We start from the raw sequence: 54,429 nt of genomic DNA, 5'->3' as shown, positions 1-54,429 counted from the left end.
CACCAGCCAGAGCCGCACCCGCAAGTGGTGTGACATGAACACGTGCGGGAATCGGCAGAAGAAGGCGCGTTTCCACGCCAACCAGCGGAAGAGCGCCGGGCCGGCGGAGTGACCCGGGCGCGCCGCTCCTCAATCCCGTCCCGGAACCGGCGGGTTCGCAGCTTCTGAAGGGAAGGGCTGGGCACTCAGGTTCTGCGCTGCTTGAATGCTCCAGTGATCGAACTGGTGGTTGCGCTGTCGGTGGCAGGGGTGACTGCGTGGCTTTTCCGTCGCAGAGTGAAGCAGCGGGCAGACAGTGCCGCTCAGGGAGATGTGATCAAGATTCCCTGTCTGCTCCGGCACCCTTCGGTCGAGGGGCGATGGCTCCGGGAGCGCCTGGTGACAGGCCCCTCTGGATCGGCTTGGGAGCCACGGACCAAAGCCGGGGCGGCGGTGTCCCTCCCGGAGGGGCTGCGGCAGGTCGGCGTGCGGTCACCGTCCTGGCGCGAGGCACTGAAGATCAACGGTGGCTCCAGGATCGTTGAGTGCAGCTCTCCCGAGGGGCCCCTTCTTGTCGCCGTGATGCCGAACGAGCTGGATTACGTACTCACGGCCTTGAACAACAGCTGAGCCAAGCAGTCCGGTGATCGCCGCCGCCCACCCGGTGCCGGGCACCATCGCGGACGCGCACGCCTGGAGGGGCGTCCGGTGACCTCAGGAAGGCGTGGGCGTCCTCAGGCTCCCGCCACGCCGAGTGCGTGACGGATCGTGGACCGTTCGGTCAGGGTGTCGAGGAGAGCCTTCGCCAGGTCCGCGCGGGTCAGGCTCGAACCTGCGACGTTGGCCTCCAGCGCCGTGCGGTACTGGCCGGTGCCCGGCTTGTCGGTCAGATACGGCGGACGGACGATGGTCCACTCGGTGTCGCTCCGGGCGAAGAGCTGCTCCATCTCTGCCAGGTCCGCGTAGATGTTCCGGTAGATCGCCCGGACGACAGGGGTCACGGTCTTGTGGAACCAGAAGGGTTCGCCCTCGCCCGAGCGCAGCACCGGCTGAGCGCTGACCGCTACGACGCGCCGCACCCCGGCCTTGTCCATCGCCGTCAGCACGGAGCCGATGCCACGTTCGCAGACCCGGCCGGTGCGCTTACGATCCCTCGCGCCGAGTGCCGAGATCACGGCGTCGGCGCCGTCCAGCGCAGGACCCAGCATCGCCGGTTCGAACACGTCGGCTTGGAGGACGTGCAGGTTCTCGTGGTCCAGGGTGAGTCTGCCCGGAGTTCGGACGACGGCGCGTACCTGGTGGCCCGCGTTCAGGGCCTGCTCGACGACGAGACGGCCGGTGCCACCGGTGGCACCGAAGACGGTGAGTTGCATGGAGTTCCTGTCCTTCCGGTCAAAGACGCCGATCGGTTCACTTCCGGCCGGCCGCGACGGCCAGGAGGCAGGGCGCAGCCCTCACCATCCTGCCGGCGCCGACGCGATCGACCTGATCGTGCCCGGTCCCACCCGGCAGCAGCCGCCGACCAGCCGGGCGCCGGACGCCCGCCAGGCCCGTACCCGCTCCGGGGTGAAGGAGGAACGTCCCCGCCAGGACCGGGCCACCGCGTCCCAGGTCTCCCCGCTGTTGGGGTAGGCCACGACCGGCTTGCCGGTGACCCGGGCGGCGGTCTCGACGGCGTCCGGCACGTCCTCGGGGGCGCAGCAGTTGACGCCGACCGCGATCACCTCGTCCGCGTCGGCGGCCAGGGCGAACGCCTCCTCCAGCGGCTGCCCGGCGCGGGTGCGGCCGCCCGTGACCGTGTACGACAGCCAGGCGGGGACGCCCAGTCCGCGCACCGCCCGCAGCAGCGCGACCGCCTCGTCGGCGTCGGGGACCGTCTCCAGTGCGAGGACGTCGGGCCGGGCGGCGGCCAGAACCTCCAGCCGGGGCCGGTGGAAGCGTTCCAGAGCCTTTGGGGTGAGTCCGTACCGGCCGCGGTACTCCGAGCCGTCCGCGAGCATGGCGCCGTACGGGCCGACGGAGGCCGCCACCCACAACGGGCGGTCCGTGCGGGCCCGGCGCGCGGCCTTTCTGGCCAAGCCGACGCTGAGGGCGATCAGTTCGGCCGAGCGCTCGGGACCGATGCCCCGCCGGGCGAACGCCTCGAAGGTCGCCTGGTAACTGGCCGTGATGGCGACGTCGGCGCCCGCCTCGTAGTACGCGAGGTGCGCCTCGGTGATCGCGCCGGGCGCCTCGGCGAGGAGCCGCGCCGACCACAGCTCGTCGCTCAGATCGTGCCCGGCGGCCTCCAGTTGGTTGGACATCCCGCCGTCGAGCACGAGCGGGCGGCCGGAGGCGAGGGCGGCGGCGAAATCGCTGGTCATGGCACGAGGCTATGCCCGCCCCGGCGGCGGGCCCGCGGTCTTGTCCCCCGTGCGAGCTACGGCCAGGTGTCCACCCTGAGGTGACGATCTCCCGCCGCCGGATCCGTAGCGTCCTGATCGGCCCGGGACGCCCCGGTCGCGGGCCTCCGACGAAGGAGTCCCCGTGAGGTTCGTCTGGCAGTTCCTGGCCGTCCTGGCGATGTACGCCATAGGCGGAAACGCGGTCAACGCCGTGAAGGAGAACGACTGGCTGACGCTCGTCGTCGGTCTCACGGCGGCCGCACTGGCGGTCCTCGTGTACGCGTGGGTGGTCCGGCGGACCGAGCGCCGGCAGGCCCTGGACGTGGCCCGGGAGGGCGCCGCGGTCAAGGCCGGCTGGGGAACGCTGATCGGCGCCGGGATGTTCGGCGCCGTCATCGTGAACCTCTTCTCCTCCGGGTACTACGAGGTCGACGGCCTGGGCTCGGTGGAGGGCGCCCTGGGCCTGGTCGGCTTCATGGCGGCCGCCGCCGCGATGGAGGAAGTGGTGTACCGCGGCGTCCTGTTCCGCATCGTCGAGGAACACGTCGGCACGTACGTCGCGCTGGTCCTGACCGGCCTCGTGTTCGGCCTCTCGCACCTGCTCAACGAGCACGCGACCGTGTGGGGCGCCCTCGCCATCTCCATCGAGGCCGGCTTCATGCTCGCCGCCGCCTACGCCGCCACCCGCAGCCTCTGGCTGACCATCGGCGTGCACTTCGGCTGGAACTTCGCCGCGGCCGGCGTCTTCAGCACCGAGGTCTCCGGCAACGGTTCCAACCAGGGACTGCTGGACGCCGCGACGGACGGCCCGAAGCTGATCACGGGCGGCGAGTTCGGCCCCGAGGGCAGCGTGTACGCGGTCGGATTCGGGGCGCTGCTGACCCTGGTGTTCCTGTGGCTGGCCCACCGGCGCGGCCACATCGTGGCGCCCGGTGCTCGGCGTGCGGCGCGTGCCAACTCCACCGCTACACTGCCCCGATGACCGCTCGCCGAGGGATGCCGGACTTGATGCCGGGGATGTCCAAGCGGTGGCGGCGCCTCGACGTGACCGTCCGGGACCTGCCGCTCGGAGTGCTCCTCCTGATCGCGTCCCTGCTGCCGGCGCTGCGGGGCAACGGCACCGAGATCGGCGGTCTGCCCACCCGCTCCGCCGACCTGCTCGCCGGTGCCGCCGCCGTCCTCCAGTGCCTGCCGCTCGCCGTGCGCCGACGGTGGCCGCACCTCTGCCTCGCCCTGGTGTCGATCGGCTTCGCCCTCGACCAGATCCGCGGCTACCACCTCTTCGCCGGTACCGCGCTGCCCATCGCGCTGCTGAGCGCCGGTTCGTATCTGGAGCGGTACCGGCGCGCGACCCTCGCCCTCGCCTCCGTGGCGTTCGTCGCGCTCTCGGTCGAGCTGCACCGGCGCGGACCGGGCGACCCGGTCGCCGAGTTCGTCACGTTCTACCTGGCGCTCGGCCTCGCCTGGGGCATCGGCACCTGGATGCGCTCCGCCCGGGCCGCGGAGGCCGAACGGCGGGGGCGGGTCGCCGAGGACGCCCGCAACGCCGAGCGCACCCGCATCGCCCGCGAACTCCACGACGTCGTCACCCACCACGTCACGGCGATGGTCGTCCAGTCCGAGGCCGCCCGGTACCTGACCGCCGCGCCCGACCGGCTCGACCAGACGCTGGCCGCGGTCAGCGACACCGGCCGCCGGGCCATCACCGACCTGCGGCACCTGCTCGACCTGCTCAACCCGGACCACGGCACCGACCGGAACGCCGAGCCCAGGACCCCGCCCGTCGGCCGGGTGCTCACACTGGTGGAGCAGACCCGACGGGCCGGCCAGCCCGTGGAGTTCACCGAGGAGGGCACTCCGGCGGCCTCGACCGGCAGCGCCGACCTCGTGGCCTACCGCGTCGTCCAGGAGGCCCTGACGAACGCGCTCAAGTACGACCACGGCGGACGGACCTCGGTCCTGGTCCACCACGGCGAAAGGGAGATCACCGTGCGAGTCGGCACGGACGGCACCGGCTCGGGCGCCGCGTCCCCCGGCGGCAGCGGGCGCGGCCTGGCCGGACTGCGGGAACGGGTCGACGTCCTCGGCGGCGACTTCAGCACGGACCGCCCGGAGGGCGGAGGCTTCGTCGTCCAGGCCCGTATCCCCGCGGGAAGTCCGTCATGAGCGCCCCGGTACGCGTGCTGATCTGCGACGACCAGGTGATGATCCGCGCCGGCCTGGCGACGATCGTCGACGCCCAGCCCGACCTGGAGGTGGCGGGCGAGTGCGGCGACGGCCAGGCCGCCGTCGACCTGGCCGCCGAAGTACGGCCGGACGTGGTCGTCATGGACGTACGGATGCCGGTCATGGACGGCATCGAGGCCACCCGGCGGCTGGCGGGCGCGGGGGTGGAGCGTCCCGTCAAGGTCCTCGTGGTGACGACGTTCAACCTCGACGAGTACGTCTACGAGGCGCTGCGCGCGGGCGCGAGCGGGTTCCTGCTCAAGGACGCGCCGCCGGACCGCCTGCTGCACGGCATCCGGACCGTGGCCATGGGCGCGGCGCTCCTCGACCCCGATGTGACGCGCCGCCTCGTCGGCCGGTACGCCGCCCGCATCCGGCCCGTCGGCGGCCCCGCCGAGAACCTCCCCCTCACGCCCCGCGAGACGGAGGTGCTGCGCCTGATCGCGGACGGCCTCTCCAACAGCGAGATCGCCGCGGCCCTGGTGATCAGCCCCGAGACGGTCAAGACCTTCGTCTCCCGCATCCTCACCAAACTGGACCTGCGTGACCGTGTCCAGGCGGTGGTGTTCGCCTACCGCCACGGGCTGGTGACCTGACGCACGGATTCAGGCCCACCGGCCCGGGGGATTCAGGTCCGCAGCCGGTGGCGCATCTGCGTCAGGCGCCGGTCGAAGCGGAGGTTGAACCAGGTCAGCCAGCCCATGAAGGCCACCGCGAGGGCGAGGGTCAGGCTCCCGGCGGTCATGGAACCGGCCGCGAACCACAGGACGGACGTACCGAAGAAGATGAGGGCCAGCATGGGGAACGCCCACCAGCGATTGCGCCGCAGCCGCCGCTGACGGGAGTCCACGAGCGCGGCCATCTCCCGGCGCCGGTCCGGGTCCTCGGGCGGCTCGCCACCCTTGAGGATCCGCCGCTCCATGGCGGGCACGTCCGCGGCTTCGGCACCGGTGTCCCGGGCATCGTGGCGTCGACGGCGGCGCACCAGGAACACGACCCAGACACTCATCAGGCCGGCGCTGATCACCGCCCACGGCCACGAGTCGAGCCCGTTCGCGGCCAGCCGGACCACCACGCCCACGGCCAGCGCGGCCAGGCCGATCACCGACAACCTGTCCCGCCAGTCCCGCTCCAGGGCCCCGTCGCGTCGCTCGCGTCTCTTCATGTCTACCTCTCGGTAATCCGGATCAGGGGGGTGACGTCACGTGTCCGTCCGGATACCCGCCCGCCGCCCCCGGACACTTCGGCGGCCACCGAAGCAACCGGCCCATAGCGTCGGGGACATGAGCGCCACGCACACCGCAACCACCGCCCCCGCCCCTGCCACACCGGCCGACACCGTCACCGGCATGGTCGAGCACGTCCTCGCCCTGGCCGCCACCTGGCCCCGCTGGGACGGAGAACCCGTCCACGTCGACGGGCGCGTCTACACCCCGCACAAGGCCGTCCGGCGGGTCGCCGACCACATGGTCGACCATCTCGCCGAGATGGAGGCGCGGTTGGCGGGCCGGCCGACCCAGCCCGACCACTGGCACGCCTCCGCCACGACCACGGACGCGGACCGCGCACCCTTCACGCCGGACGACCTCGACGAGGCGCGCAGCCGACTCACCCGGCTCGCCCGGATCTGGGCCGACCGCCTGGACGCGCTCACTCCGGGGCAGCTCGACGACTCGCCCGGCGAGGGCTGGAACTTCCGCGAACTCGCCCGGCACCTGGGGGAGTCCGTGTACTACGCCGACGCCGTGGGCGACCTCTCGTGACCGACTTCGCCGCCCTGCACCGGCCCGGGGCGCCCCTCCTGCTGCCCTGCGCCTGGGACCGCGCCTCCGCCTTCGCCCTCGCCGGGCAGGGCTTCCCGGCCGTCGGCACCACCAGCCTCGGTGTCGCGGCGGGGAGCGGGCTGCCCGACGGCGCGGCGGCGACCCGCGACGAGACCCTGCGGCTGGCCCTCACCCTGGGCTCCGGGCCGTTCCTGCTGACCGTGGACGCCGAGAGCGGCTTCGCCGACGACCCCGACGACGTGGGGGAGTTCGCGCGGCAACTGGCGGCGGTCGGCGCGGTCGGCATCAACCTGGAGGACGCGCTGGGCCCAGCCGACCGGCACGCCGCGAAGATCGCCGCGGTGCGGTCGGCGGCCCCGGGCCTGTTCGTCAACGCCCGTACGGACACGTACTGGTCGGGCGACGGCGACCCCGGGGAGACCGTACGGCGCCTGGAGGCCTACCGCGAGGCCGGTGCCGACGGCGTCTTCGTCCCCGGTCTCACCGACCCCGCCCGGATCGCGGCCCTCGCCGCGCACTTCGACGTCCCGCTCAACGTCCTCCACTCACCCACCGGCCCCACCCTCCCGCACCTCGCCGACCTTGGCGTGGCCCGCGTGAGCCTCGGTTCGCTGCTGTACCGCAGGGCCCTGGGCGCCGCCCTGGAGACGGTGGCCGACATCGCCGCGGGCCGGCCGCCGACGGGCACGTCACCGGCGTACGCGGAGGTGGCCGCGCTGAGCGGCGGCTAGTGCGCGCGCGGCCAGTTCTCCAGCGCGACGTGCAGCGCGTCCACCGCCCGGTCCCAGGACGCCTGGACGGCGCGCGGGGCGCCGAAGCCGCCGGTGGCCTCCAGGGCGCAGAACCCGTGGAAGGTGCTGCGCAGCAGGCGCACGGCGTCGGTCAGGTCGGGCTCGGTGAGGCCGTAGGCGCGGAGCATGCCGTGGGTGATCTCGGCGGTGCGGCGCAGGGCGGGGGAGCCGGCGACGAGGGACTGGTCCATGCGCATCTGCGTCGCGGCGTAACGGCCGGGGTGCCGCAGGGCGTAGGAGCGGTAGGCGTTCGCGAACGCGGCCAGCGCGTCCTTCCCGGCCCGCCCCGCCACCGCCGCCGCGATCTCGTCGATCAGTTCGCCGCCGGCCAGCAACGCGACCCGCACGCGCAGGTCCTGGACGTTCCTGACGTGCGTGTACAGGCTCGCGTCCTTCACCCCGAAGTGCCGGGCGAGCGCGGAGACGGTGACGCTGTCGAAGCCGCTCGCGTCGGCGAGGTCGGCGGCGGCCGCGACCACCCGGCCGGTCGTGAGGCCCACTCGGGGCATGCGCCACCTTCCTGACTCTCCGGCCTCCTCGGGACTCCTGGAGATCTCGGGCCTCATGCTAGGCCAGCGGCCGTAAACCCTGCTGCGCCCACCGCGCCCGGTCCGTAGGGTGTCGCCGACCGCGCAGGGCGAGCAGGGGGAGACGACGGGTATGCGGCGGCTGACGGCTACGACGGGATGACCCACGAGGCACGCGACGCCGACCGAGCCGCCGGACGCCCCGCGCAGGACACCCGGGCCCTGTGGCGGCAACGGGACTTCGGGGTCTTCTGGGCCGCGCAGACCCTCTCCGTCCTCGGCGACTCCTTCGCGCTGATCGCGCTGCCCCTGCTGGTCCTGGAGGCCACCGGCTCGATCGCCCGGATGGGCCTGCTGACGGCCGTGGGCGGCGCCGCCGCGGTGCTCGCGGCCGTCTTCGCCGGGGCCGTCGTCGACCGCGTCGACCGCCGCAAGCTGCTCATCGGCTGCGACCTCGTCCGGATGGGCATGTACGGGCTGGTCCCCGTCGTCTGGCTGTTCGGCCCGCAGATCTGGCTGCTCTACGTCGTCCTGCCCCTGTGCGAGGCCGTCGGCATGCTGTTCGCCGTCGGCTACGTCACCGTAGTGCGCAGCCTGGTCGGCACCGAACAGCTCACCGAGGCCAACGGGCGGCTCAACGCCACCGCCGCCGCGGCCGGCGTCCTGGGCCCGCTGTGCGCCGGGGTGGTCGCCGGCTGGTCGGGACCGGCCACCGCCATCGGCGTCGACGCGGCCAGTTTCGGCGTCTCGGCCGCCTGCGTCGCCTTCGTCCGCTTCCGCCCCCGCCCCGCCGACGACGCCCCGGCCACCGGCAAGCGGCCGGGCCTGCGGCAGGACCTGCGCACCGGGATCGCGTTCCTGTACGGGCATCCGGTGCTGCGCTCGCTCACCGTGCTGCTGTGCGGGTTCAGCTTCCTCACCCTCGGCCTGAACGACCTGGTCATCTACCACCTCAAGCACGACCTGGGCCGCGACGACGGCACGGTCGGCACCGTCATGGCCGTCGGCGCGCTCGGCACCATCACCGGCGCGCTGCTGGTGGCCCGCGCGCGGCGCCTGCTCGGCTTCGGCCCGACCTGGACCGGCTCGGTCGCGGTGTGCGGGCTGGCCTTCGCCGGTCTCGGCCGGGTGACCGAGGTCCCCGCTGTCGCCCTGCTGAGCGCGGCCTTCCTCGCCTGCGTCGGCATGGCGGGCACCTGCTCGATGTCCCTGCGCCAGGAGGTGACCCCCGAGCACCTGCTCGGCCGCGTCACCTCCGCCTTCTGGACCCTCCAGTACTCGGTGGCCCCCATCGGCGCGGCCGTCCTCACCTGGGCGGCGGAGCACCACGGCACCACACCGGTCGCCCTGGCGGCCGGCGCCGGCTGCGTCCTCATCGCCACGGTCGCCCTGCTCACGCCGATCCGCGGGGCGGGGCGGTCCTAGGCCCCGCCCAGGATTCCGCGCAGGAACGCGTTGCCGAACTTCCCCGCCGGGTCCAGTGTCTCCGTCAGTTTCCGGAAGTCGTCGAGTCGCGGGTAGCGGGCGCGTAGTTCGTCCGCCGGGGTCGTGAAGACCTTCCCCCAGTGCGGCCGGGCGGCGAAGGGGGCCAGCGCCCGCTCCAGGCCGCGCACCACCGGCAGCACCGCAGCCGTGTCCTCGACCCAGGTGAAGTGCGCCGCCACGGTGTCCCGCCCGTAGGACGGGCTCAGCCACTGCGCGTCGGCGGCCACCGTGCGTATCTCGCAGGTCTGGAGGACGGGCGCGAGGACCTCCCGGATCGCGTCCATCGCGTGCAGGGCGTCCAGGGCGTGCTCGCGCGGCATCAGGTACTCCGACTGGAGCTCGGCCCCGCTGCTGGGCACGAAGTCGGCGCGGAAGTGCGGCAGCCGCTCGTGCCAGGGCCCCGGCACCCCGGACTGCTCCGTGCAGTTCACCGCGGGCATGCCCGGCACCGGGTGCATCCTGTCCACCGCTGGCGCCGCGTACGGGAAGTCCGGCAGCGGCTGGTCGGTGCGCCGCTTCAGCCACACCTGCCGGAAGCCGGGCGCTCGCCAGTCGGTGAAGAGGCTCACGCTGTACGCCGACGCCATCACCGTCTCGAACGCCGCCGTGTCCAGACCCGTGAGCGGGAACTCCGTGAAGACGTGCTGCTCGACCTCGTAGGCCGGCTCCAGGTCGAGGATGAGGGCGGTCACCACTCCGAGCGCGCCCAGTGACGTCACCGCGCCGCCGAACCGGTCGTCGCCGCGCGCGAGGACCAGCGTCGAGCCGTCCGCCGTGATCAGCTCCACCTCGCGCACCTCCGACGCCAGCGAGCCGTTGCCCACCCCGGAGCCGTGCGTGCCGGTCGCCACCGAACCGGCCACCGAGATGTGCGGCAGCGACGCCATGTTCGCCAGCGCCAGGCCCCGCGCGTGCACCCGCCGGGCCAGCTCCGCGTACCGGACGCCTCCGCCCACCCGCACCGTGCGGGCCGCCGTGTCGACGTCCACCTCGGACGGCAGGTCCGCCAGCGACAGCAGGGCCCCGCCGTCGCCCGGCTCGGCGATCTCGTTGAAGGAGTGCCCGCTGCCCAGCACCCGCAGCCGCGCGCTGTCCGCCACCAGGGCCCGCAGCGCGGCCGGCGAGCGCGGTCGCAGCAGCTCCTTGGCCGTGTAGGTGATGTTGCCGGCCCAGTTGGTCACCGTGACGTCGCTCATACCGCGGAAACCTACCCGGCGCGCCTGGAAGGGGCCCCGGGCGGGAAGCCGCACGCGCGGGGGCATACCGTGAGAAGTCGAACGCCTGAGCCGGGAGGAGACACGGATGGGCAGCCGTACCGCGCTGGTCGAGGATCTTATGGAGCGCTTTCCGCACGTACCGCGGGAAGCCGTCTTCAAGGAGGACCTGCTCCGCGGCGGGGTGGCCTTCGACCCCTCCGCGCTGAGCGACAACGAGTCGGGTGAGGTCAAGCCGAAGTCGTACTTCATCTTCTCCTTCGACCACGGCACCCTGCCGGAGCTGGGCGAGGCCGCGCTGCGCCGCCCGCCGGAGGAGATCATCCTCACCGGCGGCCCCTACGACCTGCGCCGCACCGTCGTCTCGGTGCGCGTGAACCCCTCCTCGCCGTACCGGGTCGCCTCCGACGAGCATGGCCAGCTCGGCCTCTACCTCGACGGCAAGCGCATCTCGGACGTCGGCGTGCCGCCGATGCCGGAGTACTACCGCCACAAGCTCGCCAACGGGAAGTCGGTCATGGAGGTGGCCCCGACCATCCAGTGGGGCTACCTGATCTACCTGACCGCGTTCCGGGTCTGCCAGTACTTCGGCGCCAAGGAGGAGTGCCAGTACTGCGACATCAACCACAACTGGCGCCAGCACAAGGCGGCGGGCCGCCCCTACACGGGCGTGAAGGACGTCGACGAGGTCCTCGAGGCGCTCGACATCATCAACACGTACGACACGGCCAAGACGTCCACCGCCTACACGCTCACCGGCGGCGCGATCACGTCGAAGGTCCAGGGCCTGGACGAGGCGGACTTCTACGGGCGCTACGCCAAGGCCATCGAGGAGCACTTCCCCGGCCGCTGGATCGGCAAGGTCGTCGCCCAGGCGCTGCCCAAGGACGACGTCCAGCGCTTCAAGGACTACGGCGTCCAGATCTACCACCCCAACTACGAGGTGTGGGACGAGTACCTGTTCAAGATGTACTGCCCGGGCAAGGAGCGCTACGTCGGCCGCGACGAGTGGCACAAGCGCATCCTCGACTCCGCCGACGTCTTCGGCGCGCGCAACGTCATCCCGAACTTCGTGGCGGGCGTTGAGATGGCCGAGCCCTTCGGCTTCAAGACGGTCGACGAGGCCATCGCCTCCACCACCGAGGGCCTGCGCTTCTTCATGTCGCAGGGCATCACGCCCCGCTTCACCACCTGGTGCCCCGAGCCCACCACCCCGCTGGGCAAGACCAATCCCGACGGCGCCCCGCTGGAGTACCACATCCGGCTGCTCCAGGCCTACCGGCAGACGATGGAGGAGTTCGGTCTCTCCTCGCCCCCCGGCTACGGCCCGCCCGGCGCCGGCAACGCGGTCTTCTCCGTCAGCTCCTTCATGGACAGCCTGCCGGAGGACGCGCCGGTCGAGGTGTGAAGCGAGCAATAGCGCGCAACTTCTGCGCGTTATTGCCTGTGTGTGCGGCGCGTACCAGAGTGGACTGACCGACGCACCGCACGCACAGGAGAACGCCCATGCCCGATCCCAGCCCCGGCGCCACGCGGGCGCACGACGCCCTCGAGGCCTCCCGGCAGCTCGTCGCGGAGCGTAAAGGGGTGCCGATGGTCGTCTCCCTGCGTGGCGCCCGGCCGGCGGCCACGCCGGTGACCAGCAGCGCGGACGCCCGTCTCGCCGACCTCTTCGAGACCTTCCACCGGGAGCTGCATCCCGGCGGCACCGACGACGAGACCGCGATCGTCGAGACCCTCCAGGCCGTCGCGTACGACCGCCTCCTCGGCGGCGAGCACGGCCCGCACACCTCCGCGCCGGGCACACCGGCCGCCCTCCCCGACCCCGCCGCGATCGGCCACGACGCCACCCTCTCCGACCTGCGCGCGGGCCGCTTCCTGCGGGTGATGAACTACCACAACACCCCGCCGGGCATGCGGGACGAGCTGGTCGCCGAACTGACCGCGCTGGCCCGGGACTACGCCATCGTCACCCCCGGCGACCTGGACCGCCTCATGCGCACCGGCGAGTGGCACCGGGACCGGCCCGCCCTCCTTGTCGCGATCTACGAGGGATACCGGGACAACTACGACGTGGCCGCCGCCGCGTGCGAGGAGGCCGGCGTCACCGGCTGGTTCTTCGTCTGCACCGCCTTCATGGACGCCCCCGCCGACCGGCAGTACGACTTCGCCCTGGACCACCGGATCAAGCTGGTCGACGAGAACCCGCGCGGTGAGCGCATCGCCATGACCTGGGACGAGGTGGCCGACCTGCACCGCAGGGGCCACGTCGTCACCCCGCACACCGCCTCCCACGAACTGGCCGAGCGCGTGGTGACGGAGGAGGACGTGCACCGCGAGGTGGTCGAGCCCAAGCGGCTGATCGACGCGGCCACCGGCGGCGACGCCGTCTGCACCGCCTGGCTGGCCGGCACCCACTGGACCGGGCGGGGCACCGCCGACCGCGCCCTCGTGGACGCCGGGTACCGGTATCTCTTCAGCAACACGATGGTGCAGCGGCTTCCGGACCCACGGGACTGACCCGCCGTACGGCGAAGGGGCCGGGTGCGTCCGATCGCGCCCGGCCCCTTTCCGTACCGCCCGACGGGTCAGCCGAGGTACTGCACCATCGTGTTGCTGAACTGGTAGCGGTACCCCGCCTCCCGGACGGCCGCGTCCACCCTGGGGTTCTGGCCGAACGGCGTGCCCCACAGGAAGGCGGTGCAGGCCGCGTCCTGGCCGGTGACCTCGTCCATCCGCCGCTTGGGCTCCAGGATCTCGTACCGGATCGCCTCGTCGGTCTCCAGCGAGGCGGCGCTCGCGTGGCTCGCGGTGTGCGGGGTGACGACGTGGCGGGTGCTCAGGTCCGCCACCTGGTCCCAGGTCATGGCGAGCCGGTCGCCCTCGCGGTCCTCGGGGACCAGGTCGATGTTGTGGGCGTTGGCGTAGTCGAACTGCTCGGCCACCGGCACGTCGAGGAAGGCCGTGCAGATGAAGAACCAGCCGGTCAGTCCCGCCTCCTCGGCGAGCGGTGCGGCCACCTCGGCGTTGTTGCGGTACCCCTCGTAGAAGACCGGGATGATGCCGGGGCGCGACTTGTGCCACTGCCCGGTGGTGCGGAACGCGTCCAGGTCCTCCAGCGTCACCGGGTCGAACCGCTCGGCGAGGGAGTGGAGTTCGGCCCTGACCTTCTCCGTGTCGGCCTCCGGCGTGTTGTGGTAGTTCACCACCCGCAGGAACCGGCCCTCCCGGAAGGCGCGTTCGTGTGCGGTGAAGCTCGCGCCCGGGACGTCGGCGTGCTGGGTCATCGCTGCTCCTCGGTGTTCTGTGCGGCGGCCGATGCCTGCGGGGTGAAGTGGGAGACGGCCATGACCTGGAGGACGTCGATCAGCGCGGGCTCCGCGTCGTCCGCGCACTCCGGCGAGAGCGCGGAGCGGTAGTGACCGAGCAGGGATGCGAGCCCGGCGCCCTCGGCGCGCACCGACTCCTCGGCCGCCGGCCGCGCCTCGGCGCTCTGCAGGGCCAGGAACATGGGGATGCCCTCGCGTTCGAGGGCACGTTCGCCGGCGTCGGCCAGCACCCGGCGCGGGTCGGCGACCGGTTCGGGACCGGTGGGGGCGGAGGGCATGGGCGAGCCTTTCTCGACGGGCCCGGCGGGGGCCGGGGACGCGGGTGCGAGGAGACGTAGTTGGGCGGCGGCCGCTTCGGACGCGGCCTCGCGGCCGGCGGCCAGGTAACGGCGGGGATCGACGCGGTCGGTGGCGGCGAGCGCCTCCCGGACGGCGGCGGTGAACGCGGTGTTGAGATGCGTACCGAAGTTGATCTTCCGCATGCCGTTGCGCACGGCCTCGCGGAGTTCGGCCTCGGGCACGCCCGACGACCCGTGCAGCACCAGGGGGACGTCCACCGCGTCCCGCAGCCGGGCTATCAGCTCCTGGTCGAGGCGGGCGGTGCGGGTGGTCATGGCGTGCGAACTGCCGACCGCGACGGCCAGCGCGTCCACGCCGGTGGCGGCCACGAAGGCGGCGGCCTCGGCCGGATCGGTACGGGCGGTGGCGGCGTGCACACCGTCCTTGCCGCCGATCTCGCCCAGCTCGGCCTCCACCCACACGCCCCGGGCGTGCAGGCGTGCGGTCACCTCGGTGGTGACCCGCACGTTCTCGTCGTGCGGGAGCCGGGAGGCGTCGAACATCACCGACGTGCACCCGAGGTCCGGGGCCGCGAAGGCCAGTTCGGCGTCCTCGATGTGGTCGAGGTGCAGGGACAGGGGGACACGGCAGCGCCGGGCCACCGCGGCGCAGGCGGCGACGATCACCGCCGGGTCGTCACCGTGGTAACGCACCGCGTTGTGGCTGACGGCGAGGATGGCGGGCAGGCCGGTGCGCTCGCAGGCGGCGGCGATCGCCTGGGCGTGCTCCAGCGTGATCACGTTGAAGGCCAGGGCCGCCGTGTCGGAACGGATCGCCAGGTCGACGACGTGGGAGGTGGCTGTCAGAGGCATGGCTTTGGCTTCTCTTCGGTCTCTTGCAGGGGGCGGACCGCGGACGGCCGTCGGTGGTCAGGCGTGCAGGACGCGTCCGCCGCCGGCCGCGAGGGCGGCGGGCACGGGGTGCTGGGGCGGGGCGTCGGTGACCAGCGTGCCGACCCGCGCCAGCGGGGCCAGCCGGACCGGCCCCCGGCGGCCGAGCTTCGACTCGTCGGCGAGGACCACGATGTCGTGCCCGGCGCCCAGCAGCGCCCGGTCCGTCTGCGCCTCGTCGACATGCGCACCGGTCAGACCCGCCTCGGCGTGCAGGCCGTACGCGCTGCTGAACACCTGGTCGATCTGCAACTCGCTCAGCGCCAGCTCCGCCAGGTGACCGAGGAGGGACTGCTCGCGGTGGCGCAGGACACCGCCGAGGACGATCACGTCGGTCGACGAACTGGCGGAGAGTATCTGGGCGATGGGCAGGGCATTGGTGACGACGGTCAGCCCCCGGCGCTCGGTGAGCCGGCCGGCCAGCGCCTCGGTCGTGGTCCCGCCGCTGATCAGGATGGTGCTGCGGTCCTGGATCAGCGACAGCGCGGTGTCCGCGATACGCCGCTTCTGCTCGGGCTGTTCGGCCGCGCGGACCGGCTGGTCGGGCTCCACGGAGTCCGCGAGGGCGGTGGCCCCGCCGTGCACCCGGCGCAGCAGCCCCTGGAGTTCCAGGTCCCGCAGGTCCCGCCGGACGGTCGAGGGGCTGATGCGCAGCAGCCGGGACAGCTCGACGACGTTCACCGCGCCCCGGCTGCGCAGCCGATCCAGGACGGCGTGATGACGCTGGGGGGCGAGGAGGAAGTCAGTAGCCACGGCCGCGGTCCACCAGGTTGAGCAGGTCCGAACCGGCCAGGTGCCGCTCGATGTTCTCGCCGACCAGCCGCAGCACCTGCTCCTCGTAGTCCGGCGCGAAGCCCGCCACGTGCGGGGTCAGCAGGACTCCCGGCTCGGTCCACCAGGGGCTGTCCGCGCCGAGCGGCTCCTCGTCGAAGACGTCGAGCGCGGCACCGGACACGTGCCCCGAGCGCAGCGCCCCCAGCAGCGCCTCCTCGTCCACGATGCCGCCGCGCGCCACGTTGACGACCATCGCGCCCTCCTTGAGCGCGGCCAGGGCTGCGGCGTCGACCATGTCGGCGGTCTCCTCGGTCAGCGGGCAGGTGACCACGAGGTAGTCGCAGCGCGCGAGGAAGTCGTGCAGCCGGTCGGGCGTGTAGATCTCGGCGTCGGCCTCGTCGCGGGCGGCGGCCCCGAAGAACGCGCCCGCCCGGGCGGCCTTCCCGCGCTTGAGTCCGAGGACCTCCATGTGGTGCGCGCGGGCGAGCCGGCCGATCTCCTGCCCGATCCGCCCGTACCCGATGACGCCGAGGGTGGCGCCGCGCAGGGAGCGCGGCATCAGGGTGTTCCACCGCTCGCTCAGGGACGGCCAGACCCCGGACCGCTGGACGGCCACCGCACGCGGCAGGCGGTGCGCGAGACCGAGGACCATCATCATCACGTACTCGGCCATCGGCACCGGTGAGATGCCGCCGATCGAGGTGATGGGGACCGGCAGCTCCCAGGCGGGCGTGCCCTTGAGGTGGTCCGCGCCCGAGGTGTCCAGCTGGATCCACTCCAGCGCCGGTGCCTGGCCGGGGCCGGGGAAGACCCCGCCGGTGTGCAGAACGCGGGTGCGCCGCCACACCTCGTCGGGGACGTCGGCGGCCTTCTCCGCCGTGATCTGGGTGATCTCCAGTCCCGGCACCCGCTCCCGCAGGCGGTCCAGCCAGGCGTCGGAGAAGGACAGGGTGCTGAGGTAGTGGACGGGGGCGGGGGAGTGGGCGGGGGTGCCGGCAGAGGTCATTACTTGATTCCCGATCGTGCGAAACCCTGGACGAAGTACTTCTGGAAGCACAGGAAGATGACGACCATGGGCAGGACGGACAGCAGCGCGAGCGCCATGATCGCGCCGTAGTTGGCGGTGTACTCGCCGTTCACGAACTGCATGCCGACGGAGAGCGTGTAGAGCCGCGAGTCCTTGAGGACGGTCAGCGGCCAGGCGAAGTCGTTCCACTGGTACAGGAACGTCAGCAGCGACAGCACGGCGACGAGTGGCTTGCACAGGGGCAGCACCACGGTCACGAAGGTGCGTATCTGGCCGGCGCCGTCCATGCGGGCGGCCTCGATGATCTCGTCGGGGATGCCCAGCATGAACTGGCGGGCGAGGAAGATGCCGAAGGCGGTGGAGGAGGCGGGCAGGATGACGGCCCAGAAGCTGCCGAACAGGCCCATGCCGCTGACGAGTTTGAACTGCGGCACCATCAGGACCTGCACGGGCACCGTCATGGTGCTCAGCAGCAGCAAGAAGACCAGGCTGCGGCCCCGGAAGCGCATCTTGGCGAAGACGTAGCCGGCCAGCAGGTTGACGGTGACGGTGACCGCGACCACGCAGCACGTGATCACCGTGGAGTTCATCGCCCAGGTCCACACCGGGAAGGCGAAGACGGTGCGGAAGTTCTCCAGGGTGAGGTCGCTCGGCCACCAGTGGAGGCTGGTGGTGTGCAGGTCGGACAGCGGCGAGAAGGCGGTCAGCAGCATCCAGTACAGCGGGAGCGCCATGGCCAGCCCCGCGAGCGCCGCCGCCGCGACCCGCAGGTACTTCAGGCGCTTGGCGCGCCGCTGCCGGGCGCCCGGGCGGGTGTCCGGACCGGGGAGTTGCGTCGAGATGGTGGACATCGGGGGTCCTTCGGGACGGGACGGAGGAACGGGGAGCCGGGGAGGGGTCAGCCGACCGTGTCCCGGTTGCGGCTGAAGCGCCACTGGAGGGCGGTGAAGGCCATGACCAGCAGGTAGAGCACGATGCCGATCGCCGCCGCGTAGCCCTGCTGGCGTCCTTCGAAGCCGTTGCGGTACGCGTACGTGATCATGACGTCGGTGGCGTGGCCCGGTCCGCCCAGCGTCATCACGAAGACGGTGTCGAAGACCTGGAACGAGTAGATGACGTTCATGATCAGCAGGAAGAACGTGGACGGCCCGAGCATCGGCACGGTGATGTTGCGTACCTGCTGCCACCAGCCCGCGCCCTCCACCCGCGCCGCCTCGTACAGCTCGGGCGAGATGCCCTGGAGTCCGGCCAGGTAGATGACCATGTTGAAGCCGACCCGCATCCACAGCGTGATCAGGACGACCGACCCCATGGCCGCGGTACCGTCGGTCTGCCACGGCAGCGCGTCGATCCCCACCGTGCCGATCAGCTTGTTCAGCAGGCCGATGTTCTCGTCGAACATCAGGGTGCCGATCAGCGCCGTGGCGACACCGGAGATGACCATCGGCAGGTAGACGAGGGTGCGCCACAGCGGCCGGGCCGGCATCACCGAGTTGAACAGCAGCGCCAGACCGAGGCCCATCGCCATCTCGACCGGGACCGTCGCCACGCAGAACACGGCGGTGTTCGCCACGGTCCGCCAGAAGACGGGGTCCTCCACGAGCTGCCGGTAGTTGGCGAGACCGGCCCAGGTCGGCGAGGTCAGCCCGGTGCTGTACTGGAAGCTCAGCACCAGGGCCATGACCAGGGGCACCAGGAGGAAGACGGTGACCAGGGTCAGGTTGGGGGCGAGCATCGTCCAGGCGGCGACGGTCTCGCGCATCCGGGCGGATGACCCGCTCCGGCGCCGGCCCGGGGGCGGGGCGGGTTTCGCGGGCGGTGACGTGCGGGCGGGTGAGGTGACGGTGGCCATGGCAGCTCCGTGGCGGGAGGAAGAAGAGGAGGAGTTCACTGGGCGGCGATGGCCGCGCGGGTGGCGTCGGCGATCTTCTGGAGGGTCGCCTCGGCGGACTGGCCGCTGACGAAGGCGGCCTCCAGCTCGTCCTGGAGCGCGGCGTTGATCCGTCCGAAGTAGGGCACGGCGACCTCGCCGGTCATGGCCGGGGTCAGCGTCGTGGCCTGGTCGGCGAAGACGGGCATCAGGTCGGGCCGTTCCGCGTAGTCCAGGCGGCTCTGGAGCAGGGCCGGCCGGGTGGGCAGGACCACGGTCTCCTCGCAGTAGCGCCGCATGATCTCCTCGCTCACCAGGAACTTGAGGAAGTCGGCGGCCAGTTCGGGGTTCTCGGTGGTGCGGGTGGCCACCACGGCGTTGCCACCGAGGTCGGTGGCCGCCATCCGGTCGCGCGGCTGGTACGTGACGCCGTACAGGTCCGGGTCGAGGCCGCCCGCGACGATCTGCGGCAGCAGGAAGTCACCGGCGAAGGCCATCGCCGTGGTACCGGCGTTGAAGAGGGAGTCCGGGTAGGACGCCGTCTTGACCGAGCTGTTGGGCGGGACCCAGCCCTGGCGGAAGAAGTCCTGGGTGAAGCGCATGGCCCGCAGCCCGGCGGCCGATTCGAGGGCCGGAGCGCTCAGATCGCGGGTGAGCAGATGACCGCCCGCCTCCCACAGCCAGGTGAGCCAGCGGAACGCGCCCGCCTGCTGCCACCCGTAGGTGAAGGGGTAGACGTGATCGAGCTTCTTGCTCAGTCTTGCGCATATCTCGCCGAACTCGTCCCAGGTCCAGGCGTCTTCGAGTCGCGCGGGCACCTCGGTGATGCCCGCGCGCTCGAACATGTCCTTGCGGTAGAGGACGGCGGTGGTGTCGGTGTGGTGCGGGACCGCGTACGGGCGGCCGTCGTGGCAGACCGCCTCCCACAGCGCGGGCAGGAACGACTTGCGCTCCGCCTCGCTGAAGTACGGGGACAGGTCGAGGAGTTGGTCGCTCGCGCTGTACATGCCGAGGTTGGCGTAGTCGCAGCGGAACAGGTCGGGGGCGCGGCCGCCCGCGAGCAGGGCGTCCATGTTGGTGTACATCTGCTGGTACGGCTCGACCTTGATCTGCACCCGGATGCCCCGGTTGCGCTGTTCATAGGTCCGGGCCAGTGACCGGAAGGACGCGGTCTCCGCCTCGGTTCCCCAGAGCGCGAAGGTCAGCGTGTCCGGTCCCGCGCTGCCGGTGTTGGAGGGCGTGAAGCCCGAGCGACGCGCAAAACCGACCGCTCCGGCTCCGGCCACGGCTGCGCCGAGCAGCGCGCGCCTGGTGACGGACATGCGGCAACCTCCAGGTGTCAAGGGCGGGTTCCGGCCTGTTCCGCAGCCGGCGATGACTGCTTTCTATCCCCCTCACCAAGAGCAGTCAATAACAAGCAAGTCATGCTTTCTTTTGCTCATTTCCCCTTGACGCTGTGCGGGGGACCGCTTAGCGTCGGCGCATCCCCCGAGTGATGAGCGACGAGACGAGGTAGGGCATGCCGGTCATCCAGGTCACCGCTCCCAGCGCGGGTCCCGATCGGGACGCGGCGCGGCTGACCGCCCTGTGCCGGGCCGTGGCGGCGGAGCTGGGTCTGCCGGACTCGGGTGTGGTGGCCGTACTGGCACCGGCGGCCGTCACGGTCACCGGGGAGGCGTCCGTCGCCGCCTGGCCGCTCGCCGTCGTGCACGGCTCGGAGCGCCCGGCAGCGGCCACGGACGCCGCGCTGCGGGCGCTGGGCCGGACGCTGGCCAGGGAGTGGGACGTGCCGCACGACGGGGTCTGGACGGAGTGGAGCGCCGGACGGCTGGTGCCGGGCGCCGAGACCGCGCGCGGCTGAGGCGGCGGACCGAGGGCCGCCCGGCCGAGCGGGTCAGACCCGGACCACGTCCACGCCGGCGGCGGCCAGCGCGGCCACCTCCGCCTCGGGTGCCGAGCCGTCGGTGATCACCCGGTGCAGACGGGCGGACGACGCCACCCGCACCGGCCCGGAGCGCCCGAACTTGGAACCGTCCACCAGGACGGTCACCCGCTGCACCTTCGACAGCAGCCAGCGGTCGGTCTCGGCCTCGTCCACGTGCGCGCCGCTGATCCCGGCCGCGTTGATGCCGTACGCGCCGACGTACGCCTCGTCGATGTGCAGTTCCTCCAGCGCCTGCCGGGTCAGGTGCCCCAGCAGGGACATCTCGCGGTGCCTCAGGTAGCCGCCGAGCACGACCGTCGTGACCGACTCGTGGTGCGCGAGTTCGCCCGCGAGGTGGAGCGAGTTGGTCACCACCGTCAACTCCGGTATCCCGCCGAGCAGCGGGGCGAGTGCCGCCGTCGTGGTGCCGCCGGTGATCAGGACGGTGGCGCCGGGCCGGAGATAGCGGACGGCCGCCTCGGCCAGCTGCCGCTTCTCCCACGGGGCCACGTCGCTGCGGGCGGGACGGTCGGGCTCCTCGCCCGACTGCTGGGCGACGGCGCCGCCGTGGGTGCGGTTGAGCAGCCCCTGGTCCTGGAGGTGGGAGAGGTCGCGCCGGATGGTGGACGGGCTGACACCCAGCCGCTCGGCCAGCAGGCCCACCTGTGCCACGCCGGCCTCGCCCACCATCTCCAGCAGCCTGTTGCGGCGTTCGGCGCCCAGCATGCGGTTCCCTCGTCCCTCGTTCCCAGGCCGTGGCGTGTACGGCGTTGTCGTGCAGGAAACCTTACGCGGACGGACGCGTCGACCAGGGGCGTACCCGTCCGAGGACCGCGTCGCCGGACGGGACGGCGTCCAGGGCGCCCAGCGCGGCCTCGGAGATCTCCTCGGCCGTGTGCCACCGCGAGCCCTCCGGCCGGGTCCGCCAGCCCAGGACGAGCAGTCGGCAGCCGGGGGCCGGCCGCGCCCCGGGGGGAAGGAGTGCCGGGCTCCACGGGCCGGCGTCGCCCTCCTCGCCGTGCGGTTCCGCGTGCGCGCTGGTCAGCAGCAGGACCACGGGGCGTCCCGGCGGCACGGCCTCGGTCAGGGTGCGCACGGTGGCCGGGGTGGCGAGGGGACAGTAGAGCAGGGCGCCGGTGAACGGCCTGTCCCGCGCGGCCCGCGACAGCGCCTCGCGCAGTCCGGGTGCCTCGAAGTCCCGGGCCAGCGGCCGTGCTCCGCCGCCCGTGTCGCGCTCCAGGTCCCGAAGGGCGGTGGCGTTCCTGGCCAGCGCCGTGACGGTGGCGCCCCGCGCGGTCGCGGCGCGGACCGCGGGGAGCAGCGCGCCCGTCGCTCCCACGACCAGCAGGTGCGGGGTGGCGCCGGGCCCTTCGGTGCCGCCGTTGCCGTTGCCGTTGTCATCGGAGTTGGAGTCCATGAGCGCTCAGTCTTGGCCGTACACCCTGCTGACGCAAGCCATACTGCGCATTTTTGCTTGCCTGTGCTCATTGACGCGCGTTCCGGGGTGTGCGACGGTGCCGACGTGGTGCGGGCGGTCAGCCGGCCAGGCGCCCCCGCCACCAGATCCCTACGGCCGGCCGCGACGAGGACGCCCCATGGCAGCTGCCCCTTCCCCCTCCCTCACCAGTGCACCCCCGCCCCGGTCGCGCGGCGGCGTCGGCCTCGCCCAGGGCCGCTATGGCGAGCGCGGCAACCTGGAGCTCGTGCTCTGCGACGAGGACGACGGCCTGTGGGTGCTGTGGCACAACACCGACCCCGAAGGCACCGGGACCCCCGAGGGCGCGCCGCCCCCCGGCGAGTGGAGCGGCGGCCTGCACTTCGCCGCCGGGCGGCGCTACGACGACATACGCGTCCTGCAGAGCCGCAACGGTCCCGATCACCTGGAGGTCCTGGCCCGCTCCGGCGACGCGGCGCACCGCCTGCGCTGGAGCCCTGAGGCCGCGTTCACGGCCGAGGAACCGCCCCCGGCCCGCCCCTTCCCGGCGCTCGCGCTCGCCGAGACCGCCGACGGCGCGCTGTGGACCGTACTGTCCCCGGACCCCGGCACCGCGCCGGGCCGCCTGTACCGGGCCGACCCTGCGGACTACCCCGACCTGGTCTGGGCCCCCGCCGCGCCACCCGCGCTCACCGGCCCGGACGGTCGGCCCCCGCACACGGTGACCCTGGTGGCCGCCCCGGACGCCACCCGCCCCGCCGTCCTGACCCTCTCCCGCGCGAGCAGCCACTGGACGGGCGCCGACGGCGTCGTGTGCACCCTGCCGGGCGCCGAGCACGCCGCCGCGGTGCACGGCGCCGGCGGCCCGCTGGTGTTCCTGTCGGACGGCGGGGCGGACCTCGTCGCCGTACGCCCCGGCACCGACCGCCGCCGGAGCCTCACCCTCCCCGGCGCCGGCGCCGTCACCGCGCTGGCGACCACGCCGGTCCGGCACGACCCCGGGCGCACCGACCTGGTCGTCCGCCGCGGTGACACCCTCTGGCACCTGACCGACCACGGCCCGGGCACGGAACCGGTCACCCGCTCCCTGCTCAGCACGGTCCGCCGCGCGGACGGCCGTACGCGGCCGGTGCACCGGCGCTGACGGCTCCGGTACGGCGAAAGACGACAGCCCGGGCGGGTGCCCGGGCTGCCGTGTGGTCGTGAGTCGGGTCAGACGGTGACCGCGCCGTCCGACGCGGAGCCCACCGTGGCGACGTACTTGCTGAAGACACCGCGTTCCGCGAGGCGCTCCGGGCGGGTCCAGGCGGCGCGGCGGCGTTCGAGTTCCTCGTCGTCGACGAGCAGGTCGAGGGTCTCGGCGGCCGAGTCGACGGCCACGGTGTCGCCGTCCCGTACCAGGGCGATGGGGCCGCCCCGGTACGCCTCGGGGGCGACGTGGCCGATGACCAGGCCGTGCGAGACGCCGCTGAAACGGCCGTCCGTGACGAGCGCGACCGAGTCGCCGAGACCCTGGCCCACCAGCGCGCCGGTGATGGACAGCATCTCCCGCATGCCCGGGCCCCCGGCCGGCCCCTCGTACCGGACGACGACCACGTCGCCGGCGCCCACGTGCCCGCCCTGGATCGCCTCGAAGCACTCCTCCTCCGAGTCGAAGACCCGCGCCGGGCCCTCGCGCCGGAAGTCGGCCCGGCCGCCCAGCTTGAGCACGCACCCGTCGGGCGCGAGCGAACCGTGCAGCACGGCGAGCGCGCCCGGCCCCTTCACCGGCTCGGCGACGCTCGCCACCACGTCCTGGCCCGGCGCCTCCCGGGCGTCGGCGGCGACGTCGGCGAAGGAGCGGCCGTCGACCAGGGTCACGTTCTCGCGCAGCAGCCCCGCGTCGCGCAGCCGGGACGCCACCAGCGAGGTGCCGCCCGCCCGCCACAGGTCGACCGCGGTGTGCGGCCCGGAGGGCTTGAGGCCGGTGACGATGGGGACCTGGCGGCAGATCGCGCCGATCTCGTCGATCGCCAGGTCGAGACCCGCCTCGCGGGCCACCGCCAGCAGGTGGAGCACCGCGTTGGTGGAGCCGCCCATCGAGGCGACCGACACGACGGCGTTGTACAGGGCGTCCCGCGTCAGGATGTCCGACGGGCGCACGTCCCGGGCGAAGACGTCCAGGGCGACCTCGCCCACGCGCTCGGCGGCCGCCTGCTTCTCGGCGGCGACCGCGGGGATGTCACCGACGCCGAAGGGCGCCAGGCCCATGAAGTCGGCGACCGCGCCCATGGTGTTGGCGGTGTACTGCGCCGCACAGGTCCCCGCCCCGGGGCAGGCGTTGCGGGCCAGGTCGTCCACGTCCTCCTGGCCGAGCCGGCCGACCGCGCGCTCGCCGAGGGCCTCCCACATGTCCTGGATCGTCACGTCGCGGTCGCGCCAGCGGCCCGGCATCATGCTGCCGCTGTAGAGGAGCACGGCGGGGATGTCCAGGCGGGCCATCGCCATCATGGCCGCGGGCACCGTCTTGTCGCAGCCGACGATGCAGACCAGGGCGTCGAAGGCGTGCGCGCGGCCCATCAGCTCGATGGAGTCCGCGATGACCTCCCGGCTGACCAGCGACGCCCGCATGCCCGGCGTGCCCATGGTCAGGTTGTCGGACACGGCGACGGTGTTGAACTCCATCGGCGTGCCGCCCGCCCTGCGCACACCGGTGGCCACGTGCCGGGCGAGGTCGCGGTGGGTGAGGTTGCAGGGCATCGTGCCCGTCCACGTGGACGCGATGCCCACCGTGGGCCTGCGCATGTCGTCGTCGGTCAGGCCCATGGCGTACAGGTGCGAGCGGGCCGGCGCGCGGTCGGGGTCGTCGGCGATGTTCATCGCGGTCCTCCTGCTGGTGGCGGGACGGTGGGAAGAGGGAGGGGCGGCGTCAGCCGGTGAGGCGCACCGTGTTGCGGAGCCGGCCGACGTGCTCCACCTCGACCTCCACGACGTCACCGTCCCCGAGCCACAGCTGCGGGGTACGGCCCATGCCGACCCCGTGCGGCGTGCCGGTGGCGATGACGTCGCCCGGGTGGAGCGTCATGTAGCGGGAGAGGTACTCGATGGTCTCGGCGACCCCGAAGATCATCTCCTTGGTGGAGCTGTCCTGGACGGTGGCGCCGTTGACCTTGGCGGAGATCGCCAGGGCCTGCGGGTCGGGGATGTCGTCGGCGCTGACCAGCCACGGCCCGAGCGGGCAGAAGTCGTCGAAGTTCTTGCCCCGGAACCACTGCCCGTCCGAGAACTGGGCGTCACGCGCCGACACGTCGTTGGCGACGGTGTAGCCGAAGACGTGCTCCATGGCCCGCTCGGCGGTCACGTCGCGGGCGGTCCGCCCGATGACGACGGCCAGCTCGGCCTCCCAGTCCAGTTGCTCGCTCGCCCCCCGGGGCACGCGCACGTCCGCCGTCGGTCCGGTGAGGCAGTGGGCGGTCTTCACGAAGGCGAGGGGGACCTTCGGGGTCTCCAGACCGGTCTCGCGGATGTGGTCGGCGTAGTTGAGGCCGATGCAGACGATCTTCTGCGGGGCGGCGAGCGGGCTCAGCACCTCGACGTCGGCGAGCGGCACGCCCGGCACGTCCGCGGAGAGCACGTCGTGGGCGGTGCCGTCGGCGATCAGGTCGCGGACGGCGTCGGCCATGAAGCGGTCGTCCTCCGCGACGACCGGGTGGACGGTGTCGCCCTCGACGCGGGCGGCGAACACCCGGCCCTGGTGGCGGATACGGCTGATCTTCACTTGGTCTCCAAGGGGTACGGGGGACCCGCGGTGCGGGTCGGTCAGGCGAACCGGGGCAGGAAGGCCCGCTGGGCGTCGAGCAGCGCGTCGGTGAGGGCGACGGCCGCGTCCGGGTCGGTGACCGCGCCGTCGGCGATCATCGCCTCGACCACCAGGCCGCGGTCGCCCTTCATCGCGGCCTCCGTCGCCAGTTCGACCGAGGTCAGACGGCGGGCCAGGATCGAGGTGAGCGGCGCCGAGAGGTCGGGGACCGAGACGGGGCGCAGCCCGCGCGCGGTGGCGACCGCCGGGACCTCCAGCGCCGCCTCGTCGGGCAGCCCGGGCACCGAGCCGCGGTTGGGCACGTTGACGGAGAACATCTCGCGCCGGTCGAAGGTGATCGACCGGATGATCGCGATGAGCTGCTCCTGCTCACCGGTGGAGTTCTCGAAGGAGGCGGCGTCCAGCGGGGCGTCGTCCTCGGCCTGGGCGCGCATGCCCTGGTAGCGGTCCTCGCCCCACTGGAGGATCTCCGGCACGGAGAACGCGTCGACGCCCAGCTTCTTGCCGTAGTAGTCGCCGCCGGCCCAGCGCTCGGGGAAGAACTCCAGCACGTGCCGGTCGTTGGCGGCCGGGTAGGCGCCGTAGCGGCGGAAGATCTCCCAGGAGAACGGGTTGTGCCACGCCTTGCCGTTCTCCCAGATGGCGCCGATGTCCGCCGGGTCGGCCGGCTCGGCCAGCTCCCGCTCCATCCGCGCCCGCACGCCGGGCCAGGCGTCCTTGCCGTTGTGCCGGAAGTCGTAGATGAAGGTGAGGTGGTTGATGCCCGCGTACAGCGTCGAGGTCTCCTCGAAGGGCAGCCCCGCGAACGCGGCCAGCTCCCGCTGCACGTGGTGCATCCCGTGGCACAGGCCCACCGGCGCGGCACCCGCGTAGCGGGTCATGGCCTGGACGTTCGCCGTCATCGGGTTGCTGTAGTTGAAGAAGAAGGCGTCCGGCGCGAGGTCGGCGATGTCGCGGGCGACGTCCACCATCACCGGGACCGTGCGCAGCAGACGCGAGATGCCGCCGGGCATCACCGAGTCGCCGACCGGCTGGTAGACGCCGTGCTCCTGGCAGATCTCGTGGTCCCGCTGCCACGCGGGGCGACCGCCCACGCCGACACAGGTCACCACGTAGTCCGCGCCCGGCAGTTCGGTGCGCCGGTCGGCCGAGGCACGGACGGTGATCCGGTTCCCGGCTTCCCGCGCCTCGACCATGCGCCGGGCGAGCCGCGCGGCCACGGCCAGCGCCTCCTCGTTGACGTCGACCAGGCGGATCTCCCAGGACCCGAGGTCGTCCGCGGTGATCAGGTCGGCGAGCAGTCCGCGGGTGAACACGGCGCTGCCCGCGCCGATCAGGACGAGCACGCGGGTGTCGGACATCAGGGGTTCCTTTCAGCGGGACCGCCCGGTGGTGGGGCGGGGCGAGGGCGTCTTGGCGGCGCTACGGCGCCGGGGGGCCTTGCGAGGACGGCAGCGCGGCGCGGGCCGTGTCGTCCAGCGGGGTGCCGGCCAGTGACGCGGCGTGGAGGGCGGCGCCGACCACGGGTTCGTACAAGGGAGGACGCAGGTCGAAGCGCGCGTCCAGACGGATCAGTTCGGCGCGGAACGCATCGGCCACCGGCCGGGCCCCGAAGACCCCGCCCGAGTACGACACGGGGACCGGGTCGGTCGTGGGGAAGCCGAGCCGTTCCCGGGCCGCGTCCGCGAGCAGCGCCAGCTCCCGCCCGGCCCGGGCGAGGATCGCCCCGGCGGCGGAGTCGCCCAGCTCGGCGGCCTCGGCGACCGGGCGGCTGAGGGCGGCGACACCGTCCCGGCCGAGCCCGCCGTACAACACCCGGCCCACCACGTCGAGGTCCGAGCCGAGGTCCAGCGCGCGGCGCAGTACGTCGGCCAGCGGGCCGGGCGCGAGCCGGCCGTCGCTCATGCGGGTGAAGGCGTTCAGTCCCCGCACCGCGATCCAGTGGGCCGAGCCCTCGTCGCCGAACAGCTCGCCCCAGCCCCCGGTGCGCGCGGTCCGCCCCGCCCGTTCGCCGTAGGCCATCGACCCGGTGCCGCTGATCACGTTGATCCCGGCGGCCAGTCCGAGGGAGCCGGCCCAGGCGCAGACCATGTCGTTGCCGACGCCGTACCGGTCGTGGCCCAGCAGGCGGGCGGGCAGGGCGTCGAGAGCCGCCGTCAGCGAGGGCGACTCCCCGTGCGCGGGCAGCCCGAAGAAGGCGTGGGTCACGTCCGCGGGGGCGACGCCCGACTCGGCGCACACCCGGGCCACGCCCTCGGCGAGCACCGGGTACGTGCCGAACGACCCGTCGTCGCCGGCCTCGTCGGAGGGAGAGGTGCCGGGACCCGTCACCCGGGCACGGACCGTGCCCGAGGCGTCCGCGAGACAGAAGGCGGTCTTGGTGCCCCCGCCGTCCACACCGAGGAACACGGCGTCGGGCGCGGGGTGCCGGGCGTCCTGCACGGGCTTCACGGAGGCCATGCGGCTGTCCTCTCCGGAATCGGGCGAACGCGGTCAGCGTCCGGGCAGCGGGTACACGGTGACGCCCTGCACGACGCGGTTGACCTCGCCGTCGGGGAAGGGGTTGTCGGGCCGGATGCCGCGGCCCAGGGAGGCGTTCAGCGCCACCCGCTGCGCGCACACCACGGCGGGCAGCGCGAGCGCCGCGTCGTCGGCGTCCGCCATCCCCGGCAGCAGCCAGGTGCCGTCGTCCACGGTGAGGCCCTCGGCGCGGCCCGCCACGGCGACCACGCGCCCCGGCGGCAGGGCGGCCCGCATCTCCGCGAGGATGTCCAGGTCGTACCGGCGGGTGTACGGGTCGTTGGAGACGTAGACGACGACCGAGGTGCGGTCAGTGAGGAAGGCCTTGGGCCCGTGCCGGAACCCGAGCGAGGAGTCCGCCCAGGACACCACCGCGCCACCGGTCAGCTCCAGGAGCTTGAGCGCGGACTCCCCGGCCAGCGCCTTGAGCGCGCCGCTGCCCAGGTACACCACCCGGTCCGGGGCGTCGGCGGTGAAGGCGTCGATGCGGGCGCCGAGCGCGTCGCCGACGACGGCCCGCGCCGCCTGGGCGAGCGGGTCCACGCCGCCCTCGGGGCGCCGCCCGAGGACCAGCAGGACGGCCAGCAGCATGCAGCTCAGGCTGGAGGTCATCGCGAAGCCGCGGTCCTCGGCCTCCGGGGGCATCAGCAGCACGTGCGAGTCGGACCGGTCCTGGTGCAGCCGCGCGAGGTCGCCCTCGGCGTTGCAGGTCACGATCAGGTGGGCGCAGGTGCCGAGCAGGGCGGAGGCGGCGGCCGTCGCCGCGGTGCTCTCCGGGCTGTTGCCGGACCGCGCGAAGGAGACCAGCAGGGTGGGCAGGTCCTCCCCGAGGCAGCCGTGCGGGTCGGCGACGATGTCGGTCGTCGCGACCGCGTCCACGCGCCGCCCGGTGTGCGCGGCCAGCGCCGCGCGCAGGATCTCCCCGGCGTAGGCGGAGGTGCCGGCGCCGGTCAGCACGATGCGCAGCCGGGGGTCGGCGAGCAGCGGTGCGAGGAAGGCGTCCAGCCGCGGCCGGTCGTCCGCGACGATCCGGTCGACCCGCTGCCACAGCTCGGGCTGCTGGGCGATCTCCCGGTGGGTGTGCTCCGCACCGGCCGGGGCGGCGGGGGCGGGGCTGAGGGGGGCGGTCACGCGGACTCCTTGATCAGGGGGGTGCAGGCCCGGTCGTAGTCGCGCAGGACGTCACGGACCCGGTCGATGGTCAGTTCGCGCGGGGTGGGGGCGAGTTCGCCCGCGCGGACCCGCCGGTACTGCTCGGGCAGGTGGGCGGAGAGGAGGGGCAGCGGGACGCCGGCGGCGTCGAGGTTGCCGAAGAGCGTGGACTGGGCCGCCGTGATCTCGGAATCCGCCCAGTAGTACCGGATCCGGTCGCTGTAGCTGTAGCGGCGGGCGAGGTAGCGCTCGCGCGTGTCGCCCTCGTAGTACCCCTGCCACCAGTCGGGCCGCTCCAGCATGCGGCGTTCGACGACGGCCGCCAGCCGGGACGCCCGGTCCGGGCCGACCAGCTCGTCCTCGATGGCCGCCAGCGCGAACAGCGCCTCGCGCAGGGCGAAGGTCAGGCCGGGGCCGACCTTGAGGACGGCCCAGTGGTCGGCCACCAGCTCGCCGAGTGCGGCGGCCGACTGGTAGTCGGTCGAGTGGGCCTCGAAGACCATGTCCGGCTCGCCGTCCAGGACCCGGCGCAGCCGGTCCGTCGCGGACCGCCGGTAGCCGAACACCCGGTGGTGGTCGAACTCCACGCCCGGCTGGACGACGAGCGCGAGCACCCGGGGCCAGACGCCGGACAGACCCGCCTCGGCGAAGGCGGCGCGGTGCCGCTCCAGCGTCGCCCCGGCGGCCGGCGCGGCGGTGGGCGGGACCTCGCGCAGTGACTCGTGCGCACCTCCGGGAACCGGCACCTCGGTGCCGATCACGTACCGGAGCCCGGCCGCCCGCGGCCCCGCCGTGCGCTCGGCCACGCGGATCAGCCGCACCGCGCGCCGGGCGACCAGGTCGTCGGTGAGCGGTACCGGATCACCGGCGCAGGAGAAGCTGCAGTCCAGGTGGATCTTGCTGAAGCCCGCCTCGACGTAGGCGGCGACCAGCACCTCCGCCTTGCGCATGGCCTCCTCCGGAGGGAGGGCACGCCAGCGGTTGGGGCCGAGGTGGTCACCGCCCAGCACGATCCGGTCCGCCGGCAGGCCGTGCTCCGCGGCGATCCGGTGGACCAGGTCGCGGAAGTCGGCCGGGCGCATGCCGGTGTAACCGCCGTCCTGGTCCACCTGGTTGGAGGTCGCCTCGACGAGCAGGGTGCGCCCGGTGGCCAGCGCCTGGCGGACCGCGGCCTCGATGACCAGGGGGTGGGCCGAGCAGACCGACGCGATCCCCACCGGGATCCCGGACTTCTGGTCTCGTACCAGTTGGTCCCACGGGCTCGGCATGGTGTCTCCGGTTCTGGTGCAGGTGAATGCGGGAAAGCGGCAGGTGGTACGGGGTGCGCTGGGAGGTCGGCCGGAAGGTCCCGGTCTGCCGCGACCATACTGGTATTAATACTGGCCGTCAATGAAGGGCGTCTGGTATTGTACTGGTATGCCTACTGAGTCGCCGCTCCCGCGCGGCCTTCTCGACGCCGACGCGCTGCCGCTGTACGCGCAGGTCGCCGCGCGCCTGATGGACGACATCACCGCCGGGGGCGCCCGGGCCGGCGACCGGCTCCCCTCGGAACGCGTGCTGGCCGAGCGGTACGCCGTCTCGCGCGTCACCATGCGCTCGGCGCTCGCGGACCTCGCCGACCGGGGCGTGATCGAGTCGTCCCCGGCCCGGGGCTGGTTCCTCACGAGCACCGGCACGAGCACGAGCACGGGTACCACTGCGGGCGCGAGTGCCGGCGGCGGGACGGCGGACGCCGGGCACACCCCCGCCACACCGCCGGGTACCGCACCCGGCGGCCGCTCCGTGCAGGGCTTCGCCGACCACGCGCTGCGCCACGGCCTCGCCGCCCGCACCCGGGTGCTGGCCTCCGCGGTGCGCCCGGCGAGGGTCCAGGAGGCCGAGGAACTGCGCATCGCCCCGGGCGCGCCCCTGTTCGAGATGCGGCGCCTGCGCTACCTCGACGACCTGGTGGTGGTCGTCGAGCACAACAGGCTGCCCCTCGCGCTGTGCCCGCGGCTCGCCGACACCGACTTCGGCACGGCCTCGCTGTACGCCACCCTGCGTACGGCCACCCCGGGGCAGTTCCCCCGCGTCGCCGACTACTCGGTCGAGGCCCGCCAGCCCACCCCGGAGGAGCGGGAACTGCTGGAGATCACGGACGTCACACCGGTCCTGGTCGCCACCCAACTGGCGTACAACCAGGACGCCCGCCCGCTGGAGCTGACGGTCGCCATCTACCGCGGTGACCGGTACCGCTTCCGGGCCTCGATCACCGACTGAGACCGCCCGTCGGGCCTGGTCCGTCGGCCACCGGGTACGAGGGCCACCGACACCCGGCGGCACCGAAGGAGGCGGCACATGACCCTGGAGCACCCGGCCGAACGCGGCGGCAGCAGGCGCGGCCCCTTCGAGCGGTTCGCCGAGCGGGCGTCCAACTTCACCAGCAGCCCGGCGTTCTTCGGGGTCTGCCTGCTGCTGGTCGGCATCGTCATAGGCGTGCACATCGCCAAGGCGCCGCTCACCTGGATGCTGCTCGCCGGCGAGTCCATGACCGCGGTCACGCTCCTGCTGCTGGCGCTGCTGAAGAACAGTGAACGCCGGGCCGAGCACGCCGTGCAGCGCAAGCTCGACGCCATCGCCGCCGCCCTGCTGGAGTCCCAGCAGGGCGACCCCGGCCCGGCCCAGCGCTCTCTGCGCACGGCCATCGGCATCGAGGAACAGACCTGAGCGAGCGTTCCTCCGTTACAAGCTGCGTAGCCCTGGTGGCAAGAAGGGAAAGGAGCTCCGCATGACGCCGAACCAGCCCACGACCGAACTCGACGCCCGCTACAGCTCCGCCCTCAACCCGCGCCCGGGCGCGGAGAACGTCACCGCCACGGACTGGGCCGAGGCCCAGCGCCGGATGCGCGCCGCCGAGGTCTTCTGGATCACCACGATCAGGCCGGACGGCCGCCTGCACGTCACACCGCTGATCGCCGCCTGGCACGACGGGGCACTGCACTTCAGCACCGGCTCGGGGGAGCAGAAGGCGAAGAACCTGGCCGCCAATCCCCACTGCGCACTGACCACGGGGCACAACTCGCTCTCCGAAGGCCTCGACATCGTGGTCGAGGGCACGGCGGAACGGGTGACGGATCCGGCGCGGCAGGACGAGGTCCTGGCAGCGTTCGAGGCGCAGTACGGGGACCACATCACCTCGCCCGAGGGCGTGTTCCACGGCTTCGGCGACAGCATCCGCGAGGGCGACGACCTGCTGTTCGCGGTGGCACCCGGCACGGCGTACGGCTTCGGACACGACGGCCAGGTGTTCAGCCACACCCGCTACACCTTCCAGCGGCCGTGATCAGGACTCCGTCGCCGCCGTCTCGATCGTGTGGGCGGGCATGGCGGTGGCGTTCAACGCGGCGTCGAGCGCCTGGGTGGGACCGGCCGGGGCGGTGACGGTGCGCCAGGCGATGAACACGTCTGGCCGGGTCAGGGCGGCCCCGGTGGATGCGAGGCCGCAGGCGGTACGGAAGGCGCTCGGCTCCTACCGGAGTCGCGTTGGTGCCGATTAGTACGCCATCCTCGGCGAGTGCGGCGTCGGCTGAACCGCACCGACGTGGCCGAGGCCGTCGCGGTCGTTCTCGCCGGTGATCGCGCCTTTGACGGCCCCGTCACCCTCACCGCGCCCACCGCCGTCACCTTCGACGACCTCGCCACGATCGCCTCAAACCTCACCGGCCGCACCGTCAAGCGCATCATCCTGGACGACGAGCAGTGGGTCGCCGCCCAGACCGCGGCCGGTGTCCCGGAGCAGGCGGCCCGGTTCATGCTCACCTGGTACCAGGCCGGCCGTGCCGGCTACTTCGCCGAGGCCGATCCGCTGCTGGCCCAGCTCCTCGGCCGGGCACCCCGCGGCGTTGCCGACCGGCTCGCAGCCGGCATCGCCACCCAGGAGCGTGGCCTGAGTGGTGAGGCGGATCCGGGGCGGGGTCCTTGGACGCCGGGTGATCCGGACCGACGGCAGCCGGGGCGGCGGCGCGCAGTGCCGCCTCGACGCGGCGGTTGCCGGTCATGGATGCCGTGACGGCTGTCATCGCCAGGAGGAGCAGGCCGGCCGCGTAGAGCGGGGTGCGGATGTCATAGGCGGTGGCCAGCCAGCCGCCGAGGAAGGCCCCGACGGGTGCGGCGCACATGGCCAGCATGCGGGAGGTGGAGGCCACCCGGCCCATGAGGCGGGCCGGGACGATCGCCTGCCGGAGGGAGGGCCCGAGCACCATCGTGGCGCCCATGCCGGCTCCGCAGACGGCGAGCGCAAGCCCGGCCACGTACGGGTTCGGGGCGGCCGCCAGGCCCAGGATGGCCAGCCCCTCGACGGCGGCCGTGCAGGTCAGTGCGGTGCCGGTGCCGAGTCGTCGGCCCAGGTGGGAGGCGATGGCCGCACCGAGCAGGCCGCCGGTGGCCTCCGCCGTGAGGAGCAGGCCGAAGCCGAAGGTGTCGATGCCGAGGCGCTCGTGCGCGAAGAGGGCGAGGACGGTCTCCACGGCGAGGAAGGCGACGTTCCCGACCGCCGGGCGGAGCGCGAGCCCGAGCAGCAGCCGGTCCCGGAAGACGTACGAGGCGCCGGCCCGTGCCTGCCGCAGCAGCGACTCGCGGACCTCCGGCGCGGGCCGGGGCATGGCCGGCAGCGTGCGTACGAGCAGTGCGGAGACCATGAACGACACCGCGTCGGCGAGCAGCGGCAACGCCCGCCCGAGCGCGAGCAGCGCACTGCCCGCGGGTGGGCCCGCGAAGCCGGACATGGCGGTCTGGGCGCCGCGCAGACGGGAGTTGGCGCGCTCCAGGAGCGCGGGGTCGCGGCGGAGCAGATCCGGCAGGTAGGCCGTGGCCGCCGTGTCGAAGAAGAGTCCGCCGAGCCCGAGCAGGAATGCGACGGCCGCGAGCAGCGGCACGCTCAGGACGTCGAGCACGGCCGCTGCCGCGGGTATCGCGAGCAGCACCGCACGTGCCGCGTCCGCGACCCACATGGTGCGCCGGCGGTCCCAGCGGTCCACCAGGGCGCCGCCGAGCACCCCGAAGAGCAGCCACGGCAGCGTTCCCGCGGCCGTGACGACGGCGAGCGCCATCGGTTCCCGCGTCAGCGTCAACGCGAGCAGCGGGAGCGCGGCATGCGACACCCCGTCGCCGAGCGAGGAGACCGTCTGCGCGGTCCACAGGCGTCCGAACCCGGTCGGCAGCTTCCTTGCCGCTGAGGTCACTCGGCCTCCCCCTCCGCCTGGTGGCGCGGCGCCGGCCGGAACAGCGCGAAGGCGAGCGACACGTCCGGCAGCGACGGATCGGACAATGCCTGGTACTCGTCCGCGAGAGCCTGCAACCGCGCCCCCAGCTGTGCGAACTGCTCCTCGGTGAGGCGCAGATGCGCCATCCGTACGTGCCGCTCGCCATCCGCCGGCGACGCCTCCAGATCGGCCACGGCGTGCCGCATCAGCACATCCGGCCCTCCCTCGCCGGGATCCGGCAGCACGATCGCCCCCGCGGCCATCGCGTAGTACCGCTCGGTGACCCCCCGCACCTTCCGCGTCCGCACCACCTTCACCAGACCGGCCCGCTCCAGCAGCCGCACGTGATAGCTGGAACTCCCCTTGGCGAGGCCGACCCGCTCGGCGATCTGCGTGATCGTCGCGGGCTCGAAGCGGAGCACGGCCATGATCCGGTGGCGCGTGAGATTGGAGACGGCGCGCAGCTGTTCTTCCGTGGTCACGTGAAGCGTCTCGGGAACGTCGTCGGCAGGCATGGGAGTAATGGTCAACGATTCTTGACCATTGAGCAAGGGGATGGCGCGAACCTCTCTGCCCGCTCCCGGGGACCGCCCGGTAAATCGCTGGTGGGCCTCGCGGGACGCCGCTAGAGTTCTGTTCGTTCCGGCGGCTGCTCTGCCGCCGCTGCCCGCTGTACGTGACCCGGGAGGTGTTGACCGATGGCTGTCGTTGCGAAGGGCGCTGCCCGCATCCAGGAATCCGTCAAGTCCACCCCCGTGGCCGCCGGCTGACACCACTTCCCGCAGTTCTCCCGGCCGGGGCCACCCCTCGAAGGGTCACCCCTTGTCTTCCCACGCTTCCACCCCGTCCACCTGCCACTCCTCCGCCCTGACCCCCTACGGCTGGGACGAGGACTGGGCCGACGCCTTCTCCCCGTACGCCGCCGAAGGGCTTCTGCCCGGCCGCGTCGTACGGGTCGACCGGGGCCAGTGCGACGTCGTCACCGCCGGCGGCACCGTGCGGGCCGACACCGCGTTCGTCACTCCGCACGACCCCCTGCGGGTCGTCTGCACCGGCGACTGGGTCGCCCTCGAGCCGGACGGCAACCCGCGCTACGTACGCACGTGTCTGCCGCGTCGTACCGCCTTCGTGCGCTCCACCTCCTCCAAGCGGTCCGAGGGGCAGATCCTCGCCGCCAACGTCGACCACGCCATCGTCGCCGTGTCGCTCGCGGCCGAGCTGGACCTCGCCCGGATCGAGCGGTTCCTCGCGCTCGCCTGGGAGTCCGGGGCGCAGCCCGTGGTCGTCCTCACCAAGGCCGACCTCGTGCCCGACCCGGTGACCCTCGCGCATCTCGTCCAGGACGTGGAGACCAGCGCGCCCGGCGTGCCGGTGCTCACCGTCAGCGCCGAGCAGGGCGAGGGGCTCGACGTGCTGGGCGCCGTCGTCGGCGGCGGCACGGCGGTGCTGCTCGGACAGTCCGGCGCCGGCAAGTCCACGCTCGCCAACGCCCTGCTCGGCGAGGACGTCATGGACGTCCAGCGGATCCGGGACGTCGACGGCAAGGGACGGCACACCACGACCACCCGCAACCTGCTCGTCCTGCCCGGCGGCGGCGTGCTGATCGACACCCCGGGGCTGCGCGGCGTCGGCCTGTGGGACGCGAGCAGCGGCGTCGGGCAGGTGTTCGCCGAGATCGAGGAGCTGGCCCGCGACTGCCGGTTCCACGACTGCGCCCACGAGCGCGAGCCGGGCTGCGCCGTCCTCGGCGCCCTCGACTCCGGCGAACTGCCCGAACGGCGGCTGGAGAGCTACCGCAAGCTGATGCGGGAGAACCAGCGCATCATCGCCAAGACCGACGCCAGGCTGCGGGCGGAGATGCGCAAGGAGTGGAAGCGCCGCGGCGCCATGGGCCGGGCGGCGATGGAGGCCAAGCGGGGCGGCGGCCCCCGGTAGCCACCCGCTCCGGCCACGCTCGGACGTCATGTCCGATGCCATGTCCGATTTCCGCCAGCCCGGTCCGCCGGACTGGCGGAGACTGGACAGCGTGACCGGGACAGTACAGCGCACAGCGCACGAGGACGGCAGGTACGAGGCCGTACGCAGCCGGGACGCCCGGTTCGACGGCGCGTTCTTCTTCGCCGTGCGCACGACCGGCATCTACTGCCGGCCCAGCTGCCCGGCGGTCACGCCGAAGCGGAGCAACGTGCGTTTCTTCGCGACGGCGGCCGCCGCGCAGGGCTCGGGGTTCCGGGCCTGCCGTCGGTGCCGCCCCGACGCCGTGCCGGGCTCGGCGGACTGGAACGTCCGCGCCGACGTCGTCGGCCGGGCCATGCGGCTGATCGGGGACGGCGTCGTCGACCGCGAGGGCGTCGCCGGACTCGCCGTCCGCCTCGGCTACAGCGCCCGCCAGGTGCAGCGGCAGCTCACCGCCGAGCTGGGCGCCGGGCCCGTCGCCCTCGCCCGGGCCCAGCGGGCGCACACCGCGCGCGTCCTGCTGCAGACCACCGGGCTGCCGGTCACCGAGATCGCCTTCGCCTCCGGGTTCGCCAGCGTGCGGCAGTTCAACGACACCATCCGGGCCGTGTACGCGGCCACCCCGAGCGACGTCCGCGCCGCCGCCCCGGCGGCCGACCGGGCCGCCTCCCGGCGCGCCGCCACCCCGTCCGCCGGCGTCCCGCTGCGCCTCGCCCACCGCGGCCCCTACCAGGCCGGACCCGTCTTCGACCTGCTCCAGCGGGAGGCCCTCGCCGGCGTGGAGGAGGTCAGCGGCCCGCCCGGCCGGCGCCGCTACCGGCGCACCCTGCGGCTCCCGTACGGCACCGGCATCGTCGCCGTCGAGGAGCGCACACGCGTCCAGGGCAACGGCGGCGGCTGGCTCGACGCCCGCCTCCACCTCACCGACCTGCGCGACCTGACCACCTCCGTGCAGCGCCTGCGGCGGCTCTTCGACCTGGACGCCGACCCGTACGCCGTGGACGAACGCCTCGGCGCCGACCCCCGCCTCGCCCCCCTGGTCGCCGCCCGCCCCGGGCTGCGCTCACCCGGCACCGCAGACCCCGACGAACTCGCCGTCCGGGCCCTGGCCGGGCGCGCGGCCGCCGAGCGGCTGGTCCAGCGGTACGGCAAGGCCCTCGACGCGCCCTGCGGCACCCTCACCCACCTCTTCCCCGAACCGGCGGTCCTCGCCGCCACCGAGCCGGACGGCCCCGTGGGCGCGCTCGCCGCCGCCCTCGCCGACGGCACCGTACGCCTGGACCCGGGCGCCGACCGGGACGACGCCGAACGCGCCCTGCTCGCCGTGCCCGGCATGGACGCCCGGACGGCCGCGGTCGTCCGCACCCGTGCGCTCGGCGACCCCGACACCGCCCCGCCCGACCCGACCGTGCCCGACAGCTGGCGCCCCTGGCGCTCGTACGCTGTGAACCACCTGCGCGCCGCAGGAGACTGGGAGCAGGACCGATGACCACGACCACCACCGGCACGTCCGTGACGTACTGGACCGAGACCGGCAGCCCCGTCGGACCGCTGCTCCTCACCGCGGCCCCGGACGGCGCGCTCACCTCGCTGTCCGTGCCCGGGCAGAAGGGCGGCCGGAGCGTCCAGGACGGCTGGCGGCACAACACCGGGCCCTTCCGGGCGGCCGAGGAGCAGCTCGCCGCCTACTTCGCCGGGGAGCTGACGGACTTCCGGCTGCCGCTGCGCACCGAGGGCACCGCCTTCCGGGAACGGGTGTGGGCCGCCCTCGACGACGTCCCCTACGGGGCGACCGCCACGTACGGCGAGATCGCGGCGCGCATCGGTGCCTCCCGGCCCGCGGTCCGCGCCGTCGGCGGCGCGATCGGCGCCAACCCGCTGCTCATCCTCCGGCCCTGCCACCGGGTGATCGGCGCCGACGGCTCGCTGACCGGATACGCGGGCGGCCTGGACCGCAAGACCCGGCTGCTCACCCTGGAGGGAGCCCTCCGGGACGGCTTCGGCCGCTCCTAGCCGCCGGCCAGTACCGCTCCCACCCACGCCCCGGTGATCAGCAGGCAGGCGAACAACTCCGCCAGAACGTCGGCGCCGCCCGAGCGCATCGCCGTCCGCAGCGCCGCCTTCGCCTCGCCGTGCCGGCCGAGCCGCAGCCGCTCGGCGAGGTAGATGCCGCCCATGAAGCCGGGGATCGCGCCGAGCACCGGGACCAGGACGAAGCCGACGACCGCGCCCACGCCGCCGTACGCGGTGAGCCGCCGCATCGCCTCGTCCCGGCGGCGCCTGCGGGTCGGCAGCGCCCAGCGCACCGCCTGGGCCAGCAGCAGGACGACGGTGGCGCCGACGAGTACGGCCCAGGCGAGCGGTTGCGGATCCTTCAGCGCCCACCACAGGACCCCGGCCCACACCAGCCACGACCCGGGCACGCCGGGAAACAGGACGCCGCACAGCCCGAGCAGAATGACCAGGCCGGTCAGCAGGAGGTCCCACGCTCCCATCTGTCCAGGGTGCCGGAGTCCGGCCCGGTCCGCAGATGTCCGGCGCATGGGCGAGGCCGGGAGCGGCCCGCCGGGGGTCAGCCCTGCCTGGCGACCCAGCCCCTCTCGTACGCGTGCCAGCCCAGCTGGAGCCGGGTCGTGACCCCGGTCAGTTCCATCAGGCGCTTCACCCGGCGCTGTACGGTCCGCAGGCCCAGGTCGAGCTGTTTGGCGACGCTGGCGTCGGTCAGCCCCGCCAGCAGCAGGGAGAGGATCTCCAGATCGGTGCCGTCGGGGCCTTCCGGGCCGTGCTCGGTCACGCCGGAGGCGCCCAGGCGCAGCGGCAGCGCCTCCCGCCACACCGCCTCGAACAGGCCCGACAGCAGCTCCAGGAGCCCGCTGGCGTGCACCACCAGCGCGGCGGGCTCCGCGGAGCGCGCGGTGAGCGGCACCAGGGCGAGCGCCCGGTCGGCGACCACCAGCTTGGTCGGCACCCGGTCCACCACCCTCACCTGCTCGTCCCGGCCCAGCGCGGCGCTCAGCTCGACGATGCCGGTCGGCTGGTCCAGCACCGACCGCTCGACCACCACCCGGTAGCGGACACCGCGGCCGGTGGCCTGCTCCTCCGCGTCGTTCTCCATGCCGGTGACGGCGACCGGGTTGCCGGTGACCAGCGCGCACACCTCCTCGGTCGCGCCCAGCTGGAGCTGGAGGAAACGCCGGGCGACCGCCGCGCCGCCGGTCACCACCTCCACCAGGTCGTGCACCGCGGGCTCGGCCGCCGCCGCCCGGTACTCCTCGGCCAGCAGCGCCGCCGCCAGCTCCGCCTTCTCCAGTTCGTGCCGCTGCTGGGTGAGCAGCGCGCCCAGCGCCACGCCCGGCGGCGCGGCGACCCAGCGGCCGGGGCGGCCCGAGGACTGGGCCGCCAGACCGTTCTGCTCCAGCCTGCGCAGCGCGTGCTCGGTGTCCCCCTCACCCAGCGCCAGCCGCCTGGCCAGGTCGGGCACGTCGGCGGCGCCCAGGGACACCAGCGCCCGGTACGCCGACTCGTGCGTGTCCTCCAGCCCCAGCACTCCCAGCATCAGCCGTCGTCCCTCCCCGAGAACCAGCGACCGTGGCGGAAAACGGCCACGGCGCAAACCCGCCTCCGCACATCATCGCCGTACCGCCGGTCACTCTGCCAAGGTGGCGACGCCGGGCGGTTCTCCCGTGGGGGGTGGGACCGCTCGGCCACTTCACCTCGCAACCCTGTTCCAGCAGTCCCGCGACACGCCGCCCGGCGCGTGCCGGTCCGCCGGAATTTCCCGATGCCCCGTTTCCATCCCGCTCCTTCGGTGGACAATCAGGAGCATGAGTCAGCAGGGGGGAAGGCCCACCGGTCCTGAGGACGACTGGTGGGGGCAGCTGTACGACGACTCCACCGACGACACCGGCCCCACGGCCGCACCGGATTCCCTGGACGACCGCTTCGCCTCGGCGTCCGGCACGGTGACGGACGGCTCGGGCAACGGTCCGCCCGCCGTCCCCGGCCCCCGGACCGACTCCCACCGGGAGCCTCCACCCACGCCACCGGCCGCCCCGTCGAACCTCCCGCCCCCACCGGCCGGGAGCCCGGCGCCCTCGCGCCCGGACCACCCGCGATCCCCCGCGCCACCGCCGGCCGCCGCACAGCCGGCGGACGGCTCACACCCGGCCGCGCCCCGAGACGGCGTACAGCGCGCGGACGGCCCGGAGTCCGCCCCCTCCCCGGGCACCTCACGCCCGCCACGGCCCCCGGCCCCACCACCGTCGGCGCCGCCCCCGGCCGGTTCGCGGCCCCCGGATCCACCGCACCCCGGCACGTCGTCCCCCGGGCGCCCGCAGCCCGCGCCGCCCTGGCAGCCCCTGCCCTTCGCGTCCCCGTCCCCGAGGCCCGAGCCGCCCGCGCCGCCATCGGTGCCCGGGCAGCCGCGTGGGCGTACCGCCTCCGGGAGTGGGCCCGCGGATCTTCGGGAGCCGCCGGAGGTGGGGCTGCCGCCGTTGCCGCCGCCGTTCCTTCCCTCGGTGGCGCCGCGGCCGCTGCCGGAACCGGGCGCCGGTCCCGCGCGGGACTTCGTCGGGTCCGGGCCGCCCACCTACGACCCCGAGCCCACCGCCCTGCCGGCCGCCGACCCCGACGGGCTCGACGACCTGGTGCCGGACACCGTGCTGGACGGCGCCCGGTACGGGACGTGCACCCTGCGGGCCGTCTCGGTGCGCGGCGACTCCGCCCGGTACCGGGGCGAGCCGCGGCGCGACGCGCTGCTCGTCGCCCGGTTCGGCGCGGGCGAGCACGCGCTGGTCCTGGTGGCGATGGCCACCGGCACCCGTGCGACCGCCGGGGCGCACCGGGCGGCGGCCGAGGTCTGCCGGTGGATCGGAGCCGCCGTGGGCCGCAGCCACGCCCGGCTCGCCGAGGACCTGCGGGCCGCCCGGCGCGGTGACCTCAAGTCCGGCCTGCACCGCCTCACCGACCGCAGCCTCGGCCGGCTCCGCGCGGGCGCCGCCGAACAGGGCCTGTCCCCGCAGGAGTACGCCGCCTCCCTGCGCTGCCTGATACTCCCCGCCGACCCCGCCTGCCGGACCAGGGTGTTCTTCGGCGTCGGACCCGGCGGGCTGCTGAGGCTGCGCGACGGCACCTGGCGGGACATGGAGCCGACCGCGGGCGACGTCACCGGTGAGCCCGTCCTCGGCTTCGGCTCGCTGCCCAGGGGAACGCCCGCCGACCGGCCGAGCGAGACGCCCGACGGCGACCGGCTCACCATGGACCTCGGCGTCACCGCGCCCCCGGGCCCGTACGACGCGCCGCCCCCCGACGAGCCGCCCCGCCGGCCGTTCCGCTTCCGGGCCTCCGTAGCCCGCCCGGGTGACGTGCTGCTGATGTGCACCACGGGCCTGGCCGAGCCCATGCTGACCGAGCCCGAGCTGGGCGGGCTCCTCGCCCGGCGGTGGACGGGCCGCACCCCGCCGGGACTCGGGGAGTTCCTCGCCGACACCGGAGTACGGGTCAAGGGGTACGCGGACGACCGTACGGCGGCCGCCGTTTGGGAGGCGTGAGGCCGCTCGCTGTGCCATACGTAGAGCCATGGCCAAACAGAACGTCGCGGAACAGTTCGTCGACATCCTCACCCGCGCCGGGGTCGAACGCCTCTACGGAGTCGTCGGCGACAGCCTCAACCCGGTCGTGGATGCCGTGCGCCGGCACAAGGGCATCGAATGGGTGCACGTCCGGCACGAGGAGACCGCCGCCTTCGCCGCCGGCGCGGAGGCCCAGATCACCGGGAAGCTGGCCGCGTGCGCCGGCTCCTGCGGCCCCGGCAACCTCCACCTCATCAACGGGCTCTACGACGCCCACCGCTCCATGGCCCCCGTCCTCGCCCTCGCCTCGCAGATCCCGTCCAGCGAGATCGGCCTGGGCTTCTTCCAGGAGACCCACCCCGACCAGCTGTTCCGCGAGTGCAGCCACTACAGCGAGCTGATCTCCAGCCCGAAGCAGATGCCCAGGCTGCTCCAGACCGCCATCCAGCACGCCGTCGGCCAGGGCGGCGTCAGCGTCGTCTCGCTGCCCGGCGACATCGCGGACGAGCCCGCCCCCAAGGAGGCCGCCGAGACGGCACTCGTCACCTCCCGGCCGACCGTCCGCCCCGGCGACGAGGAGATCGACCGCCTGGTGCGGATGATCGACGACGCCGACAAGGTCACCCTGTTCTGCGGCAGCGGCACGGCGGGCGCGCACGCCGAGGTGATGGAGTTCGCCGAGAAGATCAAGTCCCCGGTGGGGCACGCCCTGCGCGGCAAGGAGTGGATCCAGTACGACAACCCGTTCGACGTGGGGATGAGCGGTCTGCTCGGCTACGGCGCGGCCTACGAGGCCACCCACGAGTGCGACCTGCTGATCCTGCTCGGCACGGACTTCCCGTACAACGCGTTCCTGCCCGACGACGTCAAGATCGCCCAGATCGACGTCCGGCCGGAGCACCTGGGCCGGCGTTCCAAGCTGGACCTCGCGGTGTGGGGGGACGCCCGGGAGAGCCTGCGCTGTCTGATCCCGCGGGTGCGGGAGAAGCGGAGCAGGCGCTTCCTCGACCGGATGCTCAAGAAACACGCGGACGCGCTGGAGGGCGTCGTCAAGGCGTACACCCGCAAGGTCGACAAGCACGTCCCGATCCACCCCGAGTACGTGGCCGCCGTACTGGATGACCTGGCCGACGACGACGCGGTGTTCACCGTGGACACCGGCATGTGCAACGTCTGGGCCGCCCGCTACATCTCGCCCAACGGGCGGCGCCGCATCATCGGTTCGTTCTCGCACGGCTCGATGGCGAACGCGCTGCCGATGGCGATCGGCGCCCAGTTCACCGACCGGCGCCGGCAGGTGGTCTCCATGTCCGGCGACGGCGGGTTCACCATGCTCATGGGCGACTTCCTCACCCTCGTCCAGCACGACCTGCCGGTGAAGGTCGTCCTGTTCAACAACTCCTCGCTCGGCATGGTGGAGTTGGAGATGCTGGTCGCGGGCCTGCCCTCGCACGGCGTGGCGAACCGGAACCCGGACTTCGCCGCGGTCGCCGAGGCGTGCGGCGCGTTCGGCGTGCGGGTGGAGAAGCCCAAGGATCTGGCGGGGGCGCTGAAGGCCGCCTTCAGGCACAAGGGCCCGGCCCTCGTCGACGTCGTCACCGACCCCAACGCGCTGTCCATCCCGCCGAAGATCAGCGCCGACATGGTCACCGGATTCGCGCTGTCCGCCTCCAAGATCGTCCTGGACGGCGGGGTCGGGCGCATGCTCCAGATGGCCCGCTCGAACCTGCGCAACGTGCCGCGGCCGTGACCGGACGTGGCGGTCGCCGCCAATCGGTATGACTGCCGGGCGCCCGAACGGGCAAGGCTTCCCCCGTGAAGATGTTCGACCGTGAACATGCTCGACCAGAAGGGGGAGACGACATCAGCACGCCGACGGGGGACATGAGGAAGCGGGCGGCGCCGGACCTCAGGCGGCGGCTCGGCCGGGCGGACCTGCGGGCGGTGCCCGAGGCCCGGCGGGCCCTGCGCGAGCTGCTGCGGCACTGGGGCGGGCCCGGACAGTCGGAGATCGCCGAACTGCTCACCAGCGAGCTGGTGACCAACGCGCTGGTCCACACCGACGAGGGCGCCGTCCTGACCGCCACGGTCGGCCCGCAGGCGCTGCGCGTCGAGGTGCGGGACTACGTCGGCCGGCCGCCCCGGCCGCGCACCCCCGACCCGGAGGAGAGCACCAACGGCAGAGGTCTGGTCCTGGTGCGCTCGCTGGCCGACGACTGGGGCGTACGGCCCTGCGAGGTGGGCAAGTCGGTCTGGTTCGAGCTGGACGCCGAAGCCGCCTGAGGCACCGGCGAACCGGCGCCTCAGGCGGCTTCACGTCGGTGTGCGGTCCGTCAGCCGAACTGCTGCTCCAGGTCCTTGAGCTTGCGCTCCAGGGAGTCCAGGCGCGGCAGGGCCTGGGTGTCGTCCTCCGCGGTGAGGTCGACGGTGACCTGCTCGGTCCCGCCCCGCACCGGCTGGAGGGAGGGGCGCTGGCGTACCGGCAGCTCAGGAGCCGATATCGCAGGCTCCGCGGTGGCGCGCTCGGTGCCCCGCTCCACCTGCTGCACCTCGACCTCGACCTGACGGCCGCCGCGGCCGGGGAAGCCCCGGTGGCCGTGGCCCCGGCTGATCGCCTTGAGCTGCGCCCGCTCCAGGCGCTCCTGCTCGCGCCGCCGCTGCTTGGTCTCCTCCTTCTGGCGCCGGTCGTCGCGCACCTCCTCGACCGCCTCGTCGAGGCTGCGCACGCCCTCGAGGAGCATCAGCGACCAGGCGCGGTACGTCTCCCGGGGCGCCCGCAGCCAGCGCACCATGCGGATCTGCGGCAGCGGGCGCGGCACCAGGCCCTGCTCGCGCAGCGCGGCCCGGCGGGTCTGCTTGAGGGCCCGGTCGAACAGCACGGCCGCCGACAGGGACATGCCCGCGAAGAAGTGCGGGGCACCCGCGTGGCCGAGGCCGCGGGGCGCGTGCACCCAGTTGAACCAGGCCGCGGCGAACGCGAAGGTCCACACGAGTATGCGCGAGCCGAGCGCCGCGTCACCGTGGCTGGCTTCGCGCACCGCGAGCACGGAGCAGAACATCGCCGCCCCGTCGAGGCCGAACGGGACCAGGTACTGCCAGCCGCCGCTCAGGCCGAGGTTCTGCTCGCCGAAGCCGACCAGACCGTGGAAGGAGAGCGCCGCGGCGACCGCGGCACAGCAGAAGAGCAGGACGTAGGAGACGGTGCCGTACAGGGCCTCCTTGCGCCTGCGCCGCTCCTCCATCCGCTCCCACGAGTCGTCCGCGCCCGCGTCCTTCCCCGGGGCACGCTTGCCGCGCGCGAGCACCGCCACCGCCGCCAGCATGCCCAGGAGCAGCACGGCGCCCGGAAGCAGCCAGTTCAGCGATATGTCGGTCAATCTCATCTGGGGTCCCTTGCAGTGGGATAGGGCGTAACGCCCGCCATGGTGGCCCAAACCCAGCGGCCCTCAGAGGGTTTCGGGGCAAGAGGCCGCCAAGGGAGTGCGAGGGGGTGCCCAGGGCGGCGTTCTGCTCGAACTGCCGCATGAGGGGCGGGAGTTGAGTTCGAATAAGACTACCCGTACGAGTGGTTCGGCGGAAACCTGCCGCGACGCGTGGGGGAGTTGTGAATCGACGTCGGGGATCCTAGCCGACGATCTTGGAGAGGAGGGTGCGGGGTGCCGCTCAACCCGCCGTGGCGAGCAGCTTGTTCACCCGGTCCGCGTCGCAGGTGCGCGGGCAGGTGGCGCAGGTGTCCTCGGGGCGCAGGGTGTAGAACATGCAGCAGCTCGCCCGGTCCCGGGTGTGCAGCGGTTCGCCGTCCGGCCCCTTGAGCTCGCGGAAGGCCGCGTCGCCGACGTACGGCTTGGTCGCGCCCGGCAGCAGCAGTTCCAGCTCGTGCCGCGCCCGCTCCTGTTCGCCCAGCAGGTGGGCGACGTACCACAGGCCCTCCACGACCTCGTCGGTCGCCATGCCCCACAGGGCACGTCCGCGCCGCCGCATGCGGGGGCCGAATCCGGCCAGGACCGGCTCCAGGTGCTCGGCGACCGAGGCCCGCACCTCGGCGCGCAGCGCCTCCTCGTCGGCGACCACCCGGGCGCCGGGCAGCGCGGCGGCCGGGTCACCGGGCAGACAGGCGAAGCCGGCGCCGCGCACCGCCATGCGGCCCAGCGGGAGACCGTCGGCGGTGCGGTCGTAGGCGACGTGGGCCGCGGGGTAGCGGGGGACCCTGCGGTGCAGGAACCACGGCACGGTGATCAGCAGGCAGGCGGGCCACGCGTACCGGTGCAGTCCGAAGCTCGCGATCACGTCCGGGCGGGCGCGCTGCCCGTAGTCCCGCAGCACCTGCGCCTCGTCCCAGGCGAGGAAGTCCGCAAGCTCCGCCCCGCCCGCGGCGAGCGCGTCGCCGCCGACCCAGCCACCGCCCCGCGGGACCTCGCCGCCGGCGTCCAGCTCGGTGACGCCCAGTCCCGGAAGGGCCTCCGACAGGCGCGCGTACGCGTCCGTGAGGGCCGTGCGGGCGACAGGCATGCGGGACCACCGATCCGAACCGGAAGAACGGGCTGCTTAAAGGTAAGCCTTACCTTACCCGCAATGTTTGGGATTTGAACTGACGGCCCCTGCCCTTATGGTGCTTGACGGACAGGCGACAACCCGCCGTAATGACCCCAAGTACCGACACGTCCCACAGGAGGACCCGTGAGGCCCAGCGCGCAGGGTGCCCCTGAGGCGGGGGCCGCCGCCCAGGTGCGGGTGCCGGCCCAGCCACGGGCCGCGGACGTGGACCGGGCGGGAATCGCGGACCGGGCCAGGACGCGCGGCGCCGGCGAACCGGTCGCCACCGCGCGCGGCGAGCACACCCACGGCGAACCCGCGCCGCCCCGCCCGCGCCCCCTCGTCCAGCGCTCATCCGTACGCGGGCAGATCCTCGACGCCCTGCGCACCGCGCTGGTCACCGGCGAGCTGCGGCCCGGCGAGGTCTACTCGGGGCCCGCGCTCGGCGAACGCTTCGGAGTCTCGGCCACCCCCGTACGGGAGGCCATGCAGCAGCTCGCCCTGGAGGGCGCCGTCGAGGTCGTCCCCAACCGGGGCTTCCGCGTCGTCGAGCGCGGCGACCGCGAACTGGCCGAGCTGGCCGAGGTCCGGGCGCTGATCGAGGTCCCGGTGTGGCTGCGCCTGGCCCGCACGGTGCCCGCCGAGCGCTGGGCTCAGCTGCGCCCCCTCGCCGAGGCCGCCGTCCGGGCCGCGTCCGCCGGCTGCCCGGCCACCTACGCCGAGGCCGACCGCGCCTTCCACCGCGCGGTGCTCGCGCTGGCCGGCAACGACCAGCTCGTGCGCATCGCCGGCGACCTGCACCGCCGCGCCCAGTGGCCGCCGGCCGGCACCCCCGCTCCACGCGGCCGGGCCGACCTGATCGCCGACGCGCACGAGCACACGGCCCTGCTGGACGCGCTGATCGCCGGCGACCAGGACCTGGTGCGGACCCTGGTGGGGGAGCACTTCACCGGGGCCCGCTGAGCGCGGGCGCCCCAGGGACACCCCCGCCCGTTACGGGACCTCCTGCCGTTCCGTGCGGCCGGCCGGTACGCGCTTGCCGTTCTTCCCCGGTTCGCCGGACCTCCCGGAGCGGGATCCCGCCGCGCGGCCGTGCAGCGCGATGGCCAGCGGGGAGGCGGTGAAGACCGACGAGTACGTGCCGACCGCGACGCCGATCAGCAGCGCGAGCGCGAAGTCGGTGAGCGAGCCGTCGGCGAGGACCGCCAGCGAGGCGAGGATGAGCACCGCGCCCATGCCCGTGTTGACCGTGCGCGGCAGGGTCTGCAGGATCGCGTCGTTGGTGAGCCGGTCGAACGGTGTCCTCCGCTCCCGGCCCAGCAGCTCCCGGACGCGGTCGAACAGCACCACCGAGTCGTTGACCGAGTAGCCGATCACGGTCAGCAGCGCGGCCAGGAACACCCCGTCCACCGGCTTGCCCAGCCAGGCGAACACACCCACCAGGACGACCACGTCGTGGGCGAGCGCGCCGACCGCCGCCGTGCCGAACAGCAGGCGGAACCGGGCCGCGAGGTACGCCAGCTGGGCGGCCAGGGCCAGGCCGAGGGCGATCAGGGCGTCCCGGCGCAGCTCCTCGCCGAGGCTCGGACCGATCAGCTCGTCGCGGATCCGCTCCGCCCCGCCGCCCACATCGGCGACGGTCCGGGTGACGGTCGCCGCCTCGGCGTCGGTCAGTTCCTCCGTGCGCACCGTGAGGCCGCTGTCGCCGGAGGACTGGACGACGGCGCGCGGGAAGCCCGCGTCGGCGAGGGCGTCGCGGGCCCGGTCGGGATCGACCCGGGTGGCGGTGGAGTACTCGACGAGCCGCCCGCCGGTGAACTCGATGCCGAAGTCCAGGCCCCGCACCAGGATGCCGGCGCCCGCCACCACGAGGACGGCCGTCGAGGCCGCCAGCCAGCGACGCGGGCGGCGCATCAGGAACGGGTCGCGGCGCAGCAGGGCGTCACGGACCGGACCGGTGGAGGAGATGCCGGTGACGCGCGGGCGGCGCAGGACGGCCGGGCGGCCCGCGGCGAACTCGGCCAGCACGCGGGTGATCACCAGCGCGCTGACCATGGAGGCCAGCACACCGATCCCGAGGGTGACGCCGAAGCCCTTCACCGGGCCGGAGGCCAGGAAGAACAGCAGGGCGGCGGCGATCAGCGTGGTGATGTTGGAGTCGGCGATCGCGCTGAAGGCGCTGCGGAAACCGGCGGTGAGCGCCGACCGCGTGCTCGGACGGGTGCGGGCGGCCTGTTCCTCGCGGGCCCGTTCGAAGACGAGGACGTTGGCGTCCACCGCCATGCCGATCGACAGGACGAAGCCGGCCAGGCCGGGCAGGGTGAGGGTCGCGCCGACCGCGGCCAGGGCGGCGTAGGAGATCAGGCCGTAGCAGAGCAGGGCCACGGTCGCCAGGGCGCCCATGAGCCGGTAGACGGCGACGATGAACAGCGCGGTCAGCGCGGTTCCGACGACGGCGGCCCAGGCGCCGGCCGAGATCGCCTCGTCGCCCAGGGTCGCGCCGATGGTGCGCTGCTCGATGGTCTCGACCGGCACGGGCAGGGCGCCGCCCTTGACGAGCAGGGCCAGTTCGCGGGCCTCCGCGTCGTCGAAGGAGCCGGTGATCTGCGTGGAGCCGCCGGTGATGCCCGCCCCGCAGGCCACGGAGGGGTCGACCTGCGGCGAGGAGATGATCTTGTTGTCGAGCACGATGGCGACCCGGCGCTGCGCGTCGCCGGCCGGGTGGCAGGCCGCCTCGCCGGTCACCCGGGCCCAGCGGTCGCTCCCGGCGTCCTCGAAGTCGACGGTGACGTGCCAGCCCGCGCCGCTCTGCTGGTCGAAGCGGGCGTCGGCGCCCTTGACGTCCTGCCCGGTCAGTGCGGCGTCCGTCAGCCGCAGATACTGCCCGGACTCGTCCGGCACCACCCGCTCGCCGTCCCCGGCGTCCGTGGCGCTCTCCGCCGCGCCGAGCACCGGGTGGACCGTGAGCTGTGCGGTGCGGCCCAGCACGTCCGCGGCCCGCTTCGGGTCCTGTACGCCCGGCAGCTCGACGACGACGCGGTTCTCGCCGGAGCGGACGATGGTCGGCTCGGCGACACCGAGGGCGTCGATGCGGCCGCGCAGCACCTCCACGGTGCGGTCGGTGGCCTCCCGGTCGGCCTCGGTCGTCTCGGTGGACCTGGTCTCCAGCACGATCTGGGTGCCGCCGCGCAGGTCGAGCCCGAGGCGGACCGGCAGGGTCAGGGCGATGGCCACGGACGCGGCCAGCACGGCGAGTGCGACGAGCGCGCGGACGTGCAGGGAACGGGACCGCGAGCGCGTACGGGGGCGGGACGGGGGACGGGAGCGTTTCAACACGGGCCTCCGGCGGGCACGCCGCGGCGGCGGCCGAGCGCGGCCGCGGCGGAAGAAGGGAAAGGTCGGGGGAGCGAGGTGCCTCACGGGCCGGGGGAGAGAGGCGGCGCCCGACCGCTGTCATGGCTGCTGCGGCCGGGGGAGACCGGCACCGGACCCGGCGCGGCCGCGGTCCGTGTGCGTGCCCCGGAGCCGGTGCCCGTGCGGTGCGCGGTGGCGGTCGCCTGGCGGTCGGGTGCCGTCGGGCCCTCGCCCGGCTGGTCGTGCCGGGCCCGGGGCTGGGCGGCGCAGGCCGGCGTGCACCCGTCGTCCGCGTGCGGGTCCGCGGCGGGGTGCGGCACCGCCGTGGCGGCGGCCGCCGCGAGCGGACCACCGGGACCCGCATGGACGCCGACGGCGGGCCAGGCGGGGACCAGCGGCAGCAGGACACCGAGCAGGACGGTCAGTACGAGCGACAGCCGCCGGCGCATGCACCGTCCTCTTTCGTTGTGGGCGGATGGGCCTGGGGAGCCCGGGGTTCCGGGTGCCGTCAGGGCTCGATGAGACCGGCGCGAATGGCATACCGGGTCAGGTCCAGGCGGTCGCGCAGGCCCAGCTTGTGCAGCAGGTTCGCCCGGTGCCGCTGGACGGTCTTGACGCTGATGAAGAGGATCTCGGCGATCTCCTTCGAGGAGTGGCCCTCGGCGACGAGCTTGAGAACCTCCTCCTCGCGCGGGGTGACGACGTGGTCCGCGCTCTCCTCGCCGTGCCGGACCCGGTCCAGGTAGTTGCGGATCAGGGCGGTCACGGCGCCCGGGTACAGGAAGGGCTCGTCGCGCATCGCGGCGCGGCAGGCGGCGACCAGGTCGCGGTCGGCGACCGACTTGAGCACGTATCCGCAGGCCCCCGACTTCAGAGCCTGGAACAGGTACTGCTCGTTGTCGTGCATCGTGAGCATCAGGATGCGCAGCTCCGGCCGGAGCGCGGACAGCTCGCGGGCGGCCTGGAGGCCGGTGAGGCGGGGCATCGCGATGTCCAGGACCGCGAGGTCGGCGTCGTGCGCGCGCGCCATGTCGATGGCCTCGGCGCCGTCCCCGGCCTCCGCGACCACCTCCAGGTCCGGCTCCCGGTCGAGGATCAGGCGCACACCGCGGCGTACCAGCGCGTGGTCGTCGGCGAGCAGGATGCGGATCTTCGGGTCGGACATGGTCAGGGCTGCTTCCTGGGGACGGGGGCGGTGAGCCGGATCCGGGTGCCGGCCTCCGGCGCCGAGGTGATGTCGAGGTCGGCCCCGATCAGCAGGGCCCGTTCGCGCATGCCGCGGATGCCGGCGCCCTCGCACGCCGCCTCCATGCCGCGGCCGTCGTCGGCGATGGTGAGGGTCACCGCACCGTCGGCGGGGGAGAGGCTCACCTCGAGCCGCCCGGCGTCCGCGTGCCGGGCGGTGTTGGTCATGCTCTCCTGCGCCACGCGGTAGAGGACCAGTTCGGTCTCCGGGTCCAGGTCGGGCAGATCCGTGTCGAAGCGCCGCACCACCCGCAGACCGGTGTGGGCGGCGAAGTCGTGCGTCAGCGAGGACAGCGCGCTGATCAGGCCCAGGTCGTCCAGCACGCCGGGCCGCAGCCGCCGTACCAGGCGCCGTACCTCGTCGAGGCTCTCCCGGGTGATCTCCTGAGCCTGCTGCAGCTCCTCGCGCAGGGGCTCGTGGGCGTCGTCCGCCGCGCGGCCCAGGACCAGCAGGATCGCGGTCATGCTCTGCCCGACCTCGTCGTGCAGCTCCTGGGCGATGCGCCGCCGCTCCGCCTCCTGGGCGAGCAGCACCCGGGCGGTGCTCGTGGCCCGCTCGTGCTCCAGCCGGTCGAGCATCGCGTTGAAGGTGCGGATCAGCTCGGGCACCTCGCCGCCGCCGGAGACCGGCAGCCGCTGCCCGGGGCGGAGCAGGTCCACCGTGGTCATCAGCCTCGTCAGCCGGTCCAGCGGGGCCAGGCCCCAGCGCAGCAGGGCGCCGTTGGCCACCAGCATCACGGCCAGGCCGCCGACCAGGATGACGGCCTCGGTGAGCAGGACCGGGACGGAGACGGTCACCGGAGCCCACAGCAGCAGTGCCGTGGCGAAGCCCAGCACGACCGCGTTGAGCCCGAAGATCCGCCAGAACAGGGACACCGGGGGTACGCCTCCTTCTGCGACGCTCCGACTGGTACGCCTCCACTGTCGGTCATCGCGCACCCTCGGGAGAGCTGCGGCCCAGGTCGCGACCGCGCAAGCGACCAGCTTCCCCCGTCCGCGGCCGCCGGTCGATGGGGTCCGACCCCCATTTCCCGCCGGCCGCACACCCATCCGGCCGCCCGCGCACGCCGCCGAGTGGGCCCCGCGACCCCGCCGGAATGGGCTCCGCGCCCGATGGGTTTCCCCCCGCGGTCCGGCCATGGTGGGGGAGGACCGGGTCCGAACGGCCCGGCGATCGCCGTACCCGCACTCCGGGAACTCCGCGGACTCCGGAACTCCCAGCACCCCGGAACTCAAGAACTGCGGAACCGCGGAACTCCCGGAACTCCGAGAAAGAAGAATCACCGTGTCGCTCGACGCCCCCCGCACCGAACCCCGCCCCGAGCGGCTGACCGCCCACGAGGCGCGCCGGCGCCTCGAACACGCCCGCGCCACCCGGATGACCCAGCTCCGGGCCCTCGGCGAGAGCGGCCAGGCGGACAGTCAGCTCATCGCCGCGCAGCAGGAGGCCATCGGACGGGTCCTCAAGGAGATCGAGGCGGCCTTCGCCCGCGTCGACGACGGGACCTACGGCGCCTGCCTGGGCTGCGGCAAGCCCGTGCCGGGGGAGCGCCTGGAGATCCTCCCCTATACGCGGCACTGCGTCGCCTGCCAGCGCCGTGCCGCCGCCTGACCCACGCCAGTCCCCGTCTCCCGCCCTGCCCGAGGGGTGAAGTGGTGAACACACAGACCACGGGCCGCCGCGACGTGCGGCTGTCGCCCGAAGACCTCGCCGCGCTCCTGGACAACCTCCACGAGCAGCGGCTCTTCCGCGAGGAACAGGTGCGGCAGCTCGCGGCCGCGCCGCCCCGCACCGACGAGTCGGACCCGCGCGCCTCGGCCGCCCGGACCGAGGTGCGGACCGAGCTCGCGGCCTCCGCGCGCATGGTCCTCGCCGACGTGGAGGCGGCGCTGCGGCGCCTGGCGGAGGGCCGTTACGGCCACTGCCACCTGTGCCGGCGGCCCATCGACCGCGCGCACCTGATGATCGTGCCGCAGGCCCGCTACTGCGCCCGCTGCCGGCAGGTGCGGGAGGCCGGGCGATGACCGCGCTCCGGCCGCGGCGTGCCGTCCCCGGCCGGCACCTCCGGTGGCAGCCGGGTCGCCGGTGCCCCGCCGTCGCCCTCGACCTGGGCAGCGCGCGCACACGCGCCTGGGCCGCCGGGCGCGGCCTGATCCTCGACGTGCCGACGGTGACCTTCCCCGGCGCCGGCGCGGTGTACCCCGTCCAGCGCGGCGCCATCGTCGACGTAGGGGGCACGGCGCGGATGCTCGACCGGCTGCTCGGCCACCGCCTGCCCCGCTTCACCCGGCCGCTGGTGGTGCTGACCGCCCCGGTGCTGGACGGGTACGCCTACCGGAACGCGGCCCGCACGGCCGTCGAGGTGTTGCGGCCGCGCGGCGTGGTCACCGTCCCCGCCGCGCGCGCGGTGGCCCTCGCGGCGGGCGAGGACCTGTCCGCCCCGCTGCTCGTGCTGGACCTCGGCGCGCACCTCACCGAGGCGGTGCTCCTGGTCGACGGCGCCGTCTTCGACGCGCGCCGCACCGCGCTGGGCACCGCGGACGTCGACGACGCGACCCCGGCCGTGCGGATCGGCGAGGCGGTGGCCCACATGACGGCGTCGATGCTGCGGCAGGACCGCACGTCCGTCACCGCCGACGCGCTCTCCCGGGGGCCGCTGCTCGCGGGCGGCGGCGCCCTGCGCCCCGACATCACCCGCCACCTCGCGTACGCCGCCCTGCGCACCGTGCCGGCCCCGCACACGGCGGCCGTCCGCGGCGCCGCGCGACTCCTGGAGGCGCCCGGCGCCGCGCGCCTCCGGAAGGCCCCGCGCTCGCACCCCCGGCCCACGGACACCGGCCCGCCGGGGGACCGCACCGACTGACCCGGCGGCGGCACCCGGCGCACGGGAACGCCCCGCCCTTCGAGGCACCCCCCTCGCCGGGGGGGGGGGGGGGGGGGCCCCCCCGCCCCCGGGGGGGGGGGGGGGGGGGGGGGGGGGGGCGGGGGGGGGGGGGGGGGGGGGGCGGGCGCCCGGGGCCCCCCCCGGCCCGCTCGGGCGGGCCTTGATGGAGTAGAGAAAGTCTTACCGCGCGCGGGAGC

At 73.8% G+C, this 54,429-nt stretch carries 54 protein-coding genes and 2 pseudogenes (1 of these 56 cut by a window edge); 26 read left to right on the top strand and 30 right to left on the bottom strand.

Translation table 11 applies throughout. The annotated features are described in order from the left end of the window. Both ACGF3J_RS09715 and ACGF3J_RS09710 read left to right on the top strand, forming a co-directional pair. Window positions 1-112, top strand: the end of a protein-coding gene (locus tag ACGF3J_RS09715) for a CGNR zinc finger domain-containing protein (protein WP_393853811.1). Its footprint begins 464 nt before the window's first position; 112 of the gene's 576 nt are visible here — the last part of the coding sequence; the start codon falls outside the window, past its left edge; the stop codon is at window positions 110-112. Between the two features lie 101 nt (window positions 113-213). Next, the gene (locus ACGF3J_RS09710; protein ID WP_393853810.1) at window positions 214-609 is read left to right on the top strand and encodes a hypothetical protein; all 396 of its coding nucleotides are present in this window, start codon (window positions 214-216) and stop codon (window positions 607-609) included. Between the two features lie 104 nt (window positions 610-713). Here ACGF3J_RS09710 and ACGF3J_RS09705 read toward each other — a convergent pair whose 3' ends face one another. Both ACGF3J_RS09705 and mmuM read right to left on the bottom strand, forming a co-directional pair. Further along, window positions 714-1,352: an NAD(P)-dependent oxidoreductase gene (locus ACGF3J_RS09705; RefSeq protein ID WP_393853809.1), complete on the bottom strand. Its 639-nt coding sequence runs from the start codon at window positions 1,350-1,352 to the stop codon at window positions 714-716. Window positions 1,353-1,433: 81 nt separating this feature from the next. Beyond that, complete coding sequence (gene mmuM / locus ACGF3J_RS09700; RefSeq protein ID WP_393853808.1) at window positions 1,434-2,342, bottom strand: homocysteine S-methyltransferase; 909 nt, start codon at window positions 2,340-2,342, stop codon at window positions 1,434-1,436. Between the two features lie 163 nt (window positions 2,343-2,505). Between mmuM and ACGF3J_RS09695 the strand changes: the two genes are divergently transcribed. The 3 genes from ACGF3J_RS09695 to ACGF3J_RS09685 are packed head-to-tail and all read left to right on the top strand — an operon-like array spanning window position 2,506 to window position 5,185. Further along, on the top strand, window positions 2,506-3,345 hold the full coding sequence (locus tag ACGF3J_RS09695; protein WP_393853807.1) for a CPBP family intramembrane glutamic endopeptidase: 840 nt from the start codon (window positions 2,506-2,508) through the stop codon (window positions 3,343-3,345). Continuing rightward, the gene (locus ACGF3J_RS09690) at window positions 3,342-4,529 is read left to right on the top strand and encodes a sensor histidine kinase (protein WP_393853806.1); all 1,188 of its coding nucleotides are present in this window, start codon (window positions 3,342-3,344) and stop codon (window positions 4,527-4,529) included. Before ACGF3J_RS09695 ends, ACGF3J_RS09690 begins: the two co-directional genes overlap by 4 nt. Then, window positions 4,526-5,185: a response regulator transcription factor gene (locus tag ACGF3J_RS09685; RefSeq protein WP_161328697.1), complete on the top strand. Its 660-nt coding sequence runs from the start codon at window positions 4,526-4,528 to the stop codon at window positions 5,183-5,185. Before ACGF3J_RS09690 ends, ACGF3J_RS09685 begins: the two co-directional genes overlap by 4 nt. A 32-nt stretch (window positions 5,186-5,217) precedes the next feature. Here ACGF3J_RS09685 and ACGF3J_RS09680 read toward each other — a convergent pair whose 3' ends face one another. Next, window positions 5,218-5,754 (bottom strand): hypothetical protein, encoded by a 537-nt coding sequence (locus ACGF3J_RS09680; RefSeq protein ID WP_161328696.1) that lies wholly within the window; start codon window positions 5,752-5,754, stop codon window positions 5,218-5,220. 118 nt (window positions 5,755-5,872) lie between these two features. Here ACGF3J_RS09680 and ACGF3J_RS09675 point away from each other — a divergent pair, with 118 nt between their 5' ends. Together ACGF3J_RS09675 and ACGF3J_RS09670 are read left to right on the top strand one after the other, a co-directional pair. Continuing rightward, the gene (locus tag ACGF3J_RS09675; protein ID WP_393853805.1) at window positions 5,873-6,352 is read left to right on the top strand and encodes a hypothetical protein; all 480 of its coding nucleotides are present in this window, start codon (window positions 5,873-5,875) and stop codon (window positions 6,350-6,352) included. After that, on the top strand, window positions 6,349-7,104 hold the full coding sequence (locus ACGF3J_RS09670; protein WP_393853804.1) for an isocitrate lyase/phosphoenolpyruvate mutase family protein: 756 nt from the start codon (window positions 6,349-6,351) through the stop codon (window positions 7,102-7,104). Before ACGF3J_RS09675 ends, ACGF3J_RS09670 begins: the two co-directional genes overlap by 4 nt. Here the strand turns inward: ACGF3J_RS09670 and ACGF3J_RS09665 are convergent. Beyond that, window positions 7,101-7,673, bottom strand: a complete 573-nt coding sequence (locus ACGF3J_RS09665; RefSeq protein WP_161328692.1) for a TetR-like C-terminal domain-containing protein — start codon at window positions 7,671-7,673, stop codon at window positions 7,101-7,103. The genes ACGF3J_RS09670 and ACGF3J_RS09665 overlap by 4 nt on opposite strands. A gap of 177 nt (window positions 7,674-7,850) precedes the next feature. Between ACGF3J_RS09665 and ACGF3J_RS09660 the strand changes: the two genes are divergently transcribed. Next, window positions 7,851-9,116, top strand: a complete 1,266-nt coding sequence (locus ACGF3J_RS09660) for an MFS transporter (RefSeq protein WP_161328691.1) — start codon at window positions 7,851-7,853, stop codon at window positions 9,114-9,116. Here the strand turns inward: ACGF3J_RS09660 and ACGF3J_RS09655 are convergent. Continuing rightward, window positions 9,113-10,372 carry a D-arabinono-1,4-lactone oxidase gene (locus ACGF3J_RS09655; protein ID WP_393853803.1) on the bottom strand — a complete coding sequence of 420 codons (1,260 nt, stop codon included), beginning with the start codon at window positions 10,370-10,372 and terminating at the stop codon, window positions 9,113-9,115. The two genes, ACGF3J_RS09660 and ACGF3J_RS09655, sit on opposite strands and share 4 nt — an antisense overlap. Before the next feature lie 106 nt (window positions 10,373-10,478). Here ACGF3J_RS09655 and ACGF3J_RS09650 point away from each other — a divergent pair, with 106 nt between their 5' ends. Next, entirely contained in the window at window positions 10,479-11,798 is a 1,320-nt protein-coding gene (locus ACGF3J_RS09650; protein WP_122618221.1) for a radical SAM protein, read from the top strand. Window positions 11,799-11,896: 98 nt separating this feature from the next. After that, window positions 11,897-12,910, top strand: coding sequence for a polysaccharide deacetylase family protein (locus ACGF3J_RS09645; protein WP_393853802.1), 1,014 nt, complete (start codon window positions 11,897-11,899; stop codon window positions 12,908-12,910). Between the two features lie 68 nt (window positions 12,911-12,978). Here ACGF3J_RS09645 and ACGF3J_RS09640 read toward each other — a convergent pair whose 3' ends face one another. The 7 genes and pseudogenes from ACGF3J_RS09640 to ACGF3J_RS09610 form a co-directional block, all read right to left on the bottom strand. Further along, a complete protein-coding gene (locus tag ACGF3J_RS09640; protein ID WP_393853801.1) occupies window positions 12,979-13,677 on the bottom strand; it encodes a polysaccharide deacetylase family protein in 699 nt (232 codons plus the stop codon). Between the two features lie 368 nt (window positions 13,678-14,045). Beyond that, window positions 14,046-14,870, bottom strand: a pseudogene (locus ACGF3J_RS09635) (class II fructose-bisphosphate aldolase); the annotation flags it as partial. A 57-nt stretch (window positions 14,871-14,927) separates the two neighbouring features. After that, the gene (locus tag ACGF3J_RS09630; RefSeq protein WP_161328685.1) at window positions 14,928-15,701 is read right to left on the bottom strand and encodes a DeoR/GlpR family DNA-binding transcription regulator; all 774 of its coding nucleotides are present in this window, start codon (window positions 15,699-15,701) and stop codon (window positions 14,928-14,930) included. Further along, on the bottom strand, window positions 15,691-16,728 hold the full coding sequence (locus ACGF3J_RS09625) for a D-2-hydroxyacid dehydrogenase (RefSeq protein WP_393853800.1): 1,038 nt from the start codon (window positions 16,726-16,728) through the stop codon (window positions 15,691-15,693). Before ACGF3J_RS09625 ends, ACGF3J_RS09630 begins: the two co-directional genes overlap by 11 nt. Continuing rightward, on the bottom strand, window positions 16,728-17,600 hold the full coding sequence (locus ACGF3J_RS09620) for a carbohydrate ABC transporter permease (RefSeq protein WP_161328682.1): 873 nt from the start codon (window positions 17,598-17,600) through the stop codon (window positions 16,728-16,730). The genes ACGF3J_RS09625 and ACGF3J_RS09620 overlap by 1 nt, the downstream gene beginning before the upstream one ends. Window positions 17,601-17,647: 47 nt before the next feature. Further along, window positions 17,648-18,601, bottom strand: coding sequence for a carbohydrate ABC transporter permease (locus ACGF3J_RS09615; protein WP_161328681.1), 954 nt, complete (start codon window positions 18,599-18,601; stop codon window positions 17,648-17,650). 35 nt (window positions 18,602-18,636) lie between these two features. Next, complete coding sequence (locus ACGF3J_RS09610) at window positions 18,637-19,941, bottom strand: sugar ABC transporter substrate-binding protein (protein ID WP_161328679.1); 1,305 nt, start codon at window positions 19,939-19,941, stop codon at window positions 18,637-18,639. Window positions 19,942-20,138: 197 nt separating this feature from the next. Between ACGF3J_RS09610 and ACGF3J_RS09605 the strand changes: the two genes are divergently transcribed. Beyond that, the gene (locus ACGF3J_RS09605; RefSeq protein ID WP_393853799.1) at window positions 20,139-20,480 is read left to right on the top strand and encodes a hypothetical protein; all 342 of its coding nucleotides are present in this window, start codon (window positions 20,139-20,141) and stop codon (window positions 20,478-20,480) included. A 33-nt stretch (window positions 20,481-20,513) separates the two neighbouring features. Here ACGF3J_RS09605 and ACGF3J_RS09600 read toward each other — a convergent pair whose 3' ends face one another. After that, the gene (locus ACGF3J_RS09600) at window positions 20,514-21,269 is read right to left on the bottom strand and encodes a DeoR/GlpR family DNA-binding transcription regulator (protein WP_161330269.1); all 756 of its coding nucleotides are present in this window, start codon (window positions 21,267-21,269) and stop codon (window positions 20,514-20,516) included. 61 nt (window positions 21,270-21,330) lie between these two features. Beyond that, window positions 21,331-21,960 (bottom strand): hypothetical protein, encoded by a 630-nt coding sequence (locus ACGF3J_RS09595; RefSeq protein WP_393853798.1) that lies wholly within the window; start codon window positions 21,958-21,960, stop codon window positions 21,331-21,333. A 178-nt stretch (window positions 21,961-22,138) separates the two neighbouring features. Here ACGF3J_RS09595 and ACGF3J_RS09590 point away from each other — a divergent pair, with 178 nt between their 5' ends. Beyond that, a complete protein-coding gene (locus tag ACGF3J_RS09590; RefSeq protein WP_393853797.1) occupies window positions 22,139-23,122 on the top strand; it encodes a hypothetical protein in 984 nt (327 codons plus the stop codon). 68 nt (window positions 23,123-23,190) lie between these two features. On the opposite strand, the gene ilvD is transcribed toward ACGF3J_RS09590, so the two are convergent. From ilvD to ACGF3J_RS09560, 6 genes are all read right to left on the bottom strand, one after another. After that, window positions 23,191-24,837, bottom strand: coding sequence for a dihydroxy-acid dehydratase (gene ilvD / locus ACGF3J_RS09585; RefSeq protein ID WP_393853796.1), 1,647 nt, complete (start codon window positions 24,835-24,837; stop codon window positions 23,191-23,193). A 49-nt stretch (window positions 24,838-24,886) separates the two neighbouring features. Further along, on the bottom strand, window positions 24,887-25,735 hold the full coding sequence (locus ACGF3J_RS09580; protein WP_393853795.1) for a fumarylacetoacetate hydrolase family protein: 849 nt from the start codon (window positions 25,733-25,735) through the stop codon (window positions 24,887-24,889). A 41-nt stretch (window positions 25,736-25,776) separates the two neighbouring features. Continuing rightward, window positions 25,777-27,138, bottom strand: coding sequence for a hypothetical protein (locus ACGF3J_RS09575; RefSeq protein ID WP_393853794.1), 1,362 nt, complete (start codon window positions 27,136-27,138; stop codon window positions 25,777-25,779). A gap of 61 nt (window positions 27,139-27,199) precedes the next feature. After that, window positions 27,200-28,237, bottom strand: coding sequence for an N-acetylglucosamine kinase (locus ACGF3J_RS09570; RefSeq protein WP_393853793.1), 1,038 nt, complete (start codon window positions 28,235-28,237; stop codon window positions 27,200-27,202). Between the two features lie 33 nt (window positions 28,238-28,270). Next, entirely contained in the window at window positions 28,271-29,428 is a 1,158-nt protein-coding gene (locus tag ACGF3J_RS09565; RefSeq protein ID WP_161331294.1) for an SIS domain-containing protein, read from the bottom strand. Then, window positions 29,425-30,717: a D-tagatose-bisphosphate aldolase, class II, non-catalytic subunit gene (locus ACGF3J_RS09560; RefSeq protein WP_393853792.1), complete on the bottom strand. Its 1,293-nt coding sequence runs from the start codon at window positions 30,715-30,717 to the stop codon at window positions 29,425-29,427. Before ACGF3J_RS09560 ends, ACGF3J_RS09565 begins: the two co-directional genes overlap by 4 nt. Window positions 30,718-30,865: 148 nt before the next feature. Between ACGF3J_RS09560 and ACGF3J_RS09555 the strand changes: the two genes are divergently transcribed. The 4 genes and pseudogenes from ACGF3J_RS09555 to ACGF3J_RS09540 all read left to right on the top strand — a co-directional run. Continuing rightward, window positions 30,866-31,708, top strand: coding sequence for a GntR family transcriptional regulator (locus ACGF3J_RS09555; RefSeq protein ID WP_393853791.1), 843 nt, complete (start codon window positions 30,866-30,868; stop codon window positions 31,706-31,708). Window positions 31,709-31,786: 78 nt separating this feature from the next. Next, window positions 31,787-32,155, top strand: coding sequence for a low affinity iron permease family protein (locus tag ACGF3J_RS09550; RefSeq protein ID WP_122618204.1), 369 nt, complete (start codon window positions 31,787-31,789; stop codon window positions 32,153-32,155). 61 nt (window positions 32,156-32,216) lie between these two features. Then, window positions 32,217-32,771, top strand: coding sequence for a pyridoxamine 5'-phosphate oxidase family protein (locus tag ACGF3J_RS09545; protein ID WP_393853790.1), 555 nt, complete (start codon window positions 32,217-32,219; stop codon window positions 32,769-32,771). Window positions 32,772-33,017: 246 nt separating this feature from the next. Further along, a pseudogene (locus ACGF3J_RS09540) lies at window positions 33,018-33,359 on the top strand (SDR family NAD(P)-dependent oxidoreductase); the annotation flags it as partial. Here the strand turns inward: ACGF3J_RS09540 and ACGF3J_RS09535 are convergent. After that, window positions 33,244-34,668, bottom strand: a complete 1,425-nt coding sequence (locus tag ACGF3J_RS09535) for an MFS transporter (protein ID WP_393853789.1) — start codon at window positions 34,666-34,668, stop codon at window positions 33,244-33,246. The pseudogene ACGF3J_RS09540 and the gene ACGF3J_RS09535 sit on opposite strands and share 116 nt — an antisense overlap. Beyond that, entirely contained in the window at window positions 34,665-35,204 is a 540-nt protein-coding gene (locus tag ACGF3J_RS09530; RefSeq protein WP_161330029.1) for a transcriptional regulator, read from the bottom strand. Before ACGF3J_RS09530 ends, ACGF3J_RS09535 begins: the two co-directional genes overlap by 4 nt. Before the next feature lie 307 nt (window positions 35,205-35,511). Here ACGF3J_RS09530 and rsgA point away from each other — a divergent pair, with 307 nt between their 5' ends. Genes rsgA through ACGF3J_RS09515 form a run of 3 tightly spaced genes read left to right on the top strand, consistent with a single transcriptional unit; the run spans window position 35,512 to window position 38,658 of the window. Further along, the gene (gene rsgA / locus ACGF3J_RS09525) at window positions 35,512-36,624 is read left to right on the top strand and encodes a ribosome small subunit-dependent GTPase A (RefSeq protein WP_393853788.1); all 1,113 of its coding nucleotides are present in this window, start codon (window positions 35,512-35,514) and stop codon (window positions 36,622-36,624) included. 40 nt (window positions 36,625-36,664) lie between these two features. Next, window positions 36,665-38,134, top strand: a complete 1,470-nt coding sequence (locus ACGF3J_RS09520; protein ID WP_393854034.1) for a DNA-3-methyladenine glycosylase 2 family protein — start codon at window positions 36,665-36,667, stop codon at window positions 38,132-38,134. Further along, entirely contained in the window at window positions 38,131-38,658 is a 528-nt protein-coding gene (locus ACGF3J_RS09515) for a methylated-DNA--[protein]-cysteine S-methyltransferase (RefSeq protein WP_393853787.1), read from the top strand. Before ACGF3J_RS09520 ends, ACGF3J_RS09515 begins: the two co-directional genes overlap by 4 nt. On the opposite strand, the gene ACGF3J_RS09510 is transcribed toward ACGF3J_RS09515, so the two are convergent. Then, window positions 38,655-39,140, bottom strand: coding sequence for a DUF456 domain-containing protein (locus ACGF3J_RS09510; RefSeq protein WP_161331614.1), 486 nt, complete (start codon window positions 39,138-39,140; stop codon window positions 38,655-38,657). The genes ACGF3J_RS09515 and ACGF3J_RS09510 overlap by 4 nt on opposite strands. 77 nt (window positions 39,141-39,217) lie before the next feature. Then, window positions 39,218-40,201, bottom strand: a complete 984-nt coding sequence (locus ACGF3J_RS09505; protein ID WP_393853786.1) for a helix-turn-helix domain-containing protein — start codon at window positions 40,199-40,201, stop codon at window positions 39,218-39,220. 268 nt (window positions 40,202-40,469) lie between these two features. Here ACGF3J_RS09505 and ACGF3J_RS09500 point away from each other — a divergent pair, with 268 nt between their 5' ends. The 3 genes from ACGF3J_RS09500 to ACGF3J_RS09490 all read left to right on the top strand — a co-directional run bounded on the left by ACGF3J_RS09500 (window position 40,470) and on the right by ACGF3J_RS09490 (window position 44,498). Beyond that, window positions 40,470-42,194 (top strand): protein phosphatase 2C domain-containing protein, encoded by a 1,725-nt coding sequence (locus tag ACGF3J_RS09500; RefSeq protein ID WP_393853785.1) that lies wholly within the window; start codon window positions 40,470-40,472, stop codon window positions 42,192-42,194. Window positions 42,195-42,222: 28 nt separating this feature from the next. Further along, entirely contained in the window at window positions 42,223-43,965 is a 1,743-nt protein-coding gene (locus ACGF3J_RS09495) for a pyruvate dehydrogenase (protein ID WP_393853784.1), read from the top strand. A 134-nt stretch (window positions 43,966-44,099) separates the two neighbouring features. Next, window positions 44,100-44,498 carry an ATP-binding protein gene (locus ACGF3J_RS09490; protein WP_161330577.1) on the top strand — a complete coding sequence of 133 codons (399 nt, stop codon included), beginning with the start codon at window positions 44,100-44,102 and terminating at the stop codon, window positions 44,496-44,498. Between the two features lie 50 nt (window positions 44,499-44,548). On the opposite strand, the gene ACGF3J_RS09485 is transcribed toward ACGF3J_RS09490, so the two are convergent. Next, window positions 44,549-45,598 (bottom strand): DUF2637 domain-containing protein, encoded by a 1,050-nt coding sequence (locus ACGF3J_RS09485; RefSeq protein ID WP_161330576.1) that lies wholly within the window; start codon window positions 45,596-45,598, stop codon window positions 44,549-44,551. A gap of 280 nt (window positions 45,599-45,878) precedes the next feature. Continuing rightward, entirely contained in the window at window positions 45,879-46,724 is an 846-nt protein-coding gene (locus ACGF3J_RS09480; protein WP_393853783.1) for a (2Fe-2S)-binding protein, read from the bottom strand. A 168-nt stretch (window positions 46,725-46,892) separates the two neighbouring features. Between ACGF3J_RS09480 and ACGF3J_RS09475 the strand changes: the two genes are divergently transcribed. Continuing rightward, the gene (locus ACGF3J_RS09475; protein WP_393853782.1) at window positions 46,893-47,711 is read left to right on the top strand and encodes a GntR family transcriptional regulator; all 819 of its coding nucleotides are present in this window, start codon (window positions 46,893-46,895) and stop codon (window positions 47,709-47,711) included. A gap of 30 nt (window positions 47,712-47,741) precedes the next feature. Here ACGF3J_RS09475 and secD read toward each other — a convergent pair whose 3' ends face one another. The 4 genes from secD to ACGF3J_RS09455 form a co-directional block, all read right to left on the bottom strand. Beyond that, window positions 47,742-50,081: a protein translocase subunit SecD gene (gene secD, locus ACGF3J_RS09470; protein ID WP_393854033.1), complete on the bottom strand. Its 2,340-nt coding sequence runs from the start codon at window positions 50,079-50,081 to the stop codon at window positions 47,742-47,744. 83 nt (window positions 50,082-50,164) lie between these two features. Next, window positions 50,165-50,551: a hypothetical protein gene (locus ACGF3J_RS09465; RefSeq protein ID WP_393853781.1), complete on the bottom strand. Its 387-nt coding sequence runs from the start codon at window positions 50,549-50,551 to the stop codon at window positions 50,165-50,167. A 59-nt stretch (window positions 50,552-50,610) separates the two neighbouring features. Then, on the bottom strand, window positions 50,611-51,267 hold the full coding sequence (locus ACGF3J_RS09460) for a response regulator transcription factor (RefSeq protein WP_237552849.1): 657 nt from the start codon (window positions 51,265-51,267) through the stop codon (window positions 50,611-50,613). Window positions 51,268-51,269: 2 nt separating this feature from the next. Continuing rightward, a complete protein-coding gene (locus ACGF3J_RS09455; protein ID WP_161332480.1) occupies window positions 51,270-52,223 on the bottom strand; it encodes a sensor histidine kinase in 954 nt (317 codons plus the stop codon). A 409-nt stretch (window positions 52,224-52,632) separates the two neighbouring features. Here ACGF3J_RS09455 and ACGF3J_RS09450 point away from each other — a divergent pair, with 409 nt between their 5' ends. From ACGF3J_RS09450 to ACGF3J_RS09440, 3 genes are read left to right on the top strand one after another with little or no spacing between them, the layout of a single operon-like run. Next, complete coding sequence (locus ACGF3J_RS09450) at window positions 52,633-52,959, top strand: TraR/DksA C4-type zinc finger protein (RefSeq protein WP_393853780.1); 327 nt, start codon at window positions 52,633-52,635, stop codon at window positions 52,957-52,959. Between the two features lie 41 nt (window positions 52,960-53,000). Next, window positions 53,001-53,372: a TraR/DksA family transcriptional regulator gene (locus ACGF3J_RS09445; protein ID WP_393853779.1), complete on the top strand. Its 372-nt coding sequence runs from the start codon at window positions 53,001-53,003 to the stop codon at window positions 53,370-53,372. After that, the gene (locus tag ACGF3J_RS09440; protein ID WP_393853778.1) at window positions 53,369-54,211 is read left to right on the top strand and encodes a hypothetical protein; all 843 of its coding nucleotides are present in this window, start codon (window positions 53,369-53,371) and stop codon (window positions 54,209-54,211) included. Before ACGF3J_RS09445 ends, ACGF3J_RS09440 begins: the two co-directional genes overlap by 4 nt. The last annotated feature ends 218 nt before the right edge of the window (window positions 54,212-54,429 follow it).

The organism is Streptomyces sp. NPDC048171 (assembly GCF_043202655.1).
GTDB lineage: Bacteria > Actinomycetota > Actinomycetes > Streptomycetales > Streptomycetaceae > Streptomyces.
This window is presented reverse-complemented; position numbering and strand designations above follow the sequence as displayed.

Excerpts from the sequence above, each read along its gene's own strand:
- ACGF3J_RS09655 (WP_393853803.1), bottom strand. The coding sequence starts at position 10,372 with ATGAGCGACGTCACGGTGACCAACTGGGCCGGCAACATCACCTACACG.
- ACGF3J_RS09600 (WP_161330269.1), bottom strand. The coding sequence starts at position 21,269 with ATGCTGGGCGCCGAACGCCGCAACAGGCTGCTGGAGATGGTGGGCGAG.
- ACGF3J_RS09610 (WP_161328679.1), bottom strand. The coding sequence starts at position 19,941 with ATGTCCGTCACCAGGCGCGCGCTGCTCGGCGCAGCCGTGGCCGGAGCC.
- ilvD (WP_393853796.1), bottom strand. The coding sequence starts at position 24,837 with ATGAACATCGCCGACGACCCCGACCGCGCGCCGGCCCGCTCGCACCTG.
- ACGF3J_RS09620 (WP_161328682.1), bottom strand. The coding sequence starts at position 17,600 with ATGTCCACCATCTCGACGCAACTCCCCGGTCCGGACACCCGCCCGGGC.
- ACGF3J_RS09625 (WP_393853800.1), bottom strand. The coding sequence starts at position 16,728 with ATGACCTCTGCCGGCACCCCCGCCCACTCCCCCGCCCCCGTCCACTAC.
- ACGF3J_RS09550 (WP_122618204.1), top strand. The coding sequence starts at position 31,787 with ATGACCCTGGAGCACCCGGCCGAACGCGGCGGCAGCAGGCGCGGCCCC.
- ACGF3J_RS09665 (WP_161328692.1), bottom strand. The coding sequence starts at position 7,673 with ATGCCCCGAGTGGGCCTCACGACCGGCCGGGTGGTCGCGGCCGCCGCC.
- ACGF3J_RS09645 (WP_393853802.1), top strand. The coding sequence starts at position 11,897 with ATGCCCGATCCCAGCCCCGGCGCCACGCGGGCGCACGACGCCCTCGAG.
- mmuM (WP_393853808.1), bottom strand. The coding sequence starts at position 2,342 with ATGACCAGCGATTTCGCCGCCGCCCTCGCCTCCGGCCGCCCGCTCGTG.
- ACGF3J_RS09500 (WP_393853785.1), top strand. The coding sequence starts at position 40,470 with ATGAGTCAGCAGGGGGGAAGGCCCACCGGTCCTGAGGACGACTGGTGG.
- ACGF3J_RS09640 (WP_393853801.1), bottom strand. The coding sequence starts at position 13,677 with ATGACCCAGCACGCCGACGTCCCGGGCGCGAGCTTCACCGCACACGAA.
- ACGF3J_RS09690 (WP_393853806.1), top strand. The coding sequence starts at position 3,342 with ATGACCGCTCGCCGAGGGATGCCGGACTTGATGCCGGGGATGTCCAAG.
- ACGF3J_RS09515 (WP_393853787.1), top strand. The coding sequence starts at position 38,131 with ATGACCACGACCACCACCGGCACGTCCGTGACGTACTGGACCGAGACC.
- ACGF3J_RS09650 (WP_122618221.1), top strand. The coding sequence starts at position 10,479 with ATGGGCAGCCGTACCGCGCTGGTCGAGGATCTTATGGAGCGCTTTCCG.
- ACGF3J_RS09495 (WP_393853784.1), top strand. The coding sequence starts at position 42,223 with ATGGCCAAACAGAACGTCGCGGAACAGTTCGTCGACATCCTCACCCGC.
- ACGF3J_RS09605 (WP_393853799.1), top strand. The coding sequence starts at position 20,139 with ATGCCGGTCATCCAGGTCACCGCTCCCAGCGCGGGTCCCGATCGGGAC.
- ACGF3J_RS09660 (WP_161328691.1), top strand. The coding sequence starts at position 7,851 with ATGACCCACGAGGCACGCGACGCCGACCGAGCCGCCGGACGCCCCGCG.
- ACGF3J_RS09465 (WP_393853781.1), bottom strand. The coding sequence starts at position 50,551 with ATGCGCCGGCGGCTGTCGCTCGTACTGACCGTCCTGCTCGGTGTCCTG.
- ACGF3J_RS09520 (WP_393854034.1), top strand. The coding sequence starts at position 36,665 with ATGTCCGATTTCCGCCAGCCCGGTCCGCCGGACTGGCGGAGACTGGAC.
- ACGF3J_RS09480 (WP_393853783.1), bottom strand. The coding sequence starts at position 46,724 with ATGCCTGTCGCCCGCACGGCCCTCACGGACGCGTACGCGCGCCTGTCG.
- ACGF3J_RS09545 (WP_393853790.1), top strand. The coding sequence starts at position 32,217 with ATGACGCCGAACCAGCCCACGACCGAACTCGACGCCCGCTACAGCTCC.
- ACGF3J_RS09590 (WP_393853797.1), top strand. The coding sequence starts at position 22,139 with ATGGCAGCTGCCCCTTCCCCCTCCCTCACCAGTGCACCCCCGCCCCGG.
- ACGF3J_RS09460 (WP_237552849.1), bottom strand. The coding sequence starts at position 51,267 with ATGTCCGACCCGAAGATCCGCATCCTGCTCGCCGACGACCACGCGCTG.
- ACGF3J_RS09560 (WP_393853792.1), bottom strand. The coding sequence starts at position 30,717 with ATGCCGAGCCCGTGGGACCAACTGGTACGAGACCAGAAGTCCGGGATC.
- ACGF3J_RS09505 (WP_393853786.1), bottom strand. The coding sequence starts at position 40,201 with ATGCTGGGAGTGCTGGGGCTGGAGGACACGCACGAGTCGGCGTACCGG.
- ACGF3J_RS09440 (WP_393853778.1), top strand. The coding sequence starts at position 53,369 with ATGACCGCGCTCCGGCCGCGGCGTGCCGTCCCCGGCCGGCACCTCCGG.
- ACGF3J_RS09705 (WP_393853809.1), bottom strand. The coding sequence starts at position 1,352 with ATGCAACTCACCGTCTTCGGTGCCACCGGTGGCACCGGCCGTCTCGTC.
- ACGF3J_RS09595 (WP_393853798.1), bottom strand. The coding sequence starts at position 21,960 with ATGGACTCCAACTCCGATGACAACGGCAACGGCAACGGCGGCACCGAA.
- ACGF3J_RS09685 (WP_161328697.1), top strand. The coding sequence starts at position 4,526 with ATGAGCGCCCCGGTACGCGTGCTGATCTGCGACGACCAGGTGATGATC.
- ACGF3J_RS09575 (WP_393853794.1), bottom strand. The coding sequence starts at position 27,138 with ATGTCCGACACCCGCGTGCTCGTCCTGATCGGCGCGGGCAGCGCCGTG.
- ACGF3J_RS09680 (WP_161328696.1), bottom strand. The coding sequence starts at position 5,754 with ATGAAGAGACGCGAGCGACGCGACGGGGCCCTGGAGCGGGACTGGCGG.
- ACGF3J_RS09510 (WP_161331614.1), bottom strand. The coding sequence starts at position 39,140 with ATGGGAGCGTGGGACCTCCTGCTGACCGGCCTGGTCATTCTGCTCGGG.
- ACGF3J_RS09530 (WP_161330029.1), bottom strand. The coding sequence starts at position 35,204 with ATGCCTGCCGACGACGTTCCCGAGACGCTTCACGTGACCACGGAAGAA.
- ACGF3J_RS09570 (WP_393853793.1), bottom strand. The coding sequence starts at position 28,237 with ATGGCCTCCGTGAAGCCCGTGCAGGACGCCCGGCACCCCGCGCCCGAC.
- ACGF3J_RS09675 (WP_393853805.1), top strand. The coding sequence starts at position 5,873 with ATGAGCGCCACGCACACCGCAACCACCGCCCCCGCCCCTGCCACACCG.
- ACGF3J_RS09615 (WP_161328681.1), bottom strand. The coding sequence starts at position 18,601 with ATGGCCACCGTCACCTCACCCGCCCGCACGTCACCGCCCGCGAAACCC.
- ACGF3J_RS09485 (WP_161330576.1), bottom strand. The coding sequence starts at position 45,598 with ATGAGATTGACCGACATATCGCTGAACTGGCTGCTTCCGGGCGCCGTG.
- ACGF3J_RS09490 (WP_161330577.1), top strand. The coding sequence starts at position 44,100 with ATGAGGAAGCGGGCGGCGCCGGACCTCAGGCGGCGGCTCGGCCGGGCG.
- ACGF3J_RS09555 (WP_393853791.1), top strand. The coding sequence starts at position 30,866 with ATGCCTACTGAGTCGCCGCTCCCGCGCGGCCTTCTCGACGCCGACGCG.